The 57,671-nt window shown below is 73.3% G+C and carries 44 protein-coding genes and 1 riboswitch (1 of these 45 running past the window's edge); of the genes, 30 read left to right on the top strand and 14 right to left on the bottom strand.

Annotated features, from left to right (window positions below; translation table 11 throughout):
- Positions 1-896: the 5' portion of an MFS transporter gene (locus ACWEV0_RS19565; protein ID WP_453150568.1), read on the bottom strand. The gene continues 637 nt to the left of window position 1, outside the view; only the first 896 of its 1,533 coding nucleotides appear in the window; it begins with the start codon at positions 894-896; its stop codon lies off the left edge, out of view.
- Positions 897-1,044: 148 nt separating this feature from the next.
- Between ACWEV0_RS19565 and ACWEV0_RS19560 the strand changes: the two genes are divergently transcribed.
- From ACWEV0_RS19560 to ACWEV0_RS19550, 3 genes are all read left to right on the top strand, one after another.
- Complete coding sequence (locus ACWEV0_RS19560; RefSeq protein ID WP_453150567.1) at positions 1,045-1,707, top strand: TetR/AcrR family transcriptional regulator; 663 nt, start codon at positions 1,045-1,047, stop codon at positions 1,705-1,707.
- Between the two features lie 233 nt (positions 1,708-1,940).
- Positions 1,941-2,651, top strand: coding sequence for a ribonuclease HII (locus ACWEV0_RS19555; protein WP_453150566.1), 711 nt, complete (start codon positions 1,941-1,943; stop codon positions 2,649-2,651).
- 178 nt (positions 2,652-2,829) lie between these two features.
- Positions 2,830-3,438, top strand: coding sequence for a hypothetical protein (locus ACWEV0_RS19550; protein WP_453150565.1), 609 nt, complete (start codon positions 2,830-2,832; stop codon positions 3,436-3,438).
- A 157-nt stretch (positions 3,439-3,595) separates the two neighbouring features.
- Here ACWEV0_RS19550 and ACWEV0_RS19545 read toward each other — a convergent pair whose 3' ends face one another.
- Together ACWEV0_RS19545 and ACWEV0_RS19540 are read right to left on the bottom strand one after the other, a co-directional pair.
- On the bottom strand, positions 3,596-4,222 hold the full coding sequence (locus tag ACWEV0_RS19545) for a hypothetical protein (RefSeq protein ID WP_453150564.1): 627 nt from the start codon (positions 4,220-4,222) through the stop codon (positions 3,596-3,598).
- A gap of 216 nt (positions 4,223-4,438) precedes the next feature.
- The gene (locus ACWEV0_RS19540; RefSeq protein WP_453150563.1) at positions 4,439-6,622 is read right to left on the bottom strand and encodes a RecQ family ATP-dependent DNA helicase; all 2,184 of its coding nucleotides are present in this window, start codon (positions 6,620-6,622) and stop codon (positions 4,439-4,441) included.
- A 134-nt stretch (positions 6,623-6,756) separates the two neighbouring features.
- Between ACWEV0_RS19540 and ACWEV0_RS19535 the strand changes: the two genes are divergently transcribed.
- From ACWEV0_RS19535 to ACWEV0_RS19505, 7 genes are all read left to right on the top strand, one after another.
- On the top strand, positions 6,757-8,205 hold the full coding sequence (locus ACWEV0_RS19535) for a DUF4192 domain-containing protein (RefSeq protein WP_453150562.1): 1,449 nt from the start codon (positions 6,757-6,759) through the stop codon (positions 8,203-8,205).
- A 178-nt stretch (positions 8,206-8,383) separates the two neighbouring features.
- Positions 8,384-10,450: a glycogen debranching N-terminal domain-containing protein gene (locus tag ACWEV0_RS19530; RefSeq protein ID WP_453150561.1), complete on the top strand. Its 2,067-nt coding sequence runs from the start codon at positions 8,384-8,386 to the stop codon at positions 10,448-10,450.
- Between the two features lie 141 nt (positions 10,451-10,591).
- Complete coding sequence (locus ACWEV0_RS19525; RefSeq protein ID WP_451607097.1) at positions 10,592-11,362, top strand: NUDIX hydrolase; 771 nt, start codon at positions 10,592-10,594, stop codon at positions 11,360-11,362.
- 176 nt (positions 11,363-11,538) lie between these two features.
- Entirely contained in the window at positions 11,539-13,416 is a 1,878-nt protein-coding gene (locus ACWEV0_RS19520) for an ABC transporter ATP-binding protein (protein WP_453150560.1), read from the top strand.
- A gap of 160 nt (positions 13,417-13,576) precedes the next feature.
- Positions 13,577-14,461 carry a FadR/GntR family transcriptional regulator gene (locus ACWEV0_RS19515; RefSeq protein WP_453150558.1) on the top strand — a complete coding sequence of 295 codons (885 nt, stop codon included), beginning with the start codon at positions 13,577-13,579 and terminating at the stop codon, positions 14,459-14,461.
- Between the two features lie 432 nt (positions 14,462-14,893).
- Positions 14,894-16,441, top strand: a complete 1,548-nt coding sequence (locus tag ACWEV0_RS19510) for an RNA polymerase sigma factor (RefSeq protein ID WP_453150557.1) — start codon at positions 14,894-14,896, stop codon at positions 16,439-16,441.
- Between the two features lie 153 nt (positions 16,442-16,594).
- Positions 16,595-17,413 carry a serine protease gene (locus tag ACWEV0_RS19505; protein WP_453150556.1) on the top strand — a complete coding sequence of 273 codons (819 nt, stop codon included), beginning with the start codon at positions 16,595-16,597 and terminating at the stop codon, positions 17,411-17,413.
- Between the two features lie 159 nt (positions 17,414-17,572).
- Here ACWEV0_RS19505 and ACWEV0_RS19500 read toward each other — a convergent pair whose 3' ends face one another.
- The gene (locus ACWEV0_RS19500) at positions 17,573-17,803 is read right to left on the bottom strand and encodes a DUF7455 domain-containing protein (protein ID WP_403798827.1); all 231 of its coding nucleotides are present in this window, start codon (positions 17,801-17,803) and stop codon (positions 17,573-17,575) included.
- Between the two features lie 433 nt (positions 17,804-18,236).
- Between ACWEV0_RS19500 and ACWEV0_RS19495 the strand changes: the two genes are divergently transcribed.
- From ACWEV0_RS19495 to ACWEV0_RS19485, 3 genes are all read left to right on the top strand, one after another.
- Positions 18,237-20,354, top strand: coding sequence for a DNA gyrase/topoisomerase IV subunit B (locus ACWEV0_RS19495; protein ID WP_453150555.1), 2,118 nt, complete (start codon positions 18,237-18,239; stop codon positions 20,352-20,354).
- 287 nt (positions 20,355-20,641) lie between these two features.
- The gene (locus tag ACWEV0_RS19490) at positions 20,642-21,124 is read left to right on the top strand and encodes a DUF485 domain-containing protein (RefSeq protein ID WP_453150554.1); all 483 of its coding nucleotides are present in this window, start codon (positions 20,642-20,644) and stop codon (positions 21,122-21,124) included.
- A complete protein-coding gene (locus ACWEV0_RS19485) occupies positions 21,121-22,728 on the top strand; it encodes a solute symporter family protein (protein ID WP_453150553.1) in 1,608 nt (535 codons plus the stop codon). The genes ACWEV0_RS19490 and ACWEV0_RS19485 overlap by 4 nt, the downstream gene beginning before the upstream one ends.
- 27 nt (positions 22,729-22,755) lie before the next feature.
- Here ACWEV0_RS19485 and ACWEV0_RS19480 read toward each other — a convergent pair whose 3' ends face one another.
- Positions 22,756-23,457 (bottom strand): DUF7342 family protein, encoded by a 702-nt coding sequence (locus ACWEV0_RS19480; protein ID WP_453150572.1) that lies wholly within the window; start codon positions 23,455-23,457, stop codon positions 22,756-22,758.
- Between the two features lie 5 nt (positions 23,458-23,462).
- Complete coding sequence (locus tag ACWEV0_RS19475; RefSeq protein WP_453150552.1) at positions 23,463-25,292, bottom strand: ATP-binding protein; 1,830 nt, start codon at positions 25,290-25,292, stop codon at positions 23,463-23,465.
- A gap of 222 nt (positions 25,293-25,514) precedes the next feature.
- Between ACWEV0_RS19475 and ACWEV0_RS19470 the strand changes: the two genes are divergently transcribed.
- Positions 25,515-26,582 carry a CobW family GTP-binding protein gene (locus ACWEV0_RS19470; protein WP_453150551.1) on the top strand — a complete coding sequence of 356 codons (1,068 nt, stop codon included), beginning with the start codon at positions 25,515-25,517 and terminating at the stop codon, positions 26,580-26,582.
- Here ACWEV0_RS19470 and ACWEV0_RS19465 read toward each other — a convergent pair.
- A complete protein-coding gene (locus tag ACWEV0_RS19465; protein WP_453150550.1) occupies positions 26,579-28,078 on the bottom strand; it encodes an FAD-dependent monooxygenase in 1,500 nt (499 codons plus the stop codon). The genes ACWEV0_RS19470 and ACWEV0_RS19465 overlap by 4 nt on opposite strands.
- A gap of 89 nt (positions 28,079-28,167) precedes the next feature.
- On the opposite strand from ACWEV0_RS19465, the gene ACWEV0_RS19460 reads away from it, so the two are divergent.
- Positions 28,168-28,830, top strand: a complete 663-nt coding sequence (locus ACWEV0_RS19460; protein ID WP_453150549.1) for a TetR/AcrR family transcriptional regulator C-terminal domain-containing protein — start codon at positions 28,168-28,170, stop codon at positions 28,828-28,830.
- 101 nt (positions 28,831-28,931) lie between these two features.
- On the opposite strand, the gene ACWEV0_RS19455 is transcribed toward ACWEV0_RS19460, so the two are convergent.
- Positions 28,932-31,388 carry a DNA gyrase/topoisomerase IV subunit A gene (locus ACWEV0_RS19455; RefSeq protein ID WP_453150548.1) on the bottom strand — a complete coding sequence of 819 codons (2,457 nt, stop codon included), beginning with the start codon at positions 31,386-31,388 and terminating at the stop codon, positions 28,932-28,934.
- A gap of 196 nt (positions 31,389-31,584) precedes the next feature.
- Between ACWEV0_RS19455 and ACWEV0_RS19450 the strand changes: the two genes are divergently transcribed.
- The 4 genes from ACWEV0_RS19450 to ACWEV0_RS19435 all read left to right on the top strand — a co-directional run bounded on the left by ACWEV0_RS19450 (position 31,585) and on the right by ACWEV0_RS19435 (position 36,325).
- Positions 31,585-32,937: a M16 family metallopeptidase gene (locus ACWEV0_RS19450; protein ID WP_453150547.1), complete on the top strand. Its 1,353-nt coding sequence runs from the start codon at positions 31,585-31,587 to the stop codon at positions 32,935-32,937.
- 26 nt (positions 32,938-32,963) lie between these two features.
- Complete coding sequence (locus tag ACWEV0_RS19445; protein WP_453150571.1) at positions 32,964-34,331, top strand: M16 family metallopeptidase; 1,368 nt, start codon at positions 32,964-32,966, stop codon at positions 34,329-34,331.
- Between the two features lie 196 nt (positions 34,332-34,527).
- Positions 34,528-34,693: riboswitch (cyclic di-AMP (ydaO/yuaA leader) on the top strand.
- A gap of 12 nt (positions 34,694-34,705) precedes the next feature.
- Positions 34,706-35,476 (top strand): M23 family metallopeptidase, encoded by a 771-nt coding sequence (locus ACWEV0_RS19440; protein WP_453150546.1) that lies wholly within the window; start codon positions 34,706-34,708, stop codon positions 35,474-35,476.
- A 165-nt stretch (positions 35,477-35,641) separates the two neighbouring features.
- The gene (locus tag ACWEV0_RS19435; RefSeq protein ID WP_453150545.1) at positions 35,642-36,325 is read left to right on the top strand and encodes a GntR family transcriptional regulator; all 684 of its coding nucleotides are present in this window, start codon (positions 35,642-35,644) and stop codon (positions 36,323-36,325) included.
- A gap of 235 nt (positions 36,326-36,560) precedes the next feature.
- On the opposite strand, the gene ACWEV0_RS19430 is transcribed toward ACWEV0_RS19435, so the two are convergent.
- Positions 36,561-36,842 (bottom strand): HPr family phosphocarrier protein, encoded by a 282-nt coding sequence (locus tag ACWEV0_RS19430; protein ID WP_356073485.1) that lies wholly within the window; start codon positions 36,840-36,842, stop codon positions 36,561-36,563.
- Positions 36,843-36,933: 91 nt separating this feature from the next.
- Here ACWEV0_RS19430 and ACWEV0_RS19425 point away from each other — a divergent pair, with 91 nt between their 5' ends.
- The 4 genes from ACWEV0_RS19425 (at position 36,934) to ACWEV0_RS19410 (ending at position 42,445) form a co-directional block, all read left to right on the top strand.
- Positions 36,934-39,849, top strand: coding sequence for a bifunctional acetate--CoA ligase family protein/GNAT family N-acetyltransferase (locus tag ACWEV0_RS19425; protein ID WP_453150544.1), 2,916 nt, complete (start codon positions 36,934-36,936; stop codon positions 39,847-39,849).
- 58 nt (positions 39,850-39,907) lie between these two features.
- Positions 39,908-40,510, top strand: a complete 603-nt coding sequence (locus ACWEV0_RS19420) for a DUF5998 family protein (RefSeq protein ID WP_453150542.1) — start codon at positions 39,908-39,910, stop codon at positions 40,508-40,510.
- Positions 40,510-41,715 (top strand): alkaline phosphatase family protein, encoded by a 1,206-nt coding sequence (locus tag ACWEV0_RS19415; protein WP_453150541.1) that lies wholly within the window; start codon positions 40,510-40,512, stop codon positions 41,713-41,715. The genes ACWEV0_RS19420 and ACWEV0_RS19415 overlap by 1 nt, the downstream gene beginning before the upstream one ends.
- A 79-nt stretch (positions 41,716-41,794) precedes the next feature.
- Positions 41,795-42,445 (top strand): thymidine kinase, encoded by a 651-nt coding sequence (locus ACWEV0_RS19410; RefSeq protein ID WP_453150540.1) that lies wholly within the window; start codon positions 41,795-41,797, stop codon positions 42,443-42,445.
- 13 nt (positions 42,446-42,458) lie between these two features.
- Here ACWEV0_RS19410 and ACWEV0_RS19405 read toward each other — a convergent pair whose 3' ends face one another.
- The gene (locus ACWEV0_RS19405; RefSeq protein ID WP_453150539.1) at positions 42,459-43,457 is read right to left on the bottom strand and encodes a GlxA family transcriptional regulator; all 999 of its coding nucleotides are present in this window, start codon (positions 43,455-43,457) and stop codon (positions 42,459-42,461) included.
- Between the two features lie 279 nt (positions 43,458-43,736).
- Between ACWEV0_RS19405 and ACWEV0_RS19400 the strand changes: the two genes are divergently transcribed.
- Genes ACWEV0_RS19400 through ACWEV0_RS19390 form a run of 3 tightly spaced genes read left to right on the top strand, consistent with a single transcriptional unit; the run spans position 43,737 to position 48,738 of the window.
- Entirely contained in the window at positions 43,737-46,436 is a 2,700-nt protein-coding gene (locus ACWEV0_RS19400) for a YfhO family protein (RefSeq protein ID WP_453150538.1), read from the top strand.
- 40 nt (positions 46,437-46,476) lie between these two features.
- Entirely contained in the window at positions 46,477-47,451 is a 975-nt protein-coding gene (locus ACWEV0_RS19395; RefSeq protein WP_453150537.1) for a glycosyltransferase family 2 protein, read from the top strand.
- A gap of 3 nt (positions 47,452-47,454) precedes the next feature.
- Entirely contained in the window at positions 47,455-48,738 is a 1,284-nt protein-coding gene (locus tag ACWEV0_RS19390; RefSeq protein ID WP_453150536.1) for a polysialyltransferase family glycosyltransferase, read from the top strand.
- On the opposite strand, the gene ACWEV0_RS19385 is transcribed toward ACWEV0_RS19390, so the two are convergent.
- Positions 48,735-49,520 carry a VOC family protein gene (locus tag ACWEV0_RS19385; protein WP_453150535.1) on the bottom strand — a complete coding sequence of 262 codons (786 nt, stop codon included), beginning with the start codon at positions 49,518-49,520 and terminating at the stop codon, positions 48,735-48,737. The two genes, ACWEV0_RS19390 and ACWEV0_RS19385, sit on opposite strands and share 4 nt — an antisense overlap.
- A gap of 187 nt (positions 49,521-49,707) precedes the next feature.
- On the opposite strand from ACWEV0_RS19385, the gene ACWEV0_RS19380 reads away from it, so the two are divergent.
- A complete protein-coding gene (locus ACWEV0_RS19380; RefSeq protein ID WP_453150534.1) occupies positions 49,708-50,541 on the top strand; it encodes a sulfurtransferase in 834 nt (277 codons plus the stop codon).
- Between the two features lie 131 nt (positions 50,542-50,672).
- On the opposite strand, the gene sepH is transcribed toward ACWEV0_RS19380, so the two are convergent.
- Complete coding sequence (gene sepH / locus ACWEV0_RS19375; protein WP_453150533.1) at positions 50,673-51,728, bottom strand: septation protein SepH; 1,056 nt, start codon at positions 51,726-51,728, stop codon at positions 50,673-50,675.
- Positions 51,729-52,106: 378 nt separating this feature from the next.
- Between sepH and ACWEV0_RS19370 the strand changes: the two genes are divergently transcribed.
- A complete protein-coding gene (locus ACWEV0_RS19370; protein WP_453150532.1) occupies positions 52,107-52,892 on the top strand; it encodes a hypothetical protein in 786 nt (261 codons plus the stop codon).
- A gap of 3 nt (positions 52,893-52,895) precedes the next feature.
- Here ACWEV0_RS19370 and ACWEV0_RS19365 read toward each other — a convergent pair whose 3' ends face one another.
- Positions 52,896-54,200: a D-arabinono-1,4-lactone oxidase gene (locus ACWEV0_RS19365; RefSeq protein WP_453150531.1), complete on the bottom strand. Its 1,305-nt coding sequence runs from the start codon at positions 54,198-54,200 to the stop codon at positions 52,896-52,898.
- A complete protein-coding gene (locus tag ACWEV0_RS19360) occupies positions 54,175-55,452 on the bottom strand; it encodes an MFS transporter (RefSeq protein WP_453150530.1) in 1,278 nt (425 codons plus the stop codon). Before ACWEV0_RS19360 ends, ACWEV0_RS19365 begins: the two co-directional genes overlap by 26 nt.
- Before the next feature lie 130 nt (positions 55,453-55,582).
- Here ACWEV0_RS19360 and ACWEV0_RS19355 point away from each other — a divergent pair, with 130 nt between their 5' ends.
- Together ACWEV0_RS19355 and ACWEV0_RS19350 are read left to right on the top strand one after the other, a co-directional pair.
- Positions 55,583-56,710, top strand: coding sequence for a ferrochelatase (locus ACWEV0_RS19355; RefSeq protein WP_453150529.1), 1,128 nt, complete (start codon positions 55,583-55,585; stop codon positions 56,708-56,710).
- A 53-nt stretch (positions 56,711-56,763) separates the two neighbouring features.
- Positions 56,764-57,564, top strand: coding sequence for an inositol monophosphatase family protein (locus tag ACWEV0_RS19350; RefSeq protein WP_453150528.1), 801 nt, complete (start codon positions 56,764-56,766; stop codon positions 57,562-57,564).
- Positions 57,565-57,671 lie beyond the last annotated feature (107 nt).

Here is a 57,671-nt window from a genome sequence, read left to right as displayed (position 1 = left end):
AGCACGTTCTGCACGAACAGGACGATGAAGAAGAACATGCCGAGCATGGCGGCCGCCAGGCTGAGCATGAACACATAGGTGCCCGAGCGGTTGCGGTCGGCGAACATCCGCAGCGGTGTGATGGGTTCGCGCGCCCGCGACTCGACGACGCCGAAGGCGGCGAGCAGCAGCACGGCCGCGATGAACGCTCCGAGGGCGAGCGCATCCGTCCAGCTCTCCTCGGAGGCGCGGATGAAGGCGTAGACGAGCGCGGACATGCCGAGGGTGGAGGTGAGCGCGCCGGCCAGGTCGAAGCGGCCCGGGTGCCGCTCCGACTCGTTGATGAAGAACGGTGTCAGCGAGGCGATGGCCAGGCCGATCGGGACGTTCACGAACAGCACCCAGCGCCAGTCGAGCCACTCGGTGAGCATGCCGCCGGCCAGCATGCCGATCGCGCCGCCGCCGGCCGAGACGGCCGCGAAGACGCCGAACGCCCGGTTCCGCTGCGGGCCTTCGGGGAACGTCGTGGTGATCAGCGCGAGCGCGGTCGGCGAGGCGATCGCGCCGCCGACGCCCTGGAGCGCACGGGCGGCGAGGAGCTGCCACGCTTCCTGCGCCGAACCGCCGAGCAGCGAGGCGAGAGTGAAGACGAGTATGCCGGTCATGAACACCCGTCGGCGGCCCAGGATGTCGCCGGCCCGGCCGCCGAGCAGCAGCAGACCGCCGAAGGTGAGGGTGTAGGCGCTGAGCACCCACGACAGGCCGGTGGTGGAGAAGGAGAGGGCGTCCTGGATGTGCGGCAGCGCGATGTTCACGATCGTCGCGTCCAGGATGACCATCAACTGGCAGGCGGCGATGACGGCGAGGGCGATTCCGGGCCGGTTCGGACGGCGGGCGGTGTGTGGAGTCGTTGGCACGATGTGTCCCCCACGGAAGAATGTAGTGAACGCGCCCGTTCACTGTTTTCCACGGTAGTGAGATCCCGATAGGGAACGCAAGCGTTCACTGTGCGCTGTCGTGAAGAGAACCGATTCGTCTCGACGGAGAATCAAGAGAGAGGTGCTCATGGCCAGTTCGCACTCCGGGACCTCCGGGACCTCCGGGTCCTCCGGGTCCTCCGGGACGACCGCCGCTCAGCCGGCCGGCGGCCCGGCGCCCCGCCGGCGCGGTCCCGTGCTGGAACGCGCCATTCTCGACGCGGCCCTGGACCAGCTCGGCACCGTCGGCTGGAACGCGCTGACCATGGAGGGCGTCGCGGCCGGTGCCCAGACCGGCAAGGCCGCGGTGTACCGGCGGTGGTCCTCCAAGGAGGAACTCGTCGCCGACGCGCTCAGGACCGGACTCCCGCCGTTCGGCGAGGCGCCGGACCACGGCAGCGTCCGCGAGGACCTCCTCCGGCTGTGCCGGAGAGTGCGGGCCGCGATGTACTCGAAGCCCGGCATCGCGCTGCGCGCCGTGCTTCACGAGTGCGACAACGTGGCCGCCGCCGAGCGCTTCCACGGGCTGATCGTCGACCGGGTCGTCGAGCCCTCGCAGCGGCTGCTGCGCGAGGTGGTGGAGCGCGGCATCGCGCGCGGCGAGGTGCGCGCGGACGCGGCCGACGAGATGGTCTACGACGTGGTCCCGGCGATGATGATGTACCGCTCCAAGGTGTGCGGCAGCGAATGGACGGAGAGCGAGCTCGTCGGGCTGATCGACCTGGTCGTGATGCCGCTGCTGCGGTCCTAGCGGATGTCCCGCCTGCCCGTAGTCCTGCCTGTCCTGCCCGCCCTGTGCGTCCTGCCCGCCCTGTGCGTCCTGCCCGTCCTGCTGGCGGCGGTCCGGACGGGGCCTGGGGCGGGACTGGGACGGGGCTGGGGCGGGTTTCGGCGGCGGTGCGGGGCCGGTTTCGGCCGGGCGTGGGCGGCCGAGGGGAAACCGGGTACCCAGGGCGGTATCCATCGGCGTAATCTTTAGGCGCCATGCCGTACGAACCACCCACCCACAGCGTCGAACGATCGATCCGGGCCACCACCGGCGCCAAGATCGTCGCCGGGGTCGACGAGGTCGGGCGAGGGGCCTGGGCCGGTCCCGTCACGGTGTGCGCCGCCGTCACCGGCCTGCGCCGCCCGCCCGCCGGGCTCACCGACTCCAAGCTGCTCACCCCGAAGCGCCGCACCGCGCTCGCCGTGGAACTCGAGGGGTGGGTCACGGCGTACGCGCTCGGAGACGCCTCGCCCGAGGAGATCGACGAGCTCGGCATGACCGCCGCGCTCCGGCTGGCCGCCGTCCGCGCCCTGGAGGGCCTGCCGGTCCGCCCCGACGCCGTGATCCTGGACGGCAAACACGACTACCTGGGCAGCCCCTGGCAGGTCCGTACGGTGATCAAGGGCGACCAGTCCTGCATCGCCGTCGCCGCCGCCTCCGTGCTCGCCAAGGTCCGGCGCGACACGATGATGGCCGAGCTGGAGGCCGAGGCGGAGGAGTACGCCGCCTACGCCTTCGCGGCCAACGCGGGCTACCCTTCGCCGGTCCACAAGGCGGCGCTGGAGGAGCTGGGGCCCACCCCGTACCACCGGCTCTCCTGGTCGTACCTCGACGCCATGCCCCGTTGGTGCCACCTCAAGAAGGTGCGCCTCTCCGCCGAGGCGGCCGCGCTGGAGAGCGGGGGCCAACTCGGCTTCGACTTCTGACGTGCGGCCGACCACGGCCCAACCCTGAACTTCCGGCCTCTGGGCCCGGATCCTGCGGCGGACGACCCATGGGGCAACCCGTGAGGGAGACTTCCGCAGGCGCCGTCCAGCGGCCGGGGCGTGCCTGTGCGCCCACCCGCCGGAGCCTCGCGCGACGGCGTTTGATAGACATCAACCCATGCCTCTCATCCCCGAGGAGCCTCAGATTCACGAGAGTGCCCAGGGTCCCCGCGCGACCGCGGCCGCCGGCCGCCCCGTGCCGACCCCTCGACCCGTACCCGGCCCGCGTTCCGCGGCCTCGCCGCGACCCGGGCGTCCCGGCCCCGGTCCGGCTCGGCCCGCGCCGTCGGCGCCGCGCCCGTCCACCCACGCGGAGAATCGTTCCGACCAGGTGTCCGGACCGCAGATCCAGCTGATCCCGGCTCCCGCCGACGGTGCCGTCGACGCCGCCGAGGAGGCCGTGGACCTGCTCCTCGACTCCGGCCGCGCCCCCGGCGACGTGCTGGTGCTCACCACTGGCGAGCAGCACCCGTGGGCGGCGCACGAGCTGTCCTTCGGTGAGGCCGCCTACTGGGCGCAGCAGGACGCCCGCGAGGACGTGTTCTTCGCGGACGCGGCCGCCGTGGCCCGGGCCGCCGCCCGGCCTGTGGTGGTCGTCGCCGTCAACGGCGGCTCCGACGAGGACATCGCGCGCCGGCTGCCCGAGGCGATGCAGCGGGCGTCCGCCCTGCTGATCGTCTGCGGCGACCCGCAGCGCGTCAGCGCCGCCCTCGGCACCGGCGTCTGACCTCCACCGTCCCTACCCCGGCCGCCCTCGGGCGGCCGGGCGGACATCCGGGGCCGTGCGCCCCGGCGGTATACGCAGGTCAGGGCGGCGGTACGCCACCGGGCGTGGCGCACGATGCCGCCGCGGCCGGGCAGGAGCCAGGGCCGGGGCCGCTCGCTCAGCGGGCGGCGGCGCGGCGCAGTGGCTCCGGAGCGCCGCTCGCGATGCGCGGCACCAGCTGGTCGAGGGCGGAGTCCTCGCCCAGGGGCGCCGGGGGCGAGTCGGAGCCGGGCCGGCGTCCGCCGCGGCCGTCGCCGAGCACCTGCCAGCCGCCACGCGTCAGCGTGATGTACGCACCGCAGCGCAGCCCATGGAGCGTGCAGGCGTCCCGCAGCCCCCACATCCAGGCCCCGTCCTCCTCCGTCCAGCGCTCGTCGCCGTCGCGGCAGTAGAGCAGCACCGCCGTGCGCACCGGGGCGCGACGCCGCAGATCGTGCGGGATGACCCGGCGCAGGTGCGCGAGGAGCGCGTTGCGGAACTCCCAGCCGTCCGCGGCCGCGGGGCGGCGGGTGAACGAGGCGCTGGCGGCGAGCCGTTCCTCATGGTCGAGCACGGCCACGACCGCCGTCGACGGCGTGGGCATGTGACGGGAATGCAGGCCGCTGACGACCTCACGCGGACTGCGCAGCAGCGGGATCCCCGCGGCCGCCCACTCGGCCGGTTCGAGTATCCGGGCGAGGCGGCTGGCCGACCCGGACAACGGGGCGGCCGGTACGGTCGAGGACGGAGCGAATCCGAGGGTCACGATCCTCCCTTCGGATACGCGCCCGCTCCGCGGGCAGGGTGGGACGAGGGTGCACAACGGCACGGTCCAGGAGGACCGCGTACGAGCCGTGCGGGGTGGACTCCCAATTCTTCCTGGCGCGTGCGCGGGCGGCAACGAGCAATTGAGGCCGCTGACTGGAATGAACCAGTATGACTCTCATATCCCTGCCCAGTTACCCATTATTCACGCCGCATTTCACGCCTGGACGGCAAGCACCAGCGGAAACACCCCCTCCGCTCCCGCCCGCCGCAGCAGTCTCGCGGCCACCGCCAACGTCCAGCCGCTGTCGGAGAGATCGTCGACGAGCAGCACCGGGCCGCCCGCGGCGGCCAGACGGCCCGTCAGATCGTCCGGGACGACCAGGGCGCGCTGCAGCCCGACCACCCGCTGCGCGCTGTTCGTACGGGAGATCCGCAGCTCCTCCGCCTCCGGCGCGTACTCCACCGAGCCGAGGAGCGGCATCCGCCCGATCTCGGCGATGCGCCGGCCCAGCGAGCCCACGAGTCGCGGCTTGCGGTGCGAGGCGACCGTCACCACACCGGCCGGCCGGGGCAGGGCGTCCGCACCGCCCGAGGCCCAACCCCCCGGCCCCTTCGCCCAGTCGGCGAGCACCCGCACCACCGCCTGCACCACGTCGTCCGGAACCTCGGTGTCCGGCGCGGTGTCGGCGAGCAGCGGCCGCAACCGGTTGCCCCAGCCGATGTCCGAAAGCCGGCCGAGCGCGCGGCCCGGGTACGACTGCTCGCCCGCCGGGATACGCCCCTTCAGATCCACGCCCACAGCGGCCAGTCCGGTCGGCCACATCTTGCGCGGCTCCACCTCCACGCCCGCCCGTCCCAGCTCGCCCCGGGCCGAGTCCAGCGCCGCGTCGGAGACCTTGGCGTCGAACCTGACGCCCGCGCAGTTGTCGCAGCGGCCGCACGGCGCGGCCGCCTCGTCGTCCAGCTGACGGCGCAGGAACTCCATCCGGCAGCCGCCCGTCGTCGCGTACTCACGCATGGCCTGCTGCTCGGCGTCCCGCTGCCGGGCCACCCACGCGTACCGCTCCGTGTCGTACACCCACGGCCGGCCCGTGCTCTCCCAGCCGCCCTTGACCCGCTTCACGGCCCCGTCCACGTCGAGCACCTTCAGCATCGTCTCCAGCCGGGTCCGGCGCAGCTCTACCAGCGGCTCCAGAGCGGGCAGCGACAGCGGCCGGCCGGCCGCCGCCAGCACGTCCAGGGTGCGGCGCACCTGCTCCTCCGGCGGGAAGGCCACCGAGGCGAAGTACTTCCAGATCGCCTCGTCCTCCTTGCCCGGCAGCAGCAGCACCTCCGCGTGCTCCACCCCGCGCCCGGCGCGGCCCACCTGCTGGTAGTAGGCGATGGGGGAGGAAGGCGAACCGAGGTGCACGACGAAGCCCAGGTCCGGCTTGTCGAAGCCCATGCCGAGCGCCGAGGTCGCCACCAGCGCCTTCACCCGGTTCCCGAGCAGGTCCTCCTCGGCCTGCTGCCGGTCGGCGTTCTCCGTCCGGCCCGTGTACGAGGCGACCGTGTGCCCGCACTGGCGCAGATGGGCCGTCACCTCCTCGGCCGCGGCGACCGTCAGCGTGTAGATGATCCCGGACCCGGGCAGCTCGTCGAGATGGTCGGCCAGCCAGGCCAGCCGGTGCGCCGCGTCCGGCAGCCGCACCACCCCGAGGCTCAGGCTCTCCCGGTCCAGCGGCCCGCGCAGCACCAGCGCGTCCGTGTCCCCGCCCGTACCCAGCTGCTCGGCGACGTCCGCGGTCACCCGGGCATTGGCCGTCGCCGTCGTGGCGAGCACCGGAACCCCGCCCGGCAGCTCCGCGAGCATCGTCCGCAGCCGCCGGTAGTCGGGCCGGAAGTCATGCCCCCAGTCCGAGATGCAGTGCGCCTCGTCGACCACCAGAAGACCCGTCGCGGCCGCGAGCCGGGGCAGCACCTGATCGCGGAAGTCGGGGTTGTTGAGGCGCTCCGGCGAGACGAGGAGCACGTCGACCTCGCCCGCCGCCACCTCCTGCTGGACGGTGTCCCACTCCTCGGTGTTCGACGAGTTGATCGTGCGCGCGCGGATACCCGCCCGCGCGGCCGCCTCCACCTGGTTGCGCATCAGCGCGAGCAGCGGCGAGACGATCACGGTCGGACCCGCGCCGCGCTCGCGCAGCAGCGAGGTCGCCACGAAGTACACCGCCGACTTGCCCCAGCCGGTCCGCTGCACGACCAGGGCCCGGCGTCTGTCCGCCACCAGCGCCTCGATGGCGCGCCACTGGTCCTCGCGGAGTCTCGCCGTGCCCGTCGGATCAGAGACGAGACGGGCGAGCACGGCGTCGGCGGCGGCGCGAAGAGCGGCACGGTCCTCGGTGCGATCTGCGTGGGTCATGCCCCCATGCAACCTGATCGGTCCGACAATGCGCGAACGAGCCGCCGCGCCTGTGGATAACCACGGCGACCCCGGCCCGGGGAGTTATCCACAGGGGTTTCGCGATCGGCGGTGCTCGCGGGACCGTCGTGACCATGAACACGAACCACCACGAATCCCACGGACCGTCCGCGACCCAGCAGATCACCCTGCGCGGGCCCGCCGAGCTGGCCGACGCCCTGCCCTTCATGCTCGGCTTCCACCCGAGCGACTCCGTCGTCCTCGTCGCGCTGCACGGCGAGCGCGGCCGCTTCGGCGGCCGGGTCCGTGTCGGCATCCCGGGCTCACCGCACGAATGGCCCGCCATCGCCGACCACCTGGCCGAATGCCTCGTCGAAGGCTGCAACCGACGCGGCGACCGGCCCGACGCCATCGTCGTCTTCCTCTGCCAGGACCCCAGGCCCGGCGAGACCGGCCGCCAGGTCAAGGAGCGGCTGCGCCCCTTCGCCCAGCGCCTGCGCACCGCCTGCGGCGCGCTCGACATCCCCGTCCTCGAAGCCCTCTGCATCTCCGACGGCCTCTACTTCTCGTACGTCTGCCCCGACGCCGGCTGCTGCTCGCCCGACGGCACCCCGCTCGCCCTCTCCGGTACGTCGGTGATGGCCGCGTCCGCCGCCTACGCGGGTATCCAGGTGCGCGGCACGCTCAAGCAGATGGAAGCCCGGCTCAAGCCCCGGGGCACCGAGAGCGACGCGGCCCAGCGCGCCGCGCTGAACGACGCGGCCACCGTCATCGTGCCCAGGATCCTCGACGGATCCGTAGGCACCCTCGCCCGGCAGGAGACCCGCGACACCACCATCGGCCTCATCCGCAGGCTCATCGAGCGGTACTCCGCCCCGCCACCGAAGCCGACCGGCCCGGCAGGCGGCGCCGCCACCCACCGGAGCGCCCTCCCACCCGCCACGGCCGCGGCCGACGACAGGGACGACGTGCTGCTCAGCGCCGACGAGGCCGCCACGCTCATCCTCGGACTGCAGGACCGCGAGACCCGCGACCAGGCCGCCGAATGGATGGAAGGCCCCGAGGCCGCCCCGGCCCTGCGGCTCTGGCGCGCCCTGGCCCGTCGCTGCGTCGCCCCGTACCAGGAGTACGCGGCGGCCCCCCTGACCCTGGCCGGCTGGGTCGCCTGGTCCACCGGCGACGAACCCTCCGCCCGGGTCGCCCTCGGCCTCGCCCTGGAGACCGATCCCCACTACCTCTTCGCCCGGCTGCTCCACCAGGCGTGCAACGAGGGCCTGGATCCCGAGTCGCTCCGCGAGTGCCTGCGCAAGGAGCGGGCCGCCCGCCTCGCCGCCGGACAGCGGCCGGAGGACGAGGAGGACCGAAGCGACCCGGCTGACCCCGACCCCGTGCCCGACTCCGCGCCCGGCACGACCCGGTCCCGGCGGCGGGCCCGTACGGTCGCGCGGCGGGCCCCACGGCAGGCCGGGCTGCGGACGACGGCAACCGGCCCGCGGGCCCCGCACGCCCAGACGCCGCCCGCGCGGCCCGGAGGCACGGTCGTGCGACGGACCGGACGGCGCGATGCGAGGGCCGGCGAATGAGGGCCGTGACCCGTCGGCCCGCGGCGGCGTTCACCTCTGTGGCGGTACCGCGGGAGCGGTGGCGCCGCCCCACGGCCGGACCCGCGGACCGCCGGGACCGCCCGCGCGGCCCCGAGCCCGGTCGCCGCCGGGTCCGGCCGATCAGCCCGGACCGCACAGAGAGCGCCGTACACGCGTCATGGCCCCCAGCCCCGCCCAGGCCCCCGGACCCTCCGCCGGACCTCCGTCCCGCACCGGAGCCCCGCCCCAGGGACCGGGCCACGGGGCGAGCCGCCCCGTGGACCTCCCCGCCGCGCACGACACGCTCGTCGGCGTCGCCCTGCCCGCCCTCGCCGTCAGCCCCCGGCACGGCCAGCTCACCGGAACCGGCCTCGACGGGGTGTTCCTCGCCGGGCGCCGGCTCCTCGCCCGCTGCGTCCTGCGGATCGCGGGTCGCGAACCCGTCCCGCTCCGCGGCCGGACGACGACGGCCGACCGCGCCGACTTCCTGGCTGTCCTGCGCACGCCCGGCGACACCGGGCCCGACCCCGGACTCGTCGTCGAACGCACCCGCGAGGCCGACGGCACCGAGAGGATCACCCTGCGCAGCTCCGCCGCCCGCCCGCTGCGGCTTCCCGTGGAGCTCGCTCTGGGCACGGATCTCGCGGACCTGGGCGCGGTGGCGGCCGGGCGGCCCGGGCCCGACCTCGCCGCGAGCGTCCACGGCACAGGGCTCCGCTGGGCGGCCGGCGACGGCACCGCCGTCGCCGTCTCGGCCGACCCGCCGCCCCGCGAATCCCTCGCCGCCGCCGGACTGCTCCGCTGGGAGGCCGAACTGGCCCCCGGAGGCAATTTCGTCCTCACCCTCCGGATCCGGGCCGAGCGGACCGGCCGCCCCCTCGGCCCCGGCCAGGGCTCCGGCGGCGGCCGACCCGGCGGACACGTCCTCGCCGACGCCGTCGCCGAAGGAGACGACCCAAGGCTCGGGCCGCTGCTGCGGACCTCCGTCGCCGACCTGCGCGCACTGCTCCAGCGCGACCCCGCGCACCCCGCCGACGTCCATCTCGCCGCCGGAGTGCCCTGGCGCTGCGGGCCCGTCACCGCCGAGGCCCTCTGGGCCGCCCGAATGGTCCTGCCCCTCGGCACCCGGCTCGCCGTCACCACCCTGCGCGCCCTCGCCCGCATCCAACTGCGCGGCCCGGGACCCGAAACCGGGCGCATCCCCGGGCCGCTCCGGGACGCGGGCCCCCATCTGCCGCCCCGCTGCACCGGCGTCGAAGCCACCCTCGCCTTCCCCGTCGTGCTCGCCGAGGCCCGCCGCTGGGGACTGCCCGAGCCCGACCTCGCGGAGCTGCTCCCGGTCGCCGAGCGCTGCCTCGACTGGCTGCGCGGGGCACTGGACGGCAGCGGCTTCGTGCCGGACCCGTGGCCCGCCGGGCCGGCCCGCGCCGAGACCCAGGCCCACGCGCACCGCGCGGCCCTGCTCGGCGCCGATCTGCTCGACGCCGGCGGGCGGCCCGGCGGGGACGAGTGGCGGGAGTGGGCACGGGCACTTCGCGCTCGGTTCCGCGACCGGTTCTGGCTCGACGATCCGTCCGGCGGCCGGCCAGCGCTCGCCCGCGCGGCCGACGGCCGCCCGCTGCCCCACCTCGGCGGCTGGGCCGCGCACCTGCTCGACACCGGGCTCACCGGCGCCGGCAGCGCGGCGCCCGGGCTGCTCGACAAGGCGCAGACCGAGCGACTCGCCCGGCTGCTCGTGGCCCCGGTCCTCGACTCGGGCTGGGGGCTGCGCGGCCTCGGCGAGAAGGAGCCCGGCTACAACCCGTTCGGCCACCGCTCGGGGACGGTCCGGCCGCACGAGACCGCCGTCGCGGTCGCCGGTCTCGCCGCGGCGGGACACGAGCGCGAGGCGACCGCTCTGCTGCGCGGGATCCTCGACGCGGCGGACGCCTTCGACCACCGGCTGCCCGAGATGTTCGCCGGCGAGCGGCGGACGCCCGGGGCCGCACCGGCGCCGCACCCGGCGGCCTGCCGGCCCGCGGCCGTGGCCGCCGCGGCCGGGGTGCAGCTCCTCACCGCCCTCGTCGGCGTCCGCCCCGACGCACCCGGCCGCACGGTCGCCCTGCACCCGCTGCGCTCGGCCCCGCTCGGCGAGGTCCGGCTCGCCGGACTCCGGGTCGCCGGCGAGCCGTTCGCCGCCCGCGTCGGCCGCCTCGGCCTCGGCATGGTCGAGGAGGCCGCGCCCGGCCTCCAGCTGGGCGTCTGACCCCGCCACGGGCATTTCCACGGCCGCGACCGGGGCACAACGGAAGAACCGGGGGTGGGGAGGGGGCGGGGGAGGGAAGAAGTGACGGCCGATCCTCCCCGCGGGAGTGTTTATCGTCAGGGAGACGACTATGATCGCCGCATGCCTCCCTACGACCCGTCGGCCTTTCCGCCCTTCGCTGTCACCGTCGATCTGGTCGTCCTCACCGTGCGGCGCCACTCCCTGTGCGCCCTCGTCGTGAAACGGGGCGAGCCCCCGTTCCAGGGAAGCTGGGCGCTGCCGGGCGGATTCGTCCGGGCCGACGAGGACCTCGACGCCGCCGCCGCGCGCGAGCTGGTCGAGGAGACCGGGCTCTGCGTCCACGACCCCGGCACGCCCGCGCCCGTACCCGGACACGGGGCGCACCTGGAGCAGCTGGCGACGTACGGGGCGCCCGACCGTGATCCGCGGATGCGGGTGGTGAGCGTGGCCCACCTCGCGCTCGCCCCCGACCTGCCCGCGCCGCGAGCGGGCGGAGACGCCAACAGCGCGCGCTGGGCGCCGGTCGAGGAGCTGATCGGCCCGGACGGCGCGGCGGAGCACGAGGGCGAGCAGCCGTCGCCGCTCGCGTTCGACCACACTCGCATCCTGTCCGACGGCGTGGAGCGCGCCCGCTCCAAGATCGAGTACTCCTCGCTGGCCACCGCCTTCTGCCCGCCCGAGTTCACGGTCGGCGAGCTGCGCCGGGTCTACGAGGCGGTGTGGGGCGTCGCGCTCGACCCGCGCAACTTCCACCGCAAGGTGACCGGCACGCCCGGCTTCCTCGTGCCGGCGGGCGGCACCACGACCCGTCAGGGCGGCCGCCCCGCCCAGCTGTTCCGCGCCGGCGGGGCCACGCTGCTGAACCCGCCGATGCTGCGCCCGGAGGTGTAGGGCGCCTCGCCGGTCCCGCCGGGCTCGCCGTGGCCTGACCGGCAGGACACCCTCCGGAGCCGGTTCTCCGGCGACCCCGAGCCGCCAACCATGCACCAAAAGTCCGAAATAGGGCGTTATCTTGCTGGGATAGCCGCCCTGCCGCGGAGCGGTCTCACCTACCCGCGAGAGAAGCGATGCTCCAGGCCATCGGACTCACCAGCACCCCCCGCCGGGACCTTCCGCCCGCCGTGGACGATCTCACCTTCGAGGCCCCGCCCGGCGCCGTCACCGCCCTCCTCGGGCCGGCCGGCGCCGGCAAGACCACCGCCCTGCGACTGATGCTCCAGCTCGAACCGGGCCGTGGCGTCACCTACTTCCGGGGCCGCCCGCTGCACCGCGTCGCCCAGCCCGCACGGGAGGTCGGCGTGCTGCTCGGCGACGTGCCCGGCCACCCCTCCCGCACCGTGCGCAGCCAGCTGCGCATGCTCTGCGCCGCCGTCGGGGTCCCCGGCCTCCGGGCCGACGACATGCTCCGGACCGTCGGACTCATCGGCGTGCACGACCAGCGGATCGGCACCCTCCCTGTCGGCATGGACCGCCGACTGGGCCTCGCCTCCGCCCTGTTGGCAGACCCGCACGCGCTGCTCCTGGACGAGCCGGGGGCCGGACTCTCCGTACGCGAGAGCGCCTGGCTGTACGAACTCCTGCGCACCCACGCCGACGAGGGCGGCACCGTCCTCTACACCACCACCGACCCGAAGGACGCTGCCCGCAACGCCGACCGGGTCGTCACCCTCGACCGGGGCCGGCTCGTGGCCGCCCAGGACGCCACCGAGTTCGCCCGGACCCGGCTGCGCCCCCGGGTCGCCGTGCGCACCCCGCACGCGGCCCGGCTCGCCGCCGTCCTCGCCCAGGAGTCCCGCGCCGCCCGCCGCCCGGTGGAGGTGGTGGCGGAGGGCGGCAACCGGATCTCGGTGTACGGCAGCGACTGCGCCACCGTCGGAGAGGCCGCCTTCCGCAACGGCGTGCTCCTGCACCGGCTCGCCGACGAGACCGGTGAGACCGGCAGGACGGGGCAGACCCACGAGACCGGACGGACCGGTGAGACCGGCCGGACGGGGCAGACCCGCGGGACCGGCTGGACGGGGCAGACCGGCGAGATCCGCCCGGCCGTCCCCGGGGCCGTCACGTGCCCCGCTCCCGAGGAATCGACGCCCTCCGCCCCGGGGACTCCCACGCCTTCTCCCTCCGAGGGCCCGGCCGCCGTCCCCCGCCCGCGCACTTCCCGCCGTGCGCCCCACCGCTCCCCGCTCCGCCCGGTGCGTTACGAGGTCCGGCGCCTCCTCGGTGTGCCGTCCACGCCGCTCGTGGCCGCCGGCGTGCTGCTGCTCTCCGTGGTGCTCGCCGTGCTGCTCGCCCGCAGCGGACGCACTCCGCTGCCCGCCGTCCTTGCCGGCTGGCCAGGGCTCTCCCCGCTGCCGCCGGCGGCGCTCGGGGCCGGGCTGCTCGGCGCGTTCTCGTTCGGCGAGGAGTACCGCTATCCGGCGCTCACCACCGGACGCGGCGCCGTGCCGCGCCGACTCGGCCTGCTTTTGGCGAAGCTCGCGGTCGCGGCGGTCGTCGGGGCGGTGCTCGCGGTGCTCGTCGTGGTGGCCGATCTGGAGGCACTGCGCCTCGTCTACGGCGGCGAGTTGATCCCCGTACCGCACAATTGGCCCACCCTGTGCGCCAATTGGTTCGGCCTGGTGATCGGCTGTGCCTGGGCCGGAGTGCTCGGGGCCGGTGTCTTCCGGGCCGCGGCCGCCGGAGTCGCCGCGGTCCTCGCCGTACCGGTCGTCTTCGCGCCACCGCTGCGGCAGCTGCTCTCCGGGGTGCCCGGCCGTTCCCTGGCCGGACTTCCGGCGCGGCTGCGCGAGTTCGCGCGGGTGGAGTGGTCGACGGCCGCGGACCGCTGGGTGATGGGGGCGGTGCGGGTGGTCGGGCAGCCCGTGGGAGTGGCGCTGGCCCTGACGTTGACGGTCCTGCTCTGTGCCTATGTGCTCACCGGGCTGCGCAGCAGAGCTCGTTGGTGATCACATTCGGATCGAAAGATTCCGCTTCGATGGCAACTGCCTTGAAAAATGCCGTCTATGTCCCATTGATCGTCAATTGTGTAGCAGGTGCCGATCACCCTTTCGTGTGCTTTTCACCAAAGACCTCAAGGGGCACGGGAGCCACGCCGACAAAGGATGCGTGAGTACCCTTGCGCACACGATGATGACCGCCGCCCGCCCCGTCGAGTCCGGCCTCGGCGCCACGGGCGATCTCGACCGCTACCCCTACGCGGAGGCCCCCGCGGCCGAGCGCGTGGGGCCGCCCTCCTGGGAGGGGGCGGACGACCTCGGCCGGGTCGGCCGCCGGGCCGCCGGCAGCCGCGGCCGCGGACTGCACGGGCAGCTCGTCCAGCAGCTCGGCCAGATGATCGTCTCCGGCGACCTCGGCGCCGACCGTCCCCTCGTACCCGAGGAGATCGGCCAGCGCTTCGAGGTCTCCCGCACCGTCGTCCGCGAATCGCTGCGCGTCCTGGAGGCGAAGGGCCTGGTCAGCGCCCGGCCCAACGTCGGCACCCGGGTCCGGCCGGTCAGCGACTGGAACCTGCTCGACCCCGACATCATCGAGTGGCGCGCCTTCGGCCCGCAGCGCGACGACCAGCGGCGCGAGCTGAACGAGCTGCGGTGGATCATCGAGCCGCTCGCCGCCCGGCTCGCCGCGGGACACGGCCGCGAGGACGTCCAGCAGCGCCTCGCCGACATGGTCGAGATCATGGGTCACGCGTACGCCCAGGGCGACGCGATCACCTTCTCCCGCGCCGACACCGAGTTCCACGCGCTGCTCATCCAGCTCGCCGGCAACCGCATGCTGGAGCACCTCTCCGGCATCGTCGGCGCCGCGCTCCAGGTCTCCGGAGCACCCGCCACCGGCTGTGACCGCCCCAGCGAGGGCTGCCTGTCGCACCACGCCCGGATCGTCGACGCCCTCGCCGCCGGCGACGCCCTCGGCGCCGAGACGGCCATGCGCCAGCTGCTGACCGTCCACCCCGAGGTGGAGCGCGTCGTGCCGGCTCCCCGCGAGCACTGATCCACGCCGTGGCCGACCGCGCCGTGCCGCCCGCATCGCGTGCCGCCGGACCCGAGCGGAGCCCGGGGGCGGAGCCCCGTCCCCGGGTGTGTCAGGGTCCGGCGGCACCGAGGCGCGCCCGTCGGCATGCCCGGGCGGAGCGCGACGGTGGGGTGCAGGGCGGGTCGATCATGCCGCTTTCGGATGTTTCCTGACGGATTCGCCACAATTGAGGTGTGACTCGGGCCACGCGGATTGGGCGTAACGCTCCTCGAAGCCGCGCGATGACCTAAGAGGTGACAGCCGAGGAAGGAATACAGCAGCCGTTCGCGGCGCTGTGCAGTTCCCAGGCCCAGCCCGCGCCGTCGGCTCATTCCCCGTCGACGGTCGTCGGCTCCAGTCCGATCCAGGGCGGGGCCGGAAGCCGTTTTCCATCGTTCCGAGAGGTTGTTCGTGTCGGCCAGCACATCCCGTACGCTCCCGCCGGAGATCGCCGAGTCCGCATCTGTGATGGCGCTCATCGAGCGGGGAAAGGCTGATGGGCAGATCGCCGGCGATGACGTGCGTCGGGCCTTCGAGGCTGACCAGATTCCGCCAACCCAGTGGAAGAATGTTCTGCGCAGCCTCAATCAGATCCTCGAGGAAGAGGGTGTGACGCTGATGGTCAGTGCAGCGGAGTCGCCGAAGCGCACCCGCAAGAGCGTCGCAGCGAAGAGCCCGGCCAAGCGCACCGCCACCAAGACCGTCACCGCCAGGACGACGACCGTGACGAAGACCGTCGCGGCCGCCACCGCGGCCTCGGCGGCCGAGAGCGCGGACCCGGCCGACGAGGCCGGCTCTCCGGCCAAGAAGGCCGCGGCGAAGAAGACCGTCGCCAAGAAGGCGGTGGCCAAGAAGACCGTCGCCAAGAAGACGGCGGCCAAGAAGACCACGGCCAAGAAGGACGACGAAGAGCTCCTCGAGGCCGAGGACCTGCTGGACGAGGTCGCGCCCGGCAAGGACGAAGAAGAGACCGAGGGCGAGAGCAAGGGCTTCGTCCTGTCCGACGAGGACGAGGACGACGCGCCGGCCCAGCAGGTCGCCGTCGCCGGTGCCACCGCCGACCCGGTCAAGGACTACCTCAAGCAGATCGGCAAGGTCCCGCTGCTCAACGCCGAGCAGGAGGTCGAGCTCGCCAAGCGCATCGAGGCCGGTCTGTTCGCCGAGGACAAGCTGGCGAACTCCGACAAGATCGCCCCGAAGCTCAAGCGTGAGCTGGAGATCATCGCCGAGGACGGCCGCCGGGCCAAGAACCACCTCCTGGAGGCCAACCTCCGTCTGGTGGTCTCGCTGGCCAAGCGCTACACCGGCCGCGGCATGCTCTTCCTGGACCTGATCCAGGAGGGCAACCTCGGTCTGATCCGCGCGGTCGAGAAGTTCGACTACACCAAGGGCTACAAGTTCTCGACGTACGCCACCTGGTGGATCCGTCAGGCGATCACCCGCGCCATGGCCGACCAGGCCCGCACCATCCGTATCCCGGTGCACATGGTCGAGGTCATCAACAAGCTCGCCCGTGTGCAGCGCCAGATGCTCCAGGACCTGGGCCGCGAGCCCACCCCGGAGGAGCTGGCCAAGGAGCTCGACATGACCCCGGAGAAGGTCATCGAGGTCCAGAAGTACGGCCGCGAGCCGATCTCGCTGCACACCCCGCTGGGCGAGGACGGCGACAGCGAGTTCGGTGACCTCATCGAGGACTCCGAGGCCGTCGTCCCGGCCGACGCGGTCAGCTTCACGCTGCTGCAGGAGCAGCTGCACTCCGTCCTCGACACGCTCTCCGAGCGTGAGGCGGGCGTCGTCTCCATGCGCTTCGGTCTCACCGACGGTCAGCCGAAGACGCTCGACGAGATCGGCAAGGTCTACGGCGTGACGCGTGAGCGCATCCGTCAGATCGAGTCGAAGACGATGTCGAAGCTGCGTCACCCGTCGCGTTCGCAGGTGCTGCGCGACTACCTCGACTGATCGACTGATCAGCGGGTCGGCTGATCCGAGACATGCCGAAGGGCCCGGTTCCCCGTGGGGGGCCGGGCCCTTCGGCATGTGTGCGCGCGTGCGCGCAGCGCGCACCTGGACGACGCTGGGTGAAACGACATCACCGGAGAGTCAGGAGGCTCCATGCGTCGTCCCATCGCCCGAGCTTTGACCGGTGCCCTCGGCCTGGTCGCCGCGGCCGTGGCGCCGCTCGCCGCCGCGGCTCCCGCGTCCGCCGACAGCGTCGTGGTCGGCGGCACGCCGATCAAGATCACTGAGGCGCCGTGGGTCGTGGCGCTGTCCAGCCGTGACCGGTTCGGGGGTACGCGGGCGGGACAGTTCTGCGGCGGCGTGGTCGTCGCCCCGACCAAGGTGCTCACCGCGGCCCACTGCCTGGGGCGGGACGCGCTGGGCGGCGAGCCCTGGCAGCTCCGCGACTTCGCGGTCATCGCGGGCCGCAGCTCGCTGCGTGGCCAGGGCGGCCATGAGATCAGGGTCGCCGACACCTGGGTGAACCCCGACTACGACCCCGCGACCAACTCCGGGGATCTGGGTGTCGTCACCCTGGAGGAGGCGCTGCCCTCGTCGTACGTGATCGAGGTCGCCGCTCGGGACGATCCGGCGCTCGCCGCGGGCACGCCGGCGGACGTCTACGGCTGGGGTGACACGACCGGCAACGGCACGTACGCGATGTCGCTGCGCTCGGCGCGGGTGCAGGTCCTGCCCGACGCGTCCTGTGAGCGCGCGTACCCGGCCGGCTTGGGGGTCGCGTACCGGGGCGCCACGATGCTGTGCGCGGGCGACCCGGACGGGGGCAGGGACGCCTGCCAGGGCGACAGTGGCGGCCCGCTGGTGGCGAAGGGGCGGCTGATCGGCCTGGTGTCGTGGGGGAGCGGCTGCGGGCAGGCGGAGAACCCCGGCGTCTACACCCGGGTCTCCGCGGTGCTGCCGAAGCGTTTCTGACGTGCCGTAGCGCCTCGGCCGACCGCCGGTGCCGGTGACTGGGCGTCAGTCGCCGGTGACGGTGTGAGAACGGGCGGCCACCCCCCTCGTGCAGCGGGGGTGGCCGCCCGTCGGCCGGTCGTCAGGAACCGGCCCGTGGCTCGTCGGGGATGCGAGGCGTCAGTGGTCGTCGCCCTGGGTCCTGGCCGGCACGTCGGTGAGCCGGTCCGTCTCATCCTGTATATCCGCGGCGATCTTCTTGAGTTCCGGCTCGAACTTGCGCCCGTGGTGAGCGCAGAAGAGCAAGTCACCACCGCTGATCAGCACGACGCGCAGGTATGCCTGGGCGCCGCAGCGGTCGCATCGGTCAGCGGCCGTCAGGGGGGTCGCGGGGGTCAGAACAGTAGTCACGTCGCCTCTTCTCTAGCTCGACGAGCTGTCGTACCAGGGTCAACATCCAACCAGGCCGAAAACGTTCCCGCTCGTGGCTTTTCCTTGAAACTTTTTCCCAAGGTGGCTGTCTGCTGCCGGTTGGCGGCGAATGAGCCGTATTGCGCTTGCTCTACGGGTTTCGCATTGCTGTGTGTGGTCGTGCCCTCCCGGCGGGTTGCCGGTTGTTCATGAGGACGTGCCCCGAGGCTAAATGGTTCATGCCCGGAAGGGAACGTGATGTTTGCGTCACCCCATCGAGGGATCGAACATCCATACGACTCTGGACTAGCATGAGTCATCAGGAGGGTGGCGTGACAACGGCTCTACCAGGCATCGGTACCCTCTGACCGGTGACCGACGCCGGGCCTTACCCCACGGGGCCAGTTTTCAAATTCAGCGAGGAGCGAACCGCGTGACCGCCGAGACGTCCGTGCCGTCCAGTGCGCTGCTGACCGCAGACCGTGACGGTTCCAACTACACCGCGCGGCACCTGCTCGTCCTCGAAGGGCTCGAAGCCGTCCGCAAGCGCCCCGGTATGTACATCGGGTCGACCGACAGCCGCGGTCTGATGCACTGCCTCTGGGAGATCATCGACAACTCCGTCGACGAGGCCCTCGGCGGCTACTGCGACCACATCGACGTCGTGCTGCACGACGACGGCTCCGTCGAGGTCCGGGACAACGGCCGCGGCATTCCCGTCGACGTCGAGCCCAAGACCGGTCTGTCCGGCGTCGAGGTCGTCATGACCAAGCTGCACGCCGGCGGCAAGTTCGGCGGCGGCTCGTACGCGGCCTCCGGCGGTCTGCACGGTGTCGGCGCCTCCGTGGTGAACGCGCTCTCCGCCCGCCTCGACGTCGAGGTGGACCGCAACGGCGCGACCCACGCGATCAGTTTCCGCCGCGGCGTCCCCGGCATCTTCACCGAGGCCGGCCCGGACAGCCCCTTCGACCCGGCCGGCGGCCTCCTCAAGGGCAAGCGCGTTCCCAAGACCCGCACCGGCACCCGGGTGCGCTACTGGGCGGACCGCCAGATCTTCCTCAAGGACGCCAAGCTCTCGCTGGAGACACTGCACCAGCGCGCCCGCCAGACCGCCTTCCTCGTCCCCGGCCTCACCATCGTGGTCCGCGACGAGCGTGACCTCGACGGCGTGGGCAAGAGCGAGGAGACGTTCCGCTTCGACGGCGGCATCAGCGAGTTCTGCGAGTTCCTCGCCCAGGACAAGGCCGTCTGCGACGTGCTGCGCCTCACCGGCCAGGGCACCTTCAAGGAGACCGTCCCGGTCCTCGACGACCGCGGCCACATGACCCCCACCGAGGTCACCCGCGAGCTCGGCGTCGACGTGGCCCTGCGCTGGGGCACGGGCTACGACACGACCGTCAGGTCCTTCGTCAACATCATCGCCACGCCCAAGGGCGGCACCCACGTCTCCGGCTTCGAGCAGGCGATCACCAAGACGGTCAACGAGGTGCTGCGCGCGGCCAAGCTGCTGCGCGTCGCCGAGGACGACATCGTCAAGGACGACGCCCTCGAAGGCCTCACCGCCGTCGTCACCGTCCGGCTCGCCGAGCCGCAGTTCGAGGGCCAGACCAAGGAGGTGCTCGGCACCTCCGCGGCCCGCCGGATCGTCGCCACCGTGGTCGCCCGGGAGCTCAAGGCGTTCCTCACCTCCACCAAGCGCGACGCCAAGGCACAGGCCCGCGCCGTCCTGGAGAAGGCCGTCGCCGCCGCCCGTACCCGGATCGCGGCCCGCCAGCACAAGGAGGCCCAGCGCAGGAAGACCGCCCTGGAGTCCTCCTCGCTGCCCGCCAAGCTCGCCGACTGCCGCAGCGACGACGTCGACCGCAGCGAGCTCTTCATCGTCGAGGGAGACTCCGCGCTCGGCACCGCCAAGCTCGCCCGCAACAGCGAGTTCCAGGCCCTGCTCCCGATCCGCGGCAAGATCCTCAACGTCCAGAAGTCCTCCGTCTCGGACATGCTAAAGAACGCCGAGTGCGGAGCGATCATCCAGGTCATAGGAGCGGGCTCCGGCCGCACCTTCGACATCGACGCGGCCCGGTACGGGAAGGTCATCATGATGACCGACGCCGACGTCGACGGCTCCCACATCCGCACGCTGCTGCTGACCCTGTTCCAGCGCTACATGCGGCCCATGGTCGAGCAGGGGCGCGTCTTCGCCGCCGTGCCGCCGCTGCACCGCATCGAGCTGATCCAGCCCAAGAAGGGCCAGGACAAGTACGTGTACACGTACTCGGACAGCGAGCTGCGCCAGACCCTGCTGGAGCTCCAGCGCAAGGGGGTCCGCTACAAGGACGCCATCCAGCGCTACAAGGGCCTCGGCGAGATGGACGCCGACCAGCTGGCCGAGACCACCATGGACCCGCGCCACCGCACCCTGCGCCGGATCAACATCGGCGACCTGGAGGCGGCCGAGCAGGTCTTCGACCTCCTCATGGGCAACGACGTGGCCCCGCGCAAGGAGTTCATCACCAGCTCCGCGGCGACCCTGGACCGCTCGCGCATCGACGCCTGACCCGGACGCCGGCCGGTCTCCTTCCCGTCTCCTGCCCGAACCCGCGCTCCGGGCCTCCGCCTGAGCCCCGGCTCCGAGCCTCCGCTCCGAACTCCCGCTCCGGGCCTTCGCCCTGAGCCCCGGCCGACCGGCCCGCCCGATACGACTGTCGGACGGGCCAGTCAGTCATTCCCGGGATGCCGTCACCTGATGGGGTGAAGAAGGCGGGAGAAGAGTCCGGTATCCGCCCAGTCTGTCCATCCTTGGGCACGCGGCCGAAACGGTTCGCTGACAAGGAGAGTTCACCGGTGGAGAAGCAGGACGGGCACGATCCCGCGACGGTGCGGATCGACGACCCCTGGTACGACGAGCTCGCTGCCGGCTGGGGCGAGCATGACGGGGAGGGGCCGGCGGCCGGCACCGTCCCCCGCCAGCAGGCCCCGGCCGCCCAGGCCCGGGTCCACACCGCTGCGGACGTCTATCTGGAGGTCCAGCGGAGCCCCGCCTTCCAGGAGGTGCGCCGCCGATACCGCCGCTTCGTCTTCCCGGCCTCGCTCGCCTTCCTGCTCTGGTACCTGGCGTACGTCATCGCCGCCACCGCCGCTCCCGGCCTGATGGCCCGCCCCGTCGCCGGCGCGGTCAACGTCGCCATGGTCGCCGGGCTCGGCCAGTTCGCGACCACCTTCCTGCTCACCTGGGCCTATGCCCGGCACGCCCGGCTGCGCCGGGACCAGGCCGCCCTCGAACTGCGCTGGGACACCCAGGAGATGACCCGGGGGGTGCGGCGATGACCGCGGACCAGACGACCGGCGGACACCAGACCCTGGCGCTCGTCCTGTTCAGCGTCTTCATCGCGGCCACCCTGGCGATCACCACCTGGGTCAGCCGCGACCGGCAGGGCTCCGCCGAGGAGTTCTACGCCGGAGGCCGGCTCTTCTCGCCCATGGAGAACGGATTCGCCATCGCGGGCGACTACATGTCGGCCGCCTCCTTCCTGGGCATCTCCGGCCTGATCACCCTCTTCGGCTACGACGGCATGCTCTACTCCGTCGGGTTCCTGGTCGCCTGGCTCGTCGTGCTGATGCTGGTCGCCGAACTCGTGCGCAACTGCGGCCGCTTCACCCTCGCCGACGTCGTCGCCGCCCGGATGACCGAGCGACCCGTCCGGATCGCCGCAGGCGCCTCCTCCGTGACCGTCTCGGTGCTCTACCTGGTGGCCCAGATGGTCGGCGCGGGCAGCCTGGTCGCCCTGCTGCTCGGCGGCACGAGCGCAGCCGCCCGCGCCTGGACGGTGATCGGGGTCGGCGCGCTCATGGTCGTCTACGTGTCGCTCGGCGGCATGCGGGCCACCACCTGGATCCAGATCGTCAAGGCCGTGCTGCTCATGGCCGGCACGATCGCCCTCACCGTGCTCGTCCTGGTCCGCTTCCACGGCGACTTCGGACAACTGCTCACCACCGCCGCCGAACGCAGCGGCCACGGCACTGCCTTCCTGGCTCCCGGACTGCGCTACGGCGGCGACTGGACCGCCCGCCTCGACTTCGTCAGCCTCGGCCTCGCCCTCGTGCTCGGCACCGCGGGACTCCCGCACATCCTGTCCCGCTTCTACACGGTGCCCACCGCACGGGCCGCCCGCCGCTCCGTCGTCTGGTCCATCGGCCTCATCGGCGGCTTCTACCTGATGACGATCGTGCTCGGCTTCGGCGCCGCGGCCCTGGTCGGCCCCGACACGGTCCGCGCCTCCAACGCCGCCGGCAACACCGCCGTACCGCTGCTCGCCCTCGACCTCGGCGGCGGAGCGGGCTCCACCGGCGGCACCGTCCTCTTCGCCGTCGTCGCGGCCGTCGCCTTCGCCACCATCCTCGCGGTGGTCGCCGGCATCACCCTCGCCTCCTCCGCGTCGGTCGCCCACGACCTCTACGCGACGCTGCGCCGCCGGCACGCCAGGCAGTACAGCGAGGTGACGGTCGCCCGGGTCGCCGCCGGCGGCATCGGGATCGCCGCGATCGGCCTCGGGCTGCTCGCCCGCGACCTCAACGTGGCCTTCCTCGTCGGCCTCGCGTTCGCCGTGGCCGCCTCCGCGAACCTGCCCGCGCTGCTCTACTCGCTGTTCTGGCGGCGGTTCACCACCAAGGGCGCGGTCTGGTCCGTCTACGGCGGGCTGGTCCCCGCCGTCCTGCTCGTCCTCGTCTCGCCGGTCGTCTCCGGCAGCCCCGAATCGCTCTTCCCCGGGGTCGACTTCCAGCTCTTCCCGCTGCAGAACCCGGGCGTGGTCTCCATCCCGCTCGGCTTCCTCGCGGGCTGGGTCGGTACGGTCACCTCGGCCGAGCCGCCGGACGAGGCCAGGCACGCCGAGACCGAGGTCCGGGCGCTCACCGGGGCGGGCGCGGTCTGAGCGGGCCCGGAAGCGAGTTCTGCCGGATCAGCGCGTGGCCGAGGAGGCCCACGCGTACCGGTGCTCGGGGCGGCCCGTCTCGCCGTACTTCAGCGAGAGCCGCACCCGGCCGGTCCGCTCCAGGAGCTTGAGATACCGCTGGGCGGTCTGCCGGCTCACCCCGGCCCGCTCGGCGATCTCCTGTGCCGACAGCGGCCCCTCGGCCGCGAGCAGCACCTGCCGCACCAGCTCGGCCGTGGTGGGGGAGTGGCCCTTCGGCAGCTCCGGTGCGACGGCGACCGCGGAGAGCGCGCCGAAGATCCGGTCGACCTCGGCCTGTTCCGCCTCGCCGCCGCCTTCGAGGGTGCGCCGCAGCGCCGCGTACGCCTCCAGCTTGGCGCGCAGTCCGGCGAAGCTGAACGGTTTCACCAGGTACTGGAGCGCTCCCTGCCGCATGGCCGCCTGGACGGTGGCCACGTCACGGGCCGCCGTCACCATGATCACGTCGCACGGCCGGCCGAGGGCGCGCAGCTCCCGTACCACCGCGAGACCAGTGCCGTCCGGGAGGTAGTGGTCGAGCAGGATCAGATCCGCCGGGGTGCCTGCCTCGGCGAGTCCGGTGAGCCGGGCCAGGGCCTCGGCCGCCGAGTGGGCGATGCCCGCCACCCGGAAACCGGGCACCTTCTCCACGTACGCGGCGTTGATCCGCGCCACATGGACGTCGTCGTCGACGACGAGGACGCCGATCACGGCGTTCATCGCGCCTCCTCCTCGCCGGTCAGGGCCAGGGGCGCGAGCGGCCCCTCGGCACCGGCCACGCCCTGCCCGGCACCGGCCACGCCCTGCCCGGCACCGGCCACGCCCTGCCCGGGATCGGCCGCGTCGTGCCCGGGACCGGCCGCGTCGCCCAGTGCACCGGCCGCGTCGCCCAGCGCACCGGTGGGGTTCAGTGCGCCGGTCGCGTCGCCCAGCGCCTCCGGCAGAATCACCGTGAACTCCGCGCCGCCGTCCGCGCCGGTGCCGACCGTGGCGCTGCCGCCCTGGCGCTCCGCGAGCCGGCGGACCAGGGCGAGCCCGAGCCCGCGCTTGCCGTGCGCCGGCGGCTCCTTGGTGCTCCACCCCTCCGTGAAGATCAGCTCGCGCCGCTCGTCGGGCACGCCGGGGCCACTGTCGGTGACCCGGAGGACGACCGTCCGCCCCTGGGTGCGCAGATCGACCTCCACGCGCGCGTGCGGCGTGCCGGAGGCGGCGTCCAGCGCGTTGTCGACCAGGTTGCCGACGACCGTGACCAGCTCGCGCGGGTCGACGAGCCGGTCCGGGAGCAGCGAGCCGGGCGCGACGCGCAGCGAGACGCCCCGCTCGGCGGCGACAGTGGCTTTGCCGACGAGGAGCGCGGCGAGCAGCGGGTCGTGGACCTTCTCGGTGACCTGCTCGGCGGTCGCGCGGTGCACGCCGACCACCTCGTTGACGAATTCCACCGCCTCCTCGTGCATCTCCAGCTCCAGGAGCCCGAGGAGGGTGTGCATCCGGTTGGCGTGCTCGTGGTCCTGGGCGCGCAGCGCGTCGATCAGACCGCGGGTGGAGTCCAGCTCGCGGCCGAGCCGTTCCAGCTCGGTGCGGTCGCGGAGGGTGGCGACGGCGCCGCCGTCGTCCGTGGGCATGCGGTTGGCGATCAGCACCCGGCCGCCGCGCACGGTCAGCAGGTCCTCGCCGGTGGCGCGGCCCGCGAGCACGTCGGCGGTGCGGCCCGCGCCGAGCACCTCCTCCAGAGGCCGCCCGGTGGCCTCTGGTCCGAGCCCGAGCAGTCGCTGCGCCTCGTCGTTCAGCAGCCGGATCCGACCGTTCCTGTCGAGGGCCACGACGCCCTCGCGGATACCGTGCAGCATCGCCTCGCGCTCGGCGAGCAGCGCCGAGATGTCGGAGAAGGCCAGGTCGTGGGTCTGCCGCTGGAGGCGGCGGGAGATCAGGTACGCGGCTAGCGCGCCGGCCGCCAGGGCGCCGCCGGCGTACCGGAGCAGCCCGGGGATCGCGGCCACGAGCCGGTCGCGCACGCTGTCGTACTCGATGCCCACCGACACCGCGCCGACGATCTCGCCGTGCTCGTCGCGCAGCGGCGCCTTGCCCCGGGCGGAGCGGCCCAGCGTGCCGCTGTCGATCTCCATCACCTGATGGCCGGCGAGCACGTCGCTCGGGTCGGTGGAGACGACCTCGCCGATCCGCTCGGCGTCCGGGTGCGACCAGCGCACCCCGCGGGTGTCCATGACCACCACGTACTCGGCGCCGGTGGAGCGCCGGATCCGCTCGGCCTCGGTCTGCACCGGGCCCCGCGCGGAGGGCGGTGTGCTCGTCACCGCGGCGGCCGTCCGCGGGGTCGCTGCGGTCTCCGCGATGGCGAGGGCCCGGCGCATGGCCTGGTCGTCCAGCTGGGCGCTGAGCGGCGCCAGGAACAGCCCGGTGGCGAGCACCGTCACCCCGGCCGCGATGGCCAGCTGCATCAGCAGGACCTGCGAGAACATCCGCCGCGGCCACCCGAACCTGCGCCGGCGGACGGGCGGCCGCGCAGGGGCGGTGGATGCGGGGGTCATGGCGGAAACGGTACGGGGACGAGGGCACCGACCGGAAGTGTTGCCTCCGGAAACGGCGCCTCCGCCCGGGCCGACGCCCCGGCCCGGATCCCCGGTGGGGCCCGGATTCCCGGTGGCGCCCGGATCTCCCGTGGGATCCGCGGTGGGCCCGGGTCCCCAGGTGGCGCCTGCCTATCCTGGGGGCTTCGCACGCGCACGCACCGACGTCCGGAGGCATGACCCTTGAGCACCCAGCAGATTCCCGTCGTCGTCCTGGCCGGGTTTCTCGGGGCGGGGAAGACCACCCTGCTCAACCAGCTGCTGCGCAGCGCGCGCGGGACGCGGATCGGGGTCATGGTCAACGACTTCGGCGACATCGGCATCGACGCCATGACGGTGGCCGGCCAGGTCGGCTCGACCGTCTCGCTGGGCAACGGCTGCCTGTGCTGCGCGGTGGACGCGAGCGAGCTCGACGAGTACCTGGAGGTGCTGACCCGCCCCGAGCTGCGGCTCGACGTGATCGTCATCGAGGCCAGCGGACTGGCCGAGCCGCAGGAGCTCGTCCGCATGGTCCTGGCCAGCGACAACGAGCGGATCGTGTACGGCGGCCTGGTCGAGGTGGTCGACGCGGCCGAGTTCACCGCCACCCGCATCCGCCACCCGGAGACCGACCGGCACCTCGCCGTCGCCGACCTGGTCGTCGTCAACAAGATCGACCGGGTGGCGGCGGAGGAGCTGCGGGCCGTACGGGAGACGGTCACCGGGCTCGCGCCGCGGGCGGCGGTCGTCGAGGCCGCGCACGGGCGGATCGACCCCGAGCTGCTCTTCGACCGGGTGGTCCCGGACGGCGAGATCGCCGGGCAGATGTCCATCGAGGACGTCCTCTACGGCGACGACGACCCGCACGCGCACCCGCACGCCCACTACGACACCGTCTCCCTGGGCACGTCGGTCCCGCTGCACCCGCGCCGCCTGATGGCCTTCCTGGACTCGCGTCCCGAGGGCCTCTACCGGATCAAGGGATTCGTCGACTTCGGCACGGCCGACCCGGACCACCGCTACGGCGTCCACGCCGTCGGGCGCTTCCTGCGCTTCTACCCCGAGCCCTGGCCGGCCGGCGAGGAACGGCTCACCCAGCTCGTCCTGATCGGCAGTGGCGTCGACGCCGCCGGCCTGCGCAAGGAACTCGCCGGCTGCGAGCAGAACGGCCCGGAGGACACGCCCGAGGAGCACAGCATGTGGGGTGTGCTGCGGTACGTGCGCCGGCCGGGCGAGGACGGTGGCGAGCCCGACGAGCTGGCGGCCCCCTAGCTCCGGGCGGTCACCGGTGCGGGCGCGGCGCCCACCGCGGCCAGATAGGCGTCCAGGCCGTCGTGGGTCGCGCCGGCCCAGCCCACGTAGCCGTCCGGGCGGATCAGGAAGAGCCCGGTGCCGTACGCCTCGTACGCGGCGATCCGGGCCGTGCGTATGTGCGCGGACGCCAGGGGCCGGGCCGGGAGCTCGGCGCCGACCGCGAGCAGGGTGAAGTGCGGGCCCCGGAAGAGGTCGAAGAGGCGGCTGCCGTCGCCGTACGGGCCGTCCGGCGCCCGGTCGCCCGCGCGCAGCGCGCCCTCGGCGAGCCCGGCCCGCGTCTCCACGGCGAGCGACGAGTCCCGGTAGCCGAGGCCGAGCTGCTGGACCTCCTCGCCGCGCTGGGTGTTCTCGCCCTCCGCGCTCGCCCGGTGGATGCGGGTGCTGATGCCGAGGACACCGGCGGCGACGGGCAGCCGCTCGGCCTCGTACGAGTCGAGCAGCGTGGCCGGGGCGCCGTGCCGCAGCACCTGGCCGAGCTTCCAGCCCAGGTTGTAGGCGTCCTGGATGCCGGTGTTGAGGCCCTGCCCGCCCGCGGGGGAGTGGACATGGGCCGCGTCGCCCGCGAGGAAGACCCGGCCCGCACGGAAGCGGTCCGCCATCGCCGCCCGGGCGCGGAAGTCCGAGGCCCACACCACCTCGACGACGTCCTCCGCGGCGAGCGGGGTGCGTGCGGCGAGCAGCGCGCGGACCGCCTCGGGCGCGGTGTCCACGACGGCCGTCTCCTCCTCGAAGCCGGCGATCAGCTGGAACTGGTCCCCGCCTGGCAGCGGGCACAGCGCCACCCCGCCGCCCTGCGCCGTGGGCCAGATGTGCCAGTTGCCGCGGTCGGTGACCGCCTCGGGCGAGAGCCGGACATCGGCGACGAGCATCGGACGCGGGTCGACGGTCTCGCCCGTCATCCCGATGCCGAGCGCCCTGCGGACCGTGGAGCGCCCGCCGTCGGCCGCCACGAGGTAGGCCGCCCGCACCGTCTCGCGCGCCGCTCCACCTCCGCTGAGCTCTGCCTCGACTCCCTGGGCGGACTGACGGAAGCCGGTGAGCTCGGTGCCGAAGCGGATTTCGCCGCCCAGCTCGGCCAGGCGCGCGTGGAGCAGCTCCTGGGTGCGTGACTGCGGGATGAGCAGCGTGTTCGCGTACGGGATCCGCTCGGTCGGCTCCGCGCGCTCCATCATGTCCCACTCGCCCTGCCGCTCGGCGCCCTCCCAGCGCAGCATCCGCGGATAGAGCGCGCCCGCCGCGTGGATCGCGGGCAGCAGGCCGAGGTCGTCGAGCACCTCCTGGCTGCGCGGCTGGAGTCCCTTGCCGCGCGAGCCGGGAAAGAGCCGGTCCGCCTTCTCGACGAGCAGGGCGCGCACGCCCCGGCGGGCCAGGTCGATCGCGAGCACGAGTCCGGTGGGCCCCGCTCCGGCGATCAGCACGTCCGTGTCCATGCCGGTGTCCATCCTCGTGTCCATGCCGTCCTGCCGTTCCTTAACGTTGTTAAGTGCCGTCATGCCCAGAGTTCCTTAACGCTGTTAAGTTGTCAAGGGGATAACGTGGCGGCGTGGCGACCAAGAAGACGACCCGGCTGGAACCAGAGACGGTGGCGGAGACCGCCCTGCGCCTGCTGAACGAGCGCGGCCTCGACGGGCTGACGCTGCGCGCGATCGCCCAGGAGCTGAACGTCCAGGCGCCCGCGCTCTACTGGCACTTCAAGAACAAGCAGGCGCTGCTCGACGAGATGGCGACCGTGATGTACCGGCGGATGGTCGCCGACCCGGCGGCCCGGCCGGACGGCGAGCTGACCTGGCAGGAGCGGCTCCTCGCCGCCAACCGCGGCCTGCGTGCCGGGCTGCTGCGTTACCGCGACGGCGCCAAGGTCTACAGCGGCGCCCGCTTCACCGGCACCGACTTCGCCGCCGACATGGAGCACCAGCTCGGCGCGCTCGTCGACGCGGGCTTCTCGCTGCGCGAGGCGGTGCGGGCCAGCACCACGGCGTACATGTTCACCCTGGGCTTCGTCACGGAGGAGCAGGGCACCGAGCCGGTGCCCGGCGAGCCCCGCGAGGGCTTCGACGTCGAGCAGCGCGCCCAGCGGCTCGCGGACTACCCGCTCGCGGCCGCGGCCGGCGCGGAGCTCTTCGCCGACTACGACGACCGCTTCGAGGAGGGGCTGCGGCTGATCATCGCCGGCATCGAGGCGACGTACGCGCCCGACCGCTCCTGACGGGCCGGCCCCGACCCGTACCCACCCCGGAAACAACGACGCCCCCTGTCCCTCGCGATCACGCGGGACAGGGGGCGTTCGTACGGGAAAGGGCGAGCCCGCTAGCCGATCGGGCCGGCGAGCACATCCACCGGCTGCGCCAGCGGCGTGCCCGAGCCGTCGCGGCGCGGGTCCGGCTCCGGGAGCTCCACAGGCGTGCCGTTCTTCTGTGCGGCACGGGCCGGGGTGGCGCCCGCCCAGGCCAGCACCAGGACGTCCTCGCCCTTCAGGAAGCGCTGGCAGCGCACACCGCCGGTCGCGCGGCCCTTGCGCGGGTACTGGTCGAACGGGGTCAGCTTGGCCGAGGTGGCCGCGCCGGCGTCGAGCGTGCCCGTCGAACCGGCCACCGTGAACACCACCGCGTCCGCCGCCGGGTCCACCGCGGTGAACGAGATGACCTCGGCGCCCGCGCTCAGCTTGATGCCCGCCATGCCGCCGGCCGGACGGCCCTGCGGCCGGACCTGGGAGGCCGGGTAGCGCAGCAGCTGGGCGTCGGAGGTGATGAACACCAGGTCCTCCTCGCCGGTGCGCAGCTCGGTCGCGCCGACGATCCGGTCACCGTCCTTGAGGGTGATGACCTCCAGCTCGTCCTTGTTCGCCGGGTAGTCCGGCACCACGCGCTTGACCACGCCCTGCAGGGTGCCGAGGGCCAGGCCGGGCGACTCCTCGTCGAGGGTGGTCAGACACAGCACCGTCTCGTCCGCCTCCAGGGAGACGAACTCCGACAGCTGCGCCCCGCCCGCCAGGTTCGGCGCGGCGGCCGTGTCCGGCAGCTGGGGCAGGTCGATCACGGCGACCCGCAGCAGCCGGCCGGCCGAGGTCACCACGCCGATGTCGCCGCGCTGGGTGGCGGCCACCGAGGAGACGATCACGTCGTGCTTGGCCCGCTTGCCGTCGTGCACGGCCGGCAGCGCCTCGGTGACCGTACGGGCGAGCAGGCCCGTGGAGGAGAGCAGCACCCGGCACGGGTCGTCCGCGACCTCCAGGGACGTGGCCGCGACCGGCGCGCCCGCCGACTCCAGGAGGACCGTGCGCCGGTCGGTGCCGAACTTCTTGGCGACCGCCGCCAGCTCCGCCGACACCAGCTTGCGCAGTTCCGCGTCGGACTCCAGGATCCGGGTCAGCTCCTCGATCTCCGTGGTGAGCCGGTCGCGCTCGCTCTCCAGCTCCAGACGGTCGAACTTGGTGAGCCGGCGCAGCGGGGTGTCCAGGATGTACTGCGTCTGGATCTCGCTCAGCGAGAAGCGCTCCATCAGGCGCGCCTTGGCCTCCGCGGAGTTCTCGCTCTCCCGGATCAGCCGGATGACCTCGTCGATGTCGATCAGCGCGACGAGCAGGCCCTCCACCAGGTGGAGCCGGTCGCGCCGCTTGCCGCGACGGAACTCGGAGCGCCGCCGGACCACGTCGAAGCGGTGGTCGAGGTAGACCTCCAGGAGCTCCTTGAGGCCCAGCGTGAGCGGCTGGCCGTCGACCAGCGCCACGTTGTTGATGCCGAAGGACTCCTCCATGGGCGTCAGCTTGTAGAGCTGCTCCAGGACGGCCTCCGGCACGAAGCCGTTCTTCACCTCGATGACCAGGCGCAGGCCGTGGTTGCGGTCGGTGAGGTCCTTGACGTCGGCGATGCCCTGGAGCTTCTTCGAGCCGACGAGGTCCTTGATCTTGGAGATGACCTTCTCGGGGCCGACCGTGAAGGGCAGTTCGGTGACGATGATGCCCTTGCGGCGGGCCGTCACGGTCTCGATGGTGGTCGTCGCGCGGATCTTGAAGGTGCCGCGGCCCGACTCGTACGCGTCCCGGATGCCGGACAGGCCGACGATCCGGCCGCCGGTCGGCAGGTCCGGGCCGGGCACGAAGCGCATCAGCGCTTCCAGGTCCGCGTTCGGGTGGCGGATCAGATGGCGGGCGGCCGCGATGACCTCGCCCAGGTTGTGCGGCGGCATGTTGGTCGCCATGCCTACCGCGATCCCGGAGGCGCCGTTGACCAGCAGGTTCGGGTACGCGGCGGGCAGCGCGACCGGCTCCTGCTCCTGGCCGTCGTAGTTCGGCGCGAAGTCGACGGTGTCCTCGTCGATGGACTCCGTCATGAGGAGCGCGGCCGGGGCCATCCTCGACTCCGTGTACCGCATGGCGGCCGGCGGGTCGTCGTTGCCGAGCGAGCCGAAGTTGCCGTGGCCGTCGACCAGCGGCAGCCGCATCGAGAACGGCTGCGCCATGCGCACCATCGCGTCGTAGATCGACGCGTCGCCGTGCGGGTGCAGCTTGCCCATGACCTCGCCGACGACGCGGGCGCACTTGACGAAGCCGCGCTCGGGCCGCAGGCCCATCTCGCTCATCTGGTAGACGATGCGGCGCTGCACGGGCTTCATGCCGTCGCGGGCGTCGGGCAGGGCGCGCGAGTAGATCACCGAGTACGCGTACTCGAGGAAGGAGCCCTGCATCTCGTCGACGACGTCGATGTCGAGGATTCGCTCCTCGAACGCGTCGTCCGGCGGCGGTGTCTTCGTGCTGCGGCGGGCCATCGCGGCTGCGGCTCCTTCACCAACAAGGGTTGATCTGACGCGGACCATTGTGGACCGTGCCACCGACAACGCCGACCTCGACCCGGAAGAGGGACATCCGAAGCGGGCGGGAACTTCGCCAGGTGGCGGCGCGCTTGCATACAGTGGCAGGACTTTTCCGCTCCGCACTTTCCGCACAGCGATCGAAGGGACGTACATGCCCATGGGTCACACGGCCACGGCCTCGGCCGGCTCCGGCGGCCTGACAGCGACCGAGCACCGGCTGTCCAACGGCCTGCGCGTCGTGCTCTCCGAGGACCACCTGACCCCGGTCGCCGCGGTCTGCCTCTGGTACGACGTCGGCTCGCGCCACGAGATCAAGGGCCGCACCGGCCTCGCCCACCTCTTCGAGCACCTGATGTTCCAGGGCTCGAAGCAGGTCCACGGCAACGGGCACTTCGAGCTGGTGCAGGGTGCCGGCGGCTCGCTCAACGGCACGACGAGCTTCGAGCGCACCAACTACTTCGAGACCATGCCCGCCCACCAGCTGGAGCTCGCGCTCTGGCTGGAGGCGGACCGCATGGGCTCGCTGCTCGCCGCCCTGGACGACGAGTCCATGGAGAACCAGCGCGACGTCGTCAAGAACGAGCGCCGCCAGCGCTACGACAACGTGCCGTACGGCACCGCGTTCGAGCGCCTCACCGCCCTCGCGTACCCCGAGGGCCACCCGTACCACCACACGCCGATCGGCTCCATGGCCGACCTCGACGCCGCCACGCTGGAGGACGCGCGGAACTTCTTCCGTACGTACTACGCGCCCAACAACGCGGTCCTCTCGGTCGTCGGCGACATCGACCCGGAGCAGACCCTCGCCTGGATCGAGAAGTACTTCGGCTCCATCCCCGGCCACGACGGCAAGCCCGAGCCGCGCTCCGGCGAGCTGCCCGAGGTCATCGGCGAGCAGCTGCGCCAGGTCGTCGAGGAGGAGGTCCCGGCCCGCGCCATGATGGCCGCCTACCGGCTGCCCCACGACGGCACGCGCGCGTGCGACGCGGCCGACCTGGCCCTCACCGTCCTCGGCGGCGGCGAGTCCTCCCGGCTGCACAACCGGCTGGTCCGCCGCGACCGCACGGCCGTCACCGCCGGCTTCGGCCTGCTGCGGCTGTCCGGCGCGCCCTCGCTCGGCTGGCTGGACGTCAAGACGTCCGGCGGCGTCGAGGTGCCGCAGATCGAGGCGGCCGTCGACGAGGAGCTGGCCCGGTTCGCGGCCGAGGGCCCGACGCCCGAGGAGATGGAGCGCGCCCAGGCCCAGTTGGAGCGCGAGTGGCTGGACCGGCTCGGCACGGTCGCCGGCCGCGCCGACGAACTGTGCCGGTACGCGGTGCTGTTCGGCGACCCGCAGCTGGCGCTGACCGCCGTCGACCGGGTCCTCGACATCACCGCCGAGGAGGTGCAGGAGGTCGCCAAGGCCCGGCTGCGCCCGGACAACCGCGCCGTCCTGGTCTACGAGCCCGTGGGCCAGGCCGACGAAGCCGACCACAGCGACGAGGAAGAGGGAGCGGAGCAGTGACCGACGCTGCCGCGTCTTTGACGAGCATGGACTTCCACCCGCAGCCCCAGCCGGGCATCGCCAAGCCCTGGGCCTTCCCGGCCCCGGAGCGCGGCGCGCTCGACAACGGCCTGACCGTGCTGCGCTGCCACCGCCCCGGCCAGCAGGTGGTGGCCGTCGAGATCTTCCTCGACGCCCCGCTGGACGCCGAGCCCGAGGGGCTCGACGGCGTCGCCACGATCATGGCCCGGGCGCTGTCCGAGGGCACCGACCAGCGCTCCGCCGAGGAGTACGCCGCCGAGCTGGAGCGCTGCGGCGCCACCCTCGACGCGCACGCCGACCACCCCGGCGTACGGGTCTCCCTGGAGGTCCCGGTCTCCCGGCTGTCCAAGGGCCTCGGCCTGCTCGCCGAGGCGCTGATCGCCCCGGCGTTCGCCAAGTCCGAGGTCGAGCGCCTGGTGCGCAACCGGCTCGACGAGATCCCGCACGAGACGGCCAACCCGGGCCGCCGGGCCGCCAAGCAGCTCTCCAAGGAGCTGTTCCCGGCCTCCTCGCGGATGTCCCGGCCCCGCCAGGGCACCGAGGAGACCGTCGAGGCGATCGACGCCGCCGCCGTCCGCGCCTTCTACGACGCGCACGTGCGGCCGGCCGCGGCCACCGCCGTGGTCGTCGGCGACCTCACTGACGTCGACCTGGACCAGGTGCTCGCCGAGACCCTCGGCGTCTGGACCGGCGCGCCGGCCGCGCCGCGCCCCATGGCGCCCATCACGGCCGACGACACCGGCCGGGTCGTCATCGTGGACCGCCCGGGCGCCGTCCAGACGCAGCTGCTCATCGGCCGCGTCGGCGCAGACCGCCACGACCGGGTCTGGCCGGCCCAGGTGCTCGGCACGTACTGCCTCGGCGGCACCCTCACCTCCCGCCTGGACCGCGTGCTGCGCGAGGAGAAGGGCTACACGTACGGCGTGCGCGCCTTCGGCCAGGTGCTGCGCTCGGACGCCGCGGGCCACGGCGCGTCGATGCTCGCCATCAGCGGCTCGGTGGACACCCCGAACACCGGCCCGGCACTTGATGACCTGTGGAAGGTGCTGCGCACCCTGGCCGCCGAGGGTCTCACCGACGCCGAGCGCGACGTGGCCGTGCAGAACCTGGTGGGTGTCGCCCCGCTGAAGTACGAGACCGCCGCCTCCGTCGCGGGCACGCTGGCCGACCAGGTCGAGCAGCACCTCCCGGACGACTACCAGGCGCACCTGTACGCGCGCCTGGCCGAGACCGGCACGGTGGAGGCGACCGCGGCCGTGGTCAACGCCTTCCCGGTGGACCGGCTGGTCACCGTCCTGGTCGGCGACGCCTCGCAGATCGAGGAGCCGGTGCGGGCGCTCGGCATCGGTGAAGTGACCGTGGTCACCGGCTGATTGAGCCCTCGTCACGAGGACCCTGACGACCTGGTTCGTCAGGGTCCTCGTCATTTGTCCGTATTGCGGGCGAGTGTTGCTGAATGACCTGTGGCAAGTCTTACAAACTGGCGCGTCTGTTTGGCGATTGACTGAAGATCCGCCTAGCGTCGACGCGACTGTTCGCCCGTTGCACGACGCCGCACCCGCGGCGAACGGACAGTCATCGCCGAGTCCCCGCAAGGCGCGAGCCTGGGGAGCCGGGGACCCACTCGAAGTCCCTGGGGTGAATCGGACGCCTTCGCTCCGCGCGGAGGGGCCCGTAGGAGACCTTCCTGCTCCGAACCCGTCAGCTAACCCGGTAGGCGAGAGGGAAGGAAAGGATCAGCCACTTCATGGCGTTCACCCGTGCCACCGGGAAGCATCGTGGTCCGAGCCGTCTGACGCGCCGTGGCGCGGGCATCGCCGGCGTGGCGACGCTCGCCACCACCGGCGTCATCGGCACCCTCGCCTCCCCGGCGCTCGCCGCCGACACGGAGAGCCCCTCCCCTGAGGACACCGGTCTCACCCAGGTGATCACCGAGGAGTCCCTCACCGAGCACGTCGACGCCCAGGCCGCCGCCCAGGAGAAGCAGGCCTTCGAGGCCGCCGCCCGCGTCAAGGCCGCCGCCGAGGCGAAGCGCAAGGCCGAGGCCCGCGCCAAGGAGATCCGCGAGGCCAAGGAGCGCGCCGCCCGCGAGGCCGAGCGCAAGCGCCTGAACTCCTTCCAGGCCCCCGTCGCCCACTCGTACGTCTCCACCGGCTACAACACCGGCGGCTCGCTCTGGTCCTCCGGCCACCACTCCGGCATCGACTTCCACGCCGCCTACGGCACGACGGTCGTCTCCGTCGGCTCCGGCACCGTCGTCGAGGCCGGCTGGGGCGGCGCGTACGGCAACAACATCGTCATCCGGATGAACGACGGCACGTACACCCAGTACGGCCACCTGTCCGCCATCCGGGTGCACGTCGGCCAGAAGGTCACCCCCGGCGAGCAGATCGGCGTCTCCGGCTCCTCCGGCAACTCCACGGGCCCGCACCTCCACTTCGAGGCCCGTACCAGCCCCGAGTACGGCTCGGACATCGACCCCGTCGCGTACCTGCGCGCCCGCGGCGTCGACGTCTGACGTCCGTCTCCCCGCTCAGCGCGAAGAAGCCCCGGCTCGAACGAGCCGGGGCCTTTTTCGTCCCTGAATTACCGGTCGGCATCGGAAATTCCCGCGTCCTGCAATAGAGTCACCGGACAGGCGCCGCCCGACGGGGTTTAGCGCGGAGAAAAGCGGAGGTCGGACATGCGCATTCCCGCGCAGTCGGTATGCACGGCGATCCGGGACGACATCGTCTCCGGTGTGTACGCGCGGGGCGCCAGACTGACGGAGGAACAGCTCGCCCGCCGCTACGGGGTCTCCCGCGTCCCGGTCCGCGAGGCACTGCGCACCCTGGAGTCCGAGGGCTTCGTCGTCACCCGTCGGCACGCCGGCGCCCAGGTCGCCGAACCGGGCGAGCAGGAGGCCGCCGACCTCCTCGACATGCGCTCCCTGCTCGAACCCCTCGGCGCCCACCGGGCCGCCCAGCGTCGCACCGAGGCCCACCTCAAGGTGCTGCGCGGCCTGGTCAGGCTGGGTCAGGAGCGGGCCCGGCACGGCCGGAGCGAGGACCTGCGCGCACTCGACGGCTGGTTCCACGAGACCCTGGCGCAGGCGTCCGGCAGCCCGCCGCTCACCGCGCTGCTCTCCCAGCTGCGGCAGAAGATCGCCTGGATGTACGCGACCGAGCCGGCCGAACGGCCCGCGGACTCCTGGGCCGAGCACGGCGCGATCGTGGACGCCGTCGCGCGCGGCGACGCCGAGCGGGCCCGCGCGCTCACCGCGCTGCACGTGGAGCGGGCGGCGCCGCGGCTCCGGCTGAAACATCCGGAGCGGACCCGTGTGAGGGTTTCGCAACATGCCGTAAACAATGCGGGAGCACGGAATTAACGTGCCCGCCGTATACAAAGAGGCGGGTAATTCGACGAGCCCTGTTCCGGGCTGCCCGAAATCAATTTCCGTCGATATTCCTCGCGACGACTGAAGTCGCGATGACCGAAGTCGTGATGACCGAAGTCGCGCCGACGGAAAAGAGCCGCACCAGCCGGATGACCGGTGGGCGCGGCTCTTCTCCGATCCGCCGCCGGGGAGGACGGGGAGGATCGGGCCAGACGGGTCGGGCGGGTCAGACGGTCTCGGGGAGCTCGTCGAGACCCTCGGCGACCAGCCTCGCCAGGCGGTCGAGCGCGGCCTCGGCGCCGTCGGCGTCCGACGCGAGCACGATCTCCTCGCCGCCCTGCGCGCCCAGGCCGAGCACCGCGAGCATGGACGCGGCGTTGACCGGGTTGCCGTCGGCCTTGGCGATCGTCACGGGGACGCCGGAGGCCGTGGCGGCACGGACGAAGATGGAGGCGGGGCGGGCGTGCAGGCCCTCGGCCCAGCCGACGTTGACGCGGCGCTCAGCCATGGTGGTAGCCCTTCAACATTCAGCGGTTGTCTAGACCAGTCTCTCACACGCAACCGGTGTCACTGTCGTACCCCGGCCGTACGCTTTCCCCATGCAGAGCGCGTCGGAACAGCCCGAACAGCCGGAGCACGCGTACCCCGACCACTGGGAAGCGGACGTGGTCCTGAGGGACGGCGGCACCGCGCGCATCCGCCCGATCACCACCGACGACGCCGAGCGTCTCGTCAGCTTCTACGAGCAGGTCTCGGACGAGTCGAAGTACTACCGCTTCTTCGCGCCCTACCCACGGCTCTCCGCGAAGGACGTGCACCGCTTCACCCACCACGACTTCGTGGACCGGGTCGGCCTCGCCGCGACCGTGGGCGGCGAGTTCATCGCCACCGTGCGCTACGACCGGATCACCCCCGACGGCCGGCCGGCCTCCTTTCCCGCCGACGAGGCCGAGGTGGCCTTCCTGGTCCAGGACGCGCACCAGGGCCGCGGGGTCGCCTCCGCCCTCCTGGAGCACATCGCGGCGGTCGCGCGCGAGCGCGGGATCCGGCGGTTCGCGGCCGAGGTGCTGCCCGCCAACACCAAGATGATCAAGGTGTTCACGGACGCCGGCTACACCCAGAAGCGCAGCTTCGAGGACGGCGCCGTCCGCCTCCACCTCGACCTGGAGCCCACCGACCGCTCACTCGCCGTCCAGCGCGCCCGCGAACAGCGCGCCGAGGCCCGCTCCGTACAGCGGCTGCTCACCCCCGGCTCCGTCGCCGTGATCGGCGCCGGCCGCACCTCCGGCGGGGTCGGCCGGGCCGTGCTGCGCAACCTCCTGGACAGCGGCTTCACCGGCCGCGTCCACGCCGTCAACGCCGCCCTGGGGGAGGCCGACCCGGGGGAGGGGCCGCACGAGCTGGAGGGCGTGCCCGCCTTCCGGTCCGTCGGCGACATCGGCGCGCCGGTCGACCTCGCCGTCGTCGCCGTCCCCGCCGAGCGCGTCCCCGAAGCCGTGGCCGACTGCGGCGAGCACGGCGTGCGCGGCCTGGTCGTGCTCTCGGCCGGATACGCGGAGAGCGGCGCCGAGGGCCGCGAGCGCCAGCGCGCCCTGGTGCGCCAGGCCCGCTCGTACGGCATGCGGATCATCGGGCCCAACGCCTTCGGAATCATCAACACGGCCGACTCCGTCCGGCTGAACGCCTCCCTCGCCCCGCAGATGCCCGCCGCCGGACGCATCGGGCTCTTCGCCCAGTCGGGCGCCATCGGCATCGCCCTGCTCGCCGGGCTGCACCGGCACGGCGCCGGGGTCTCCTCCTTCATCTCCGCCGGCAACCGTGCCGACGTCTCCGGCAACGACCTCCTCCAGCACTGGTACGACGACCCCGCCACCGACGTCGTCCTGCTCTACCTGGAGTCGATCGGCAACCCGCGGAAGTTCACCCGGCTCGCCCGCCGCACCGCCGCCGTCAAGCCCGTCGTGGTCGTCAAGGGCGCCCGGCACAGCGGCAGCGCCCCGCCCGGACACCGCGTCCCCGTCACCCGTATCCCGCACGCCACGGTCTCCGCGCTGCTGCGCGAGGCCGGGGTCATCCGCGTCGACACCGTCACGGAGCTCGTCGACGCCGGACTGCTCCTCGCCGACCAGCCGCTGCCCGCCGGACCCCGGGTCGCCATCCTCGGCAACTCCGAGTCACTCGGCCTGCTCGCCTACGACGCCTGCCTCACCGAGGGCCTGCGCCCGCTCCGCCCCCTCGACCTGACCACCGGCGCCACCCCCGCCGACTTCCGCGCCGCGCTCGCCGCGGCCCTCGCCGACGACGCCTGCGACGCCGTCGTCGTCACCGCCATCCCCTGGGTGGGGGAGAACGGAGCCACCGAGTCCGGCGACGGCAAGGTCCTCGCGGCGGCGCTCCGCTCCGCCGTCGCCGCCGCGCCCGGACCGGCCAAGCCGGTCGTCGTCGTCCACGTCGAGATGGGCGCCCTCGCCGAGGCCCTCTCCGCCGCCACCCGCACCCGCCCGCCGAGACCCGCCCGACCCGCCGCCGAGCCCGCCCCCGGACAGTCCGCGACCGAAACGGCCGCGACCGAACCTCCCGCGACCGAAACGGCCGACGCGGGGACGGCCGACGCCGGGCCGGACGAAGCCCCCGCCCCCGGCGCCATCCCCGCCTACCCCGCCGCCGAGCGCGCCGTCCGCGCCCTCGCGGAGGCCGTCCGCTACGCCCAGTGGCGCCGCCAGGTCGCCGCCGACCCCGGCCGGGTGCCCGAGTTCGAGCGGATCGACGAGACCGGCGCCGCCGCCCTGATCGAACGGGCCCTCGACGAGGGCGCCGCCGACGCCCGCGGCGTCACCCTCGGCGCCGAGGAGACCGCCGAGCTGCTCGGCCGGTACGGGATCGAGGTCCGCCCCACCCTGCCCGCGCCCACCCCCGACGAGGCCGTCCGGGCCGCCGCCCGCCTCGGCTTCCCCGTCGCCCTGAAGACCACCGCGCCCCATCTGCGCCACCGCCCCGACCTCGGCGGCGTACGGCTCGACCTGGCCACCGAGGAACAGCTGCGTACCGCGTACGCCGAGCTCACCGAGACCCTCGGCAAGCCCGAGGAGCTCCAGCCGGTCGTCCAGGCGATGGTGCCGCGCGGTGTCGACACCGTCGTGCGCGCCGCGATCGACCCCGCCGTCGGCGCCGTGCTCTCCTTCGGCCTCGCCGGAGCCGCCTCCGAACTCCTCGGCGACATGGCCCACCGGCTCGTCCCCGCCACCGACCGGGACGCCGCCGAACTCGTCCGCTCCATCCGCACCGCGCCCCTGCTCTTCGGCTGGCGCGGCTCCGCACCCGTCGACACCCCCGCCCTCGAAGAGCTGCTGCTCCGCGTCTCCCGCCTGGTCGACGACCACCCCGAGGTCGTCGCCGTCTCCCTCGAACCCGTCGTGGTCGCCCCGCGCGGCCTCTCCGTCCTCGGCGCCACCCTCCGCCTCGCCCCGCCCCCGCCCACCACCGACCTCGGCCCGCGCCGCCTGCCCAGCTATTGACGATCGGCTATTGACGGGCAGGCCGGAAGGGGCCCCAAGGCCCCGTAGGATGGAGTCCATGGCGAAGACCGGTACGACGACCCAGGGGCTGCGCGCGGCGATCGAGCGCAGCGGCTATTACCCGGCCCTCGTGGCCGAGGCGGTGGAGGCCGCCGTCGGCGGCGAGGCCGTCTCGTCGTACGTGGTCCACCAGGAGACCACCTTCGACGCCAACGAGGTGCGGCGCCATGTCACCGTCCTCGTCCTGACGGCCAACCGGTTCATCGTCAGCCACACCGACGAGCAGTCCGCCGACAACAGCTCGCCGACCCCGTACGCCACGACCTCCACAGAGTCCGTCAACCTCGACCGGATCTCCTCGATCGTGGTCAGCCGGGTCGTCGCCAACCCCGAGTCGTACACCCCGGGCACCCTGCCCCGCGAGGTCGTCCTCACCATCGGCTGGGGCGCCGTCTCCCGCATCGACCTGGAGCCGGCCGCCTGCGGCGACCCCAACTGCGACGCCGACCACGGCTACACCGGCAGCTCCACGGCCGACGACCTCAGCCTGCGGGTCAGCGACGCCGGTGACGGCCCCGACACCGTCCGGCAGACCCTCGCCTTCGCCCAGGCCCTGTCCGCGGCCACGGCCGCCGGCCCGTCCAACCCCGCCACCCGCTGATGGTGCAGCCCGCCGCCGTCGCGCACGGCTGGCCCGACGAACCGGTTCCGCTCGATCCCGCCACCGCGCCGCTGCCCGCGTACGGCGCAGGCGCCCTCGGCGACCTGCTGCCGACGCTCGTCGCCGGTCAGGGCGTGCCCGGCTTCGACGCCCGGATCACCGAGCTCACGCCCGCCGACCGCAACTGCGTCTTCCTCATCGACGGGCTCGGCTGGGAGCAGATCAAGGCCCACCCCGACGAGGCGCCCTATCTGACCTCGCTGCTCGCCGGCTCGCGCGGCGGCACCGGACAGCCCCTCACCGCGGGCTTCCCCGCCACCACCGCGACCTCGCTGGCCTCGGTCGGCACCGGCCTGCACCCCGGCGCCCACGGACTGCCCGGCTACACCGTGCGCAACCCGGAGACCGGCGAGCTGATGAACCAGCTCCGCTGGAAGCCCTGGACCGCGCCGCGGGTCTGGCAGCCGTACCCCACCGTCTTCCAGCTCGCGCACGAGGCCGGCGTCCACACCGCCCAGGTCTCCTCGCCGATCTTCCAGGACACCCCGCTCACCAAGATCGCGCTGAGCGGCGGCAGCTTCCACGGCCGCCTCTCGGGCGAGGAGCGGATGGACTTCGCCGCCGAGCAGCTCGCCGCCGGCGACCGCTCGCTCGTCTACACGTATTACAGCGAGCTCGACGGCGCGGGTCACCGCTTCGGCATCGACTCCGACGCCTGGCGCGGCCAGCTGATGTTCGTCGACCGGCTGGTGCAGCGGCTCGCCGAACAGCTCCCGCCGCGCGCGGCCCTCTACGTCACCGCCGACCACGGCATGGTCGACATCCCCTTCGACGAGGACCACCGGATCGACTTCGACGAGGACTGGGAGCTGCGCGCCGGCGTCGCCCTCCTCGGCGGCGAGGGCCGCGCCCGGCACGTCTACGCCGTCCCCGGCGCCGAGGCCGACGTCCTCACCTGCTGGCGCGAGGTCATCGGCGACCGCTTCTGGGTGGCCGGCCGCGACGAGGCCATCGCGCTCGGCTGGTTCGGCGAGCAGGTCGACGAGCGGGTGTACGGCCGGATCGGCGACGTGGTCGCCGCCGCCCAGGACGACACGGCCATCACGGCCTCCGTCAACGAGCCCAACGAGTCCGCCATGGTGGGCATGCACGGGTCGATGACCCCGGCGGAGCAACTGGTGCCGCTCCTCGAAGTCCGCTCCTGAGCCCGGCCCGCCCCCGCCCCCGTCTTCCCGCCCTGCCCCGTCCCTGCCCTCCCGACTGTCGAAAGGTCCTCGACCTCCCATGCCCGAGCTGGTGTTCTTCTCCGGAACGATGGACTGCGGAAAGAGCACACTGGCTCTTCAGATCGAGCACAACCGCTCAGCGCGCGGGCTGCAGGGCATGATCTTCACCCGGGACGACCGGGCCGGCGAGGGCAAGCTCTCCTCCCGGCTCGGCCTGGTCACCGACGCCGTCGAGGCGGCCGAGGGCTTCGACTTCTACGCGTACCTCGTCACCCATCTGTCGAAGGGCGGGCGCTGCGACTACGTCATCGCCGACGAGGCCCAGTTCCTCGCGCCCGAGCAGATCGACCAGCTGGCCCGGGTCGTCGACGACCTGGAGCTCGACGTCTTCGCCTTCGGCATCACCACCGACTTCCGTTCCAAGCTGTTCCCGGGCTCGCAGCGGCTCGTCGAGCTCGCCGACCGGGTTGAGGTCCTCCAGGTCGAGGCCCTGTGCTGGTGCGGCGCCCGGGCCACGCACAACGCGCGTACGGTCGGCGGAGTGATGGTCGTCGAGGGCGCGCAGGTCGTCGTCGGCGACGTCAACGCCGGGGACGAGGTCGGCTACGAGGTGCTGTGCCGGCGCCACCACCGGCGCCGGATGACGGCCGCGACCGCCCGCGCCGCCGCGCTCTCCCCGGACGTCCTGCCGGTCGCCGACGTCTCCTGACCGTTGTCGGGACCTATCCGTTGTCGGGCACGGTACGGAAGCGGCGCCGGTACTCCATCGGCGTCGTGTCCAGCCGGCGCCGGAAGGCCCGGATGAGCGTGTCGGTCGTGCCGAACCCGCAGGCCGACGTGATCCGTTCGAGGGTCGCGTCCGTGGACTCCAGCAGGTGGCGGGCGCGTTCGACGCGCGCCGACTCGACGTACGCGCTCGGGGTCGTACCGAGTTCCGCCTTGAAGATCCGGGTGAGCTGGCGCTCGCTGACGTGCGCGCTGGCGGCGAGCTCCGCGAGGGTGAGCGGGCCGTCGATGTGCCGCGTGACGTAGTGGCGCAGGTCCTCGACGCGCCGGGTGGTGGAGACGGGCTCCAGCGGCACGCTGAACTGGCTCTGGCCGCTGGGCCGCTTCAGGTACATGACCAGCTGGCGGGCCACCCGTAGCGCCGTCGGCTCGCCGAAGTCCTCCGCGACCAGGGCGAGGGACAGGTCCAGGCAGGAGCTGATGCCGGCGCCGGTCCACACGTCGCCGTCCCGGATGAAGATCGGGTCGGCGTCGACCTCGACCTCCGGGTGCTCGGCGGCGAGTTGCTGCGCCGTCGACCAGTGGGTGGTGGCCCGACGGCCGTCGAGCAGTCCGGCCGCGGCCAGGATGTGCGCGCCGACGCAGACGGAGGTGACCCGCCGGGTCCGCTCGGCGAGCGTCCGTACCCAGCCGACCACCACGGGATCGACCAGGGCCCGCACCCGGCGCTCGGCGTCCGTCTCCACGGAGCCGGGCACGAGCAGCGTGTCGATGCGCCGCGTCGCCGCCTCGGCGAAGGTGAGGTCGGGCAGCACGCGCACGCCGGCGGAGGTCGTGACGGGCGCCATGGACTCGGCGGCGAGCACGACCTCGTAGCCGTCCGCGTCGTCCGTCTCGCGCCGCAGCAGGGCGAACACCTCGGGCGGTCCGGTGACGTCGAGGAGGTCGACGCCCTCGAAGAGGACGATGACGAGGAGCCGTCCTGGGGTGGTCACTGGTTCTCCGCCTGGGGTGCGTGTGCCGATGCGATGTCCGGATCGGCATGTTAGATGACGATGCCGACGTGCCAAGGCGGCACCGGCCACCGGCTGTTCACCTCCGGTGTACCCCGGGACCCCCTGCTGATCGGTCACGGGTCGCACGGCTCGGAGGTAATGCCTCTCAACGCCGATTCGCGACGCTCACGCGCCGATAGCCGATAGCCGATAGCCGGTTTGCCGATACGCCGGCACGCCGGTACGGCGCTCACCGAGCAGAACCGCCCTGGAGGACGTGTGCCACCCGCAGCCGAGACCGAGCCCTCCCCGTCCCGGCCGTCCCGGCCGCGGCTGCGGGCGGCGGCCGGCGCGGCCGTGCTCACCGGCCTGCTGTTCTGTCTCGCCGGGCGGCTCGCGGGGAGCTACCCCTTCGGATCCAATACACGAAATATCGTCGACCTGGGCCAGCAGTACCTCCCGTTCCACGCCTACTGGCGCAAGCTGCTCCTCGGGGAGACCCCCGGCGATCTCTTCCTGAACTGGACATCGGGTTTTGGATCCAATTTCCTCGGCGACTTCGGCACCTACCTGAGCAGCCCCTTCGACCTGCTCGTCGTCCTCTTCCCGGCCGATCGCACCGAACTCGCGCTGTACGTCGTCACCGCCGCCAAGATCTCCACCGCGGGCGCCGCGATGGCGGCCCTGCTGCTTACCCTGAGGCGCGGCCTCTGGCCGGTCGCGGTCGTCCTCGGCACCGCGTACGCCCTGTCCGGCTGGACCTTCAACTACGGCGCCACCGTGCCGATGTGGCTCGACGGGCTCGTCGCCTTCCCGCTGCTCTGCCTGGTGGGGGAGTGGGCCCGCAAGGGGCGCCGGCCGGTCCTCGGGCCGCTGGTCGTCGCGCTCGCCTGGTTCGCCAACTTCTACACCGCGTACATGGCCACGATCGGCGCCGCCGTCGTCCTCGTCGTCCGGCTCCTGACGGCCGAGGACGCCGACACCCACGCCGGCCCCCACGCCGGCACGGACACCGGCACCGGCACCGACACCGGCACGGAACGGGCCCCCGAGCGGCGCCCGCGCCTGACCGGTCTGCTGCGCGCCGCCCGTACCGTCCTCATCGGCATCGGGCTCGCCGCCCCGCTCGTCACCGTCATCTTCCTGGCCACCAAGGTCGCCCACCCGACCCCGCCGACCGAGTTCGCGCCGGCCGCCTGGACGGACGTCCTCGCCCGCTTCCTGCCGGCCACCGCGAGCGTGGCCACCCCCGCGCTCTTCATCGGCACGCCCGCGCTCGCCCTCGCCCTCACGCTGCCCTTCAACAGCGCGGTCGCCGTCCGCGTCCGCGTCGGCTGGACCGTGGCCACAGCCCTGGTCGCGCTCTCCCTCCAGTGGGAGCCGACCCATCTCCTCTGGCACGCGGGGGCCTCGCCCAACGGCATCCCCTACCGCCAGACCTTCGTACTGTGCGGGCTGCTGCTGATGGCGGCCTGGCTGTCCGTCGCCCGGGGGCTGCCGGGGATCTGCGCGCTGCTCGGCGGCGCCGCGCTGGTCGCGTTCGTCGCGCGGGCGGCCGAGGACAGCGTCGACATCGACCGCTGGACCTACCCGGCCGTCGCCGCGGCCGCCGTCCTGGCCGTGCTCGCCGCCCTCTTCGCCGGCCTCGGACGGCGCCGCGGCGGCCGGCTGCTCCCGGTCCTCGCCGTCGTGCTCCTCCTCGCCGCCCAGGCGGGCGAGACCCTGGTGACCGGCAAGCGCATCGAGGAACAGCAGCTGAGCGAGGTCTCCTGGGCGCCCCGGGTCGGCCCCTGGCACACCGGCATGACCCGCGAGGTCGCCGCCAAGGACGCCTGGCCGCGGCACCGCACCGACCCCGGCGAGGTCCCCGGCGGCAACGACGTGCTGCTCGTCGGCGGCGAGGGCGCCGACTACTACAGCAGCCTCACCGCCGACACGTACTCCCGCATGCTCGCCGGCCTGGGCTTCGGCTACTACGCCAAGGGCCGTCATCCGGTCAGCCTGGACAACCCGGTCACCGACGCGATCTTCTCCGTCGGCACCCGGATGCGCTCCACGCCCTCGGCCCCGCTCGCCCTCGACCGGCTGCCCGAGGCCGCCATCACCGTCGCCGACACCCCCGTACCGCCGCTCGTCACGGTCCGTCCACGGGGCGACGAGCAGCCGGCCGACTCCGCCTTCACGCGCCAGGAACAGCTCCTCGGCCACCGGGTGTACGACGTGCCGGCCGCCCCGCGCCGTACGGACGCCGCCGACGGCACCGCCACCCTCACCGCCGCGTGCCCGGCCGGCTCCCAGGTGTGGCTGTGGGCACCCGAGTACCAGGGCACCGCCGCCCTGCACGACGGCCCCGCTGCCCTGCACGACGGCTCCGCCTCCCGTTCCGCCTCCGCCTCGGGCCCCGCCGTCGGCTTCGCCGGCAAGCTGCCCGCCGTCCTCGGCCCCATGCAGCCGCTCGGCACCACCCCGGCCACCGGCACCGTCCGCATCGACCTGCGCCCCGAGCCGAAGGCCGTGCCCCGGCTCAAGCTGCCCGCGCACCCGGTCGGCTGCCTGGTCACCGCCCGCCTCACCGCCGCCGTCGAGCAGCTCACCGCCACCGGCGCCACCGACGTGCGCACCAGCGGCCACACGATCACCGCGCAGCTGCCCCCGGGCAGCACCGGCACCGCCGTCCTCGCCGTTCCCCGGATCTCCGGCTGGCGCTGCGCGGCCGGCGACGCGCCCCTGGCGCCCGCGCGCGACCGCCTCGGCCTGCTCGCCGTCCCCCTCGACGGCCGGGCCACCTCCGTCACCTGCTCCTTCCGGCCGCCGGGCCTCAAGCTCGGCGGCGCGGCCGGCGCGGCCGCCCTCCTGGCGCTGCTCGCCACCGCACTGCTCCACCGGCGCCGGCGCCGCCACTCCCGTGAACCCGCAGGACGGCAAGAGTTCACCGCTCGTGCACACGCGGCTCGTTCAACGGAGAAGAGCGCTGTCTAGTCTGCCCGCCAGTACCTGTATGCGAGTTGGGGATCTCCGAGTGCCGAAACTGTCCGTCATCGTGCCCTTCCACAATGTCGGGCCCTACGCCCCCGACACCCTGCGCAGCCTCGCCGACAACGCGGACCCCGACGGCGCCGACATCGAGTTCCTGCTGGTCGACGACCATTCCACGGACGACACACCGGACTTCCTGGACCGCTGGAAGGACCGCATCCCGCAGGCCACCGTGATCCGGCACGAGACCAACCTCGGCGTGGCGCAGGCCCGCAACACCGGCATCGACGCCGCGACCGGCGACTACCTCACCTTCCTCGACGGCGACGACTGGTACGCGCCCGGCCATCTGCGCGCGATGGTCGACGGAATCCACCGCCTGGGCGTCGACTTCGCCCGCACCGACCACGTCCTGTCGACCGACCGGAACCGCCAGATCCGCTACGCCCCGGCGAAGGAACGCGACACCGTGATGGACCCCCGGGACGGCATCGCCCCGGCCAGCATGGTGACGATGGTCGACTACCCCTTCGTCCCGTTCGGCATCTACAGCGCCCGGCTCTTCGAGAACGGCGCCTCACGCTTCGAGACCAAGCTGCGCACCGCCGAGGACCGGCTCTGGATCTGGCGGCTGCACCTCACCGCGCGCACCTACGCGGCGCTCTCCCTGCACGGCGTCTTCTACCGGCGCGGCGTCACCACCTCGCTCACCCAGATCACCGACAACCGGCAACTGGACTTCATCCCCTCCTACGACCTGCTGCTCGACGAGGTCTCCCGGGACCGCGACGCCGACCGCTTCCTGCCCAAGGCCGTCCGCACCTACTGCGCGATGATCGCCTTCCACATGGCGAAGGCCGACCAGTACGAGCCGGCCGTGGCCAAGCGGCTCCGGCGCGACGTGGCCGACGCGCTGCGCCGGATGCCGCAGCAGGTCCTCGACGAGACCCTCGCGACCATGGACACCACCCGCAGCACCCTGCTCAGGAGCCTGCGCGACACCGGAAAGGCCGCCTGACCCATGGCGCACGACCGCGTTCAGATCTTCCAGGTGTCGACGCTCTACGGAGCCGCCACCGCGGCCGCCGCGATCGACGCCGGACAGTTCGGCGACCCCGGCCACGCCCGCCGCCTGCTCCTCGTCTCGAACAACGCCGAGATCCCCGAGACCGCCGTCCGCATCGACTCGATGACCGGCTACGACCGGATCGCGAGCCGCTTCGACGAGGTCGTCGACTGGAACGAGGCCGTCCACCCGCACCACCCCAGCTCCTGGGCGCCCCGCCCCGAGGAGGCGCCGCTCTGGCAGCGCGTCTTCCGCACCGCCTGGCGTCTCGGCACCGCCACCGTCGAGGTGATCGTCGAGTCCATCCAGGTCAACCCGGCCAAGGCACTCGCCGCCGTCTTCGCGGAGAGCGCCGTGCACGTCTACGCCGACGGCCTGATGAGCTACGGCCCCACCCGCGACGAGCTGCCCCAGTCGATCGCCTGCCGGGTCCGCCGCGTCCTCCACCTCGACCTGGTGCCCGGCCTGCGCCCGCTGCTGCTCACCGAGTACGGGGTCGGCTCGGAGCTCGTCCCCGACGACGCCTTCCGCACCGTCCTCCACGAGATCGCGGAGGAGGCGGCCGACGACCCGCAGCTGGCCGAGGCGGCCGCCGCCGGGCCCGGCGCGCTGCTGCTCGGCCAGTACCTCGCCGTCCTCGGCATCCTCACCGTCGAGGAGGAAGAGGAGCTGCACGTCCGGATGCTCCGTGGCGCCGCCGCGGCCGGCCACCGCTCGGTCGTCTTCAAGCCGCATCCGACCGCCCCGGCCGGCTACTCGAACGCGCTGCAGGAGGAGGCCGCCCGGACCGGCGTCACGCTCACCGTCCTGGACGGGCCGCTGCTCGCCGAGACCTTCTACGAGCGCTGCCGCCCGAGCCTCGTCGTCGGCTGCTTCTCCACGGCCATGCTCACCGCCGCCGTCTACTTCGGCGTGCCCGTCGCGCGCGTCGGCACCGACACCGTCCTCGCCCGGCTCACCCCGTACGAGAACAGCAACCGCGTCCCGCTCACCGTCGTCGACCACGTCGTGCCGGACCTGGAGAGCGGCGCCGAGCCGCGGGTCCCCGGCGCCGCACCCGAGACCCTCGCGCCGCTGCTGCGGGCGGTCGGCTACTGCATGCGGCCGACCGCGCACCCGGGGCTGCGGACCGAGACGCTCCGGTACGTCACGGAGCAGGCCACCGGACCGGCGGCCGCGCTCCACTTCCCGGAGGAGCGCCTCGCGGAGCTGGAGCTCCCCGTTCCGGTGCGGTCCTAGCCGCTGTCGCCCTGCCTCGCGGACCGTACGAGGGTGAAGACCGCGCCCTCCGGGTCCGCCACCTGGGCGAGCCGCCCCGCCGTGCCCTCGCGCGGCGGGCGGACCACCTGGCCGCCGAGCTCCGCGACCAGGCGGGCGGACGCGTCCACGTCGTCGACCTCGAAGTACGTCATCCAGTGCGCGCCCCGGTCCCGGGGCAGCGCCGTGCCGACCCCGTGCAGGGAGGCGACCGGCCGGCCGTCGAGGTGCAGGGTCAGATAGTCGAAGTCGGCGGAGACGACGGGCTCCACCTCGTAGTCGAAGATCGTCCGGTAGAACTTGCCGACCGGAGCCGTCTCGTACGTGAGCAGCTCGTTCCAGACCGGCGTGCCGGCCGGTCCGGCGGCGGCCGTGCCGTGGTGGGCCTCGGCCTGCCAGACGCCGAAGACGGCGCCGGCCGGGTCCGAGCAGATCACCATGCGCCCGGCCTCGCCCGCGTCGAGCGGGCCGACCGCGACCGTGCCGCCGCAGCAGCGGATGGTCTCCGCCGTCTCGTCGGCGTCGTCGCTGGCGAGATAGGTCGTCCAGGCGATCGGCAGATGCCGGTCCGGCGGCAGCTGGCCGATCCCGGCCACCTCCTTGCCGTCGAGCAGCGCGCGCACGTACGGGCCGAGCTGCTGGGGGCCCGGCACGAACTCCCAGCCGAACAGCGCCGCGTAGAACTCCTGCGTCGCTTCAAGTCCATGCACCATCAAGCTCACCCAACAGGGTGTGCCGGGGGTACGCCGAGTCGCCTCGGTCATCGTCACTCTCTCCTCGCCAGTGGCCGTACGAGGTGGGGGCCGGCGGGCTGTACGGAGGCTCCGCAGCGGGTGGCGGGTCACTGCCCGCCGCGGGCCCTCCGTACACATACGGCAGCGGTACGGCCCCGCCGATGTTCGCACCCCGAAGCGGCCCTCGCGCCCCGGGCGCTGAGCGAGGATGGCACCTATGAAGCCCATCATCTCCGCAACCGAACTCGTGAGCGAGTCGGCCGGGGCGACGCCCCCGGTCCTGCTGGACGTCCGCTGGACCCTCGGTGGCCCGCCCGGCGGGCCCGAGTACGCGGCCGGACACCTGCCCGGCGCCGTCTACGTCGACCTGGACACCGAGCTGGCGGGCCCGCCCGGGAAGGGCGGCCGGCACCCGCTGCCCGACCTGGAGGTCTTCGGCGCGGCGATGCGCCGAGCGGGTGTCTCCACCGACACTCCGGTCGTCGTCTACGACGGCGGCCTCGGCTGGGGAGCGGCCCGCGCCTGGTGGCTGCTCCGCTGGACGGGTCACCCGAACGTGCGGGTCCTCGACGGCGGCCTCGCCGCCTGGACGGGTGAGCTCTCCCAGGAGACCCCGGCGCCCGCGCCGGGCGACTTCCGGCCGGAGCCGGACGCCGGCCCCCTCGGACTGCTCGACGCCGACGGCGCGGCCGCCCTGGCCCGTTCGGGCCTCCTCCTGGACGCGCGGGCCGCGGAGCGCTACCGCGGCGACGTCGAGCCCATCGACCCGGTCGGCGGCCACATCCCGGGCGCGGTCTCCGCGCCGACGACGGAGAACGTGGGGCCGGACGGGCGCTTCCTGTCGGCCGCGGAGCTGACCGGTCGCTTCACCGCCCTGGGCGCGGCCGAGGCGCCCGAGGTGGCCGTCTACTGCGGCTCCGGTGTCTCCGGCGCCCACGAGGTGCTCGCCCTGGAGGTCGCCGGCTTCCCCGCGGCCCTCTACGCGGGCTCCTGGTCCGAGTGGTCCGCCGACCCGGCCCGCCCGGTCGCGAAGGGCCCGGACCCGCAGTAGGCGACCCGTACGCGAAGGGGGTCCGCGCCGCGGCTCGAGGACACGGCCCCCTCCGCGCCAGGTGACCCGTACGCGAAAGGGACCCGCGCCACCGGCGTGGCGCGGGCCCCTTCACGTACGACCTGTGCGGGTCACTCCTGCTTCTTGCGGCGCGTGCCGAAGACGATCTCGTCCCAGCTCGGGACCGCCGCGCGGCGGCCCGGGCGGACGCCGTCGGCCTCGGCCTGCCGGTCGGTGGCACCGTGCAGCCGGTCGCGGTGGCCCGAGACCGCGCGCGGCATCAGGACGTCCGCGTACGCGGAGCCGGCGCCCGCGGAGGCCGCCGGGGCCGGGGGCTCGGCCACCTCGACCTCGTCGGAGGGCTCGGTGTCGGACGGTTCCGGGACGACCATGTCGCCGCGGAAGCTCGGCACGGCCTCCAGGAGGCTGGTGAGCGAGTCGCGCTCCTCCTCCGGCTCGGGAGCCGGGGCGGACGTCCGCTCGATCTGGCGGTCGAGCGCGCGGTCCAGCGGCCGGTCCCGGGGCAGCCGGGCGATCCGCGGGACGAAGGGGAAGCTCGGCTCCGGTACGGCGGCCAGCGTGTCGTCGGTCTCGCCGATCAGGGCGCGCGCCTCGTCGTCGACGGCCTGGACGAGCCGCCTCGGCGGGTCGTACGTCCAGCTCGCCGTGTGCACCTCGCCCGCCACGCGGTAGACGAGCAGCACCTCCCAGGTGCCGTCGTCCCGGCGCCAGGAGTCCCACTGCACGGTGTCCTTCTCGGCGCCGCGCAGCAGCAGCCGCTCCTGCACCGCCTCACCGAGCTGCGGTCCGGTGTTCTCGCCGGGCCGGCGCACGGGGGTCTTGCGGGCGCGCTCCGCCATGAACGCGCGCTCCGCGAGCACCGGGCCCTCGAAGCGGCGCACCCGGTCGACGGGGATGCCGGCGAGCTGCGCGACCTCCTCCGCGGAGGCACCGGCACGTATCCGGGCCTGGATGTCACGGGGGCGGAGGTGGCTCTCGACCTCGATCTCGATCTGGCCGAGCCGCGCGCGGTCGTTGCGCACCGCGGCCCGCAGTCGCTCGTCAATCGGAAGCGTGTACTCCGTGCTGTCCGCAGCCTTCAGCACCAGTCGTGTGCCGTCGTTCGAGACGGCCACGACACGCAGTTCGGGCATGGGAACCTCCCGGGTGGTGCCTGCCGACGTCACGTGCGTCGCTGCTTCCGCTAGTCGAGTGTGGCCTGCCCGGGTGCAGCCTGCCACAACCCTGCCGAGTTGCCCGGCGTGTCGGGCCTGGACCCTGAACCGCCGTTATGGCACGGTTACCAGTTCACGACGCAGAGTGACGGGCCGTCACGCTGAGTCGCGGGTCGCCGTGCGGACACCCATGAGGGAATCCGGACCCAGGGCTCGCCACAGTACTCCATTCGGGCCATGGGGGTGGACAGGCGCGCCGCCCAACTTCTCGGGACGCGCGGGAGTTGAGTCTGCTTGCTCCGCCGTGCCGAGTGTCGCTCTTCACAGAACCACCGGAAACGGAACTAATCCCTTCGCCCATATGTCCCTTCTGGGTGCACGGTGGAACTGATGAACAAGCAGGGGCTGGAGATGCGCCACACGCCGGACAACGGCACGGACAAGGCCACGGGCCGCGGTACGGGTAGTGGTACGGAAGTGAAGAAACGGTTCGACCTGAGCGTCCCTCAAGTCGCGGGCAGCGCCGTCGCCGCCGTCGTCGCCGCCAAGCTCGCCTCCAGCCTCGGTGTCTACGGCACCATCCTCGGTGCAGGTGTGATCAGCGTCATCGCCACCTGCGGCGGCCCGGTTCTCCAGCACCTCTTCAAGCGCACCGGCGAGCAGATGCGCGCCACCGCCCCGGCGCGGCAGCCCAAGCGGGCTCCGGGGACCGGGGAGTTCGGCGAGCCCACCACGCACGGCACCCGGATGCGCGGCTGGAAGCGCCCCGCCCTCGGCGCCGCCGCGGTCTTCCTGCTCGCGATGGGCGGCATCACCACGTACGAGCTGACCTCCGGTCAGGACCTCAGCGGCACCAAGGGCAGCACGACCTTCGGTTCGGCGGTGCGGGGCGGCGGATCCGAGCGGGACGAGCCGTCGGTACGGACACCGGACGACCGGCGGGGCGGCGGTGCGGCGACGCCGGCCCCGGACGCCACTCCCGGCAGTGGTGGGACCGGCACGGCCACCCCCGGCCCCTCCGGGACCCCGACGCCCACGCCCTCCGGATCCACCGGGACCGCCGAGCCCACCTCCGGCCCCGCCGGCCCCACCAGCCCCGCCGGCCCCACTGAAGAGCCCACGACCGGGCCTCCGGCCACCCCGCCGGCGAGCGCGCAGACGCCCGCGGCCGAATGAGCGTCAGTCGCCGAGGACGCGCCGCAGGTAGTCGTTGCCGAAGCGCCGCTCCGGATCCAGCCGGTCCCGCAGCGCCCTGAACGCCCCGAAGCGCGGGTAGAGCTTCTCGAAGTACGCCGCGTCCCTGGTGTGCACCTTGCCCCAGTGCGGCCTGCCGCCGTGCTCGGTCATGATCCGCTCGACCGCGGTGAAGTAGCCGCGGTGGGGCGTGCCCTTGTAGAGGTGCACCGCGATGTACGCGGTCTCCCGGTCCGAGGCCGTCGACAGCGCGATGTCGTCCGCGGGCGCCGTACGCACCTCGACCGGGAAGCTCACCTTCAGCGGCGAGCGCTCGATCATCGCCTTGAGCTCGCGCAGTGCCGGGACCGCCGCCGCCCGCGGCAGCGCGTACTCCATCTCCAGGAAGCGCACCCTGCGCGGCGAGGTGAAGACCTTGTACGGGATGTCCGTGTACGTACGGGCCGAGAGCGCCCGGCTGGAGATCCTGGCCACCGCCGGGACGACCGGCGGCACCGCGCGGCCCAGCGCGCAGGCGACCTGGAAGACGCCGTTGGAGAGGAACTCGTCCTCGAACCAGCCGCCGAGCCTTCCGACCGGGGCGGCGGGGCCCTGACTGCGGTTGTTGCGCTTGGTGTTGCAGTTGTCGGTGTGCGGGAACCAGTAGAACTCGAAGTGCTCGTTCTCCGCGTGCAGCGCGTCGAACTCCGAGGTCACCCGGTCGAAGGACATCGGCTCCTCGCGCGCGGTGAGCAGGAAGACCGGCTCCACGGCGAAGGTGATCGCCGTGACCACGCCGAGCGCGCCCAGGCCGATCCGGGCGGCGGCGTACACCTCCGGGTTCTCGGTCTTCGAGCAGGTCATCAGGCGCCCGTCCGCGGTGACCAGTTCGAGCGCGCGGATCTGGGCGGCGATGGAGGCCGAGTCGCGGCCGGTGCCGTGGGTGCCCGTGGAGGTGGCGCCGGCGACCGTCTGCTCCATGATGTCGCCCATGTTCGTGAGCGACAGGCCCTCGCGGGCCAGCGCCACGTTCAGCCGCTTGAGCGGGGTGCCGGACTCCACGGTCACGGTCATCGCCTCGCGGTCGATCCGGCGGATGCCGGTGAGCAGCCCGGGCCGGATGAGCACGCCGTCGGTGGCGGCGATCGAGGTGAAGGAGTGGCCGGTGCCGACCGTCTTCACCGCGAGCCCGTCCTCGGCGGCCCTGCGCACCGCGTCGGCGACCTCCTCGGCGGAGGCCGGGCTGACCTCCCGAACGGGGCGGGCGGTGACGTTCCCCGCCCAGTTACGCCACGGGCTGCCCGTCGTCACGGCGCTCCCCGGCCGCTGCCCTCGCGACCCCTGTGTGCTCGTCCTGCTCACGCTGCCCCTCCCGCGTCGGCGCCGGCCTGCCCAGCCGGCGGAAGCCCAGGAGCGCCACCGCGACCGCGACCGCGCCCGAGAGCACGGGCACCACGTACGCCGACTCCGCCCCGGTCGCGTCGACCACCCAGCCGGCGGCCGAGGAGCCGAGCGCCACACCGATCGCGAGCCCGGTACCCGTCCAGGTCATGCCCTCGGTCAGCTTGGTCGGCGGTACGTGCGCTTCGACGAGGGCCATCGTGGTCACCATCGTCGGCGCGATGGACAGGCCCGCGACAAAGAGCGCCACGGCCAGCAACGGCAGGTTCCCGGCCAGTAGGAGGGGGATCATACTCACGGCCATCGCGCAGACCCCCACGAGCCAGCGCCGCGACGGCTCGCCCTTGAGGTGGAGCAGCCCGAAGACGGCGCCCGCGAGGCAGGAGCCGAGCGCGTAGACGGCCAGAACCAGACTTGCCGCGGCCTTGTGGCCCTGCTCCTGGGCGAAGGCCACGGTCACGACGTCGACCGAGCCGAAGACGGCGCCCGTGGCCACGAAGGCGAGGGTCAGGATCTGCAGGCCCGGGGAGCGCAGCGCGGAGCCGCCGGAGTGCCCCTCGCGCGGGTGCGGGGCGGGCTCGGTGGCGCGCTGCGCGGTCAGCCAGAAGACGCCGATGGCGAGGAAGATCCCGGCGAGCAGCGGACCGGCCTCGGCGAACCAGACGGTCGACAGGCCGATGGAGATGATCGGGCCGAAGATGAAGCACACCTCGTCGACGATCGACTCCCACGAGTACGCGGTGTGCAGTTGCCGGGCCTCGCCCCGGTAGATGTTCGCCCAGCGGGCGCGGGTCATCGCGCCGAGGCTCGGCACGCAGCCGACGCAGGCCGTGAACACGAACAGCGTCCAGTCCGGCGCCCCGAAACGCACGCACAGGAGCAGTCCGGTGGCCGCCACGAGCGAGATCAGGGTCGCCGGGCGCAGCACCCGCCGCTGACCGTGCCGGTCGACCAGGCGGGAGATCTGCGGGCCGAGCACGGCGGCGGACATGGCGAGGGTCGCGGAGAGCGCACCCGCCAGCCCGTACCGCCCGGTGACCTGCGAGATCATCGTGACGATGCCGATGCCCATCATGGAGAGCGGCATCCGGCCGAGGAAGCCCGCGACGGAGAAGGCCCGGGTGCCGGGTGCGGCGAAGATCGCGCGATAGGGACTGGACAAGGGGATCTCCGGGCTTCCTGGCTCGTGTAATTAATAGCTAAAGCCTACGGTGTTGAACTGATTTGGTCACTCGCCTTTTTCGGTCGGGCCGAGACCTCGGCTGTCGGACCCGGGTGGGAGGATCGGTGCCATGTCCGACGAGCTCGATCCCGCCCCGTACGACGCCCTGCTGCTGCTCTCCTTCGGCGGCCCCGAGGGCCCCGACGACGTGGTCCCGTTCCTGGAGAACGTGACCCGCGGCCGCGGCATCCCCAAGGAACGGCTGAAGGAAGTGGGGCAGCACTACTTCCTCTTCGGCGGCGTCAGCCCCATCAACGACCAGAACCGCGCCCTGCTCGACGCACTGCGCGCCGACTTCGCCGGGGCCGGCCTCGACCTGCCGGTCTACTGGGGCAACCGGAACTGGGCGCCGTACCTCACCGACACCCTGCGCGAGATGGTCACCGACGGCCGCCGCCACATCGCCGTCCTCGCCACCAGCGCCTACGCCTCCTACTCCGGCTGCCGGCAGTACCGGGAGAACCTGGCCGACTCCCTCGCCGAGCTGGAGGCGGAGGGGCTGCCGCTGCCGCGCGTCGACAAGCTGCGGCACTACTTCAACCACCCCGGCTTCGTCCGGCCCATGGTCGAGGGCGTCCTCAACTCCCTCGCCGAGCTCGACGAGTCCGTGCGGGACGGGGCCCACCTGGCCTTCACCACGCACTCCATCCCCGACTCCGCCGCCGACAGCTCCGGCCCCGTCGCCGACCACGGCGAGGGCGGCGCCTATGTGAAGCAGCACCTCGACGTCGCCCGGCTGATCGCCGAAGCGGTCCGCGAGGAGACCGGCGTCGAGCACCCCTGGCAGCTCGTCTACCAGTCCCGCAGCGGTGCCCCGCACATCCCGTGGCTGGAGCCCGACATCTGCGACCACCTGGAGGAGCTGCACGGCGCCGGGGCCCCGGCCGTCGTCATGGTGCCGATCGGCTTCGTCTCGGACCACATGGAGGTCCTGTACGACCTCGACACCGAGGCCACCGCCAAGGCCGCCGAGCTCGGCCTCCCGGTCCGGCGCTCGGCCACCGTCGGGTCCGACCCGCGGTTCGCCGCGGCCGTGCGCGAGCTCGTCCTGGAGCGCGCCGCCGGCGAGCGCGGACAGCGGGTCGAGCGCTGCGCCCTCGGCGCGCTCGGGCCGTCCCACGACCTCTGCCCGATCGGCTGCTGCCCCGCCCGCGCCGAGCGCCCGGCCGCGGCCGGCGCCGACAGCCCGTACGCCTGACGCCCGACCCGCACCCGTCACCCGTGATCCGCACGCACAAGGAGACCGTTTTCGTGACCGATCCCCTGCTGCAGGAACTCCTCGACCTGGCCCTGGCGGCCGGGCGCCACGCCGGCGCCCTGCTGCGCGACGGGCGCCCCGACGACCTGGCGGTGGCCAAGACCAAGTCGAGCGCCATCGACGTGGTCACCGAGATGGACATCGCCGCCGAGAAGCTGATCACCGGCTTCCTCGCCGAGCACCGCCCGCACGACGGCTTCCTCGGCGAGGAGGGCGCGGCCACCCCCGGCACCAGCGGGGTGCGCTGGGTCATCGACCCGCTCGACGGCACCGTGAACTACCTCTACGGGCTGCCGACCTGGTCCGTCTCCATCGCCGCCGAGCGCGACGGCGAGACCGTCGTCGGCGTCGTGGAGGTCCCGATGCGCGGCGAGACCTTCCGGGCGGTCCTCGGCGGCGGCGCCTGGCTCGGCGACCGCCGGCTCACCACCCGCCCCTCGCCGGAGCTCGACCAGGCCCTCGTGGCCACCGGCTTCGGCTATCTCCAGAACCGCCGCGCCCACCAGGCCGACGTCGCCCAGCGCCTGCTCCCGCAGGTCCGCGACATCCGCCGGGCCGGCTCCGCCGCCATCGACCTCTGCGACGTCGCCGCGGGCCGCCTCGACGCGTACTACGAGCGAGGCCTCAACCCCTGGGACCTCGCGGCGGGCGACCTGATCGCCCGCGAGGCCGGCGCCCTGACCGGCGGCCGTCCCGGCGAGCCGGCGTCGGGCGAGCTGGCGCTGGCCGCGTCGGCCGGGCTGTTCGGGGTGCTGCAGGAGTTCCTGGAGGAGGCCGGGGCCTGGCACGACTGAGCGGGCCGCGGAACGAGCCGCCCGGACGTTCAGGCAGGACCGCGGGCGCGCCAAGGTTCCGGAAACGCGAGTGGGGGCCCGCGCGGGGGGGGCTGGCGGGGGGCCAC

The sequence above is a fragment of the Streptomyces sp. NPDC003943 genome (assembly GCF_053605265.1).
The sequence above is the reverse complement of the archived record's forward strand: the minus strand, read 5'-3'. Positions and strand labels throughout refer to the sequence as shown.

Bases quoted from the DNA above. Each gene is read 5' to 3' on its own strand.
- ACWEV0_RS19560 (WP_453150567.1), top strand. From the start codon at position 1,045: ATGGCCAGTTCGCACTCCGGGACCTCCGGGACCTCCGGGTCCTCCGGG.
- ACWEV0_RS19555 (WP_453150566.1), top strand. From the start codon at position 1,941: ATGCCGTACGAACCACCCACCCACAGCGTCGAACGATCGATCCGGGCC.
- ACWEV0_RS19550 (WP_453150565.1), top strand. From the start codon at position 2,830: ATGCCTCTCATCCCCGAGGAGCCTCAGATTCACGAGAGTGCCCAGGGT.
- ACWEV0_RS19540 (WP_453150563.1), bottom strand. From the start codon at position 6,622: ATGACCCACGCAGATCGCACCGAGGACCGTGCCGCTCTTCGCGCCGCC.
- ACWEV0_RS19535 (WP_453150562.1), top strand. From the start codon at position 6,757: ATGAACACGAACCACCACGAATCCCACGGACCGTCCGCGACCCAGCAG.
- ACWEV0_RS19530 (WP_453150561.1), top strand. From the start codon at position 8,384: ATGGCCCCCAGCCCCGCCCAGGCCCCCGGACCCTCCGCCGGACCTCCG.
- ACWEV0_RS19525 (WP_451607097.1), top strand. From the start codon at position 10,592: ATGCCTCCCTACGACCCGTCGGCCTTTCCGCCCTTCGCTGTCACCGTC.
- ACWEV0_RS19520 (WP_453150560.1), top strand. From the start codon at position 11,539: ATGCTCCAGGCCATCGGACTCACCAGCACCCCCCGCCGGGACCTTCCG.
- ACWEV0_RS19505 (WP_453150556.1), top strand. From the start codon at position 16,595: ATGCGTCGTCCCATCGCCCGAGCTTTGACCGGTGCCCTCGGCCTGGTC.
- ACWEV0_RS19485 (WP_453150553.1), top strand. From the start codon at position 21,121: ATGACCGCGGACCAGACGACCGGCGGACACCAGACCCTGGCGCTCGTC.
- ACWEV0_RS19475 (WP_453150552.1), bottom strand. From the start codon at position 25,292: ATGACCCCCGCATCCACCGCCCCTGCGCGGCCGCCCGTCCGCCGGCGC.
- ACWEV0_RS19465 (WP_453150550.1), bottom strand. From the start codon at position 28,078: ATGGACACGAGGATGGACACCGGCATGGACACGGACGTGCTGATCGCC.
- ACWEV0_RS19455 (WP_453150548.1), bottom strand. From the start codon at position 31,388: ATGGCCCGCCGCAGCACGAAGACACCGCCGCCGGACGACGCGTTCGAG.
- ACWEV0_RS19450 (WP_453150547.1), top strand. From the start codon at position 31,585: ATGCCCATGGGTCACACGGCCACGGCCTCGGCCGGCTCCGGCGGCCTG.
- ACWEV0_RS19445 (WP_453150571.1), top strand. From the start codon at position 32,964: ATGGACTTCCACCCGCAGCCCCAGCCGGGCATCGCCAAGCCCTGGGCC.
- ACWEV0_RS19440 (WP_453150546.1), top strand. From the start codon at position 34,706: ATGGCGTTCACCCGTGCCACCGGGAAGCATCGTGGTCCGAGCCGTCTG.
- ACWEV0_RS19435 (WP_453150545.1), top strand. From the start codon at position 35,642: ATGCGCATTCCCGCGCAGTCGGTATGCACGGCGATCCGGGACGACATC.
- ACWEV0_RS19430 (WP_356073485.1), bottom strand. From the start codon at position 36,842: ATGGCTGAGCGCCGCGTCAACGTCGGCTGGGCCGAGGGCCTGCACGCC.
- ACWEV0_RS19425 (WP_453150544.1), top strand. From the start codon at position 36,934: ATGCAGAGCGCGTCGGAACAGCCCGAACAGCCGGAGCACGCGTACCCC.
- ACWEV0_RS19420 (WP_453150542.1), top strand. From the start codon at position 39,908: ATGGCGAAGACCGGTACGACGACCCAGGGGCTGCGCGCGGCGATCGAG.
- ACWEV0_RS19415 (WP_453150541.1), top strand. From the start codon at position 40,510: ATGGTGCAGCCCGCCGCCGTCGCGCACGGCTGGCCCGACGAACCGGTT.
- ACWEV0_RS19410 (WP_453150540.1), top strand. From the start codon at position 41,795: ATGCCCGAGCTGGTGTTCTTCTCCGGAACGATGGACTGCGGAAAGAGC.
- ACWEV0_RS19390 (WP_453150536.1), top strand. From the start codon at position 47,455: ATGGCGCACGACCGCGTTCAGATCTTCCAGGTGTCGACGCTCTACGGA.
- ACWEV0_RS19385 (WP_453150535.1), bottom strand. From the start codon at position 49,520: ATGACCGAGGCGACTCGGCGTACCCCCGGCACACCCTGTTGGGTGAGC.
- ACWEV0_RS19380 (WP_453150534.1), top strand. From the start codon at position 49,708: ATGAAGCCCATCATCTCCGCAACCGAACTCGTGAGCGAGTCGGCCGGG.
- ACWEV0_RS19370 (WP_453150532.1), top strand. From the start codon at position 52,107: ATGAACAAGCAGGGGCTGGAGATGCGCCACACGCCGGACAACGGCACG.
- ACWEV0_RS19355 (WP_453150529.1), top strand. From the start codon at position 55,583: ATGTCCGACGAGCTCGATCCCGCCCCGTACGACGCCCTGCTGCTGCTC.